The following is a 57,337-nucleotide window of genomic DNA, read 5'->3' as shown; positions in this document are numbered from 1 at the left end:
ACCGCCGGTTCCAATACGCCGATCAAGATCCTGATACCGCTCCAGGTTTTCCTGCTTCATGCGCGCTACATCATTTTGCAGAACTTCGATCGCACCTTGTTGACGTGCGATTTGTTCCTGCATTTGTTGCAGTTGGTTGAACAGCACGCCCTGTCCCGAGGCAGGGGCCGTAACCCCTCCCCCGGCATAGGCGCCGTTCGTACCGTAACCCGCAGGCGGATAACTGCTCCCGCTATTGTTATAACCGGAGTTGTCATCGACCACAGGAACCGCAGCCCACACCGCAAGCGGTGCAAGACTGAGAGCCAGAACAGTTACAGCACGACGGCACGTTCGCATGACGAATTACTTACGCAGTTCGACGCGACGGTTTTGAGCCCAGGACTGCTCGTCGTGACCAGTAGCAACTGGACGCTCTTTACCGTAGGAAACCAGTTCCGCCTGAGCTGGGGAAACACCTTGCAGTACCAGGTAGCGTTGAACGGCTTTCGCACGACGCTCGCCCAGTGCCATGTTGTACTCACGAGTACCACGTTCGTCGGTGTTGCCTTCCAGAACAACGCGAGCGCCGTTTGCTTTCAGGTCTTTGGCGTGAACGTCCAGAGCGCGCATGGCTTCTGGCTTCAGGTCCGAGCTGTCGTATTCGAAGTAGAAGGTGGTGATTGCGCGCAGAGCAGCTTCTTCGCTCAGGGAGCCGTCAACTGCACCGGTGTTAGCGCCGTAACCAGCGTTTGGATCTACAGCGCCTGCACCGGCGTTGTCGCCGCCTTTGGACGAGCAACCTACAGCTACAGCCATGGCCAGGGCCAGCGCAGCAAACTTACCAAACTTCAGCATTTCCATCGTGAAACTCCTAATGAACCCCAATGTGTTAAGTAAAACGTGTAGCGCCGCGTCAGTTCAGGTAAGGGGACCAGGAAGGTTCTCTGACTTCGCCTTGAGCGGTAGGAAGCGGGAGCCTTACGCGTCCATTGATGGACACGAGCATCAAGACTCCCCGGCCCTGCTGGGCGGTGGCGTAGATTACCATGGTGCCGTTGGGCGCAACAGTGGCTGACTCATCTAGGTTGGTGTCTGTCAGGATCTTTACACTACCGCGCTGCAAATCCTGAGCCGCCACCCGGAAATTGGTGAAGCCATCCTGACGGTGAATCATGACAAGCGTCTTCTCGTCAGCCGACAGTTTCGGGTTGGCGTTGTAGTTACCGATAAAGGTCACACGCTCCGCACCACCACCATTGATGTTGGTCTTGTAGATCTGCGGCTTGCCGCCACGGTCGGAGGTGAAGTAGATGGTCGAACCATCCTTGCCCCAGAACGGTTCGGTGTTGATGCCAGGGCCAGCCGTCACACGAGTGACCTGACGCGAACCCAGGTTCATCACGTAGATGTCCGGGTTACCGTCCTTGGACAGCACGAACGCCAGGCGCGAACCATCCGGCGACCAGGCTGGCGCGCCGTTGAGGCCTTCGAAGTTGGTGATCTGCTCGCGGCGACCGGTGTCGATGTTCTGCATGAAAATGCGCGGACGCTTCTGCTCGAACGACACATAGGCGATGCGCTTGCCATCGGGGGCAAAACGCGGCGACAGGATCGGCTCACGCGATTGCAGCAGGGTCACGGCACGAGCACCGTCGTAGTCCGAACGCTGCAGGGTGTAGCGGGTGTTGTTCACCGAAAAGCGTTCGGCCGTTACATACAGCAGGCGTGTGGAGAACGCGCCCTTGATGCCAGTCAGTTTTTCGAACGACTGGTCGGAGATGTAGTGCGCCATGTCGCGCAGTTGATCGACGCCACCCGACACGCTACCGGTCAGCACTTGCTGCTCGGTCGCGACGTTGAACAGCGCGTATTGCACCTGCAGGCGACCACCCGCCGGAACAATGCTGCCAACCATAATGTACTGGGCGCCCAAGGCCTTCCAGTCACGGTAGATGACTTCGCTGGCCGAAGTCGGCTGGCTGATCATGTTCTGCTTTGGAATCGGCGAGTAGTAACCCGAGTTGCGCAGGTCGTTGCCGATGATTTCCGCCATGTCGTCCGGCAGGACGCTACCGCCCTGCCAGCCAAATGGAACGACCGCAATCGGTGTTGCCCGGTCACTGCCGCTGGTGACCAGAATGTTCTTTTCATCTGCTGCCGCTATCCCTGCCATGCAGCAAATAACGACAAGCATTCCTCGAAGAAGGTTTCTCACAAGGCTAGATCCTCAGGTGTGAATGTCATCTTGAATGAACGATAGGGAGCGAAATCGCTCGGCTTCATTCCCTGCATTTCTGTCAAACGTCCAATATTCTTGACCGCCGCCACAGCCGAAGCGTCAAACGGACCATCGCCACTGGACTTGGCCACGCTGACCGAAGTCACCGTACCATCGGGCAACATGCCGATTTGCAGCACGACCGTCATGCCTTTGCGTGCCGAAGGAGGACGAGCCCAACCTTCCGCTGCCCGAGCACGAATCAGATCATCGAAACTGCCCGCGGTTTCATCGCCCTGCTCATCGGCCAAGGCTTGCTGACGCTGCGGCGTATCGGAAAGCAAATCAGCCAGGGCCTGAGCCTTTTTCTCTTCGGCAGATTTACGCGCCGCTTCCTGCGATTTTTTCTTCGCAGCATCGGCAGCAGCTTTCTTCTTCGCATCCTCGGCGACTTTCTTCTTCGCCTCGTTTGCTTCAGCTACCTTCTTGGCGTCTTCCGCGGCTTTCTTCTTCGCGTCTTCGACTATCTTTTTCTTCGCTTCTTCAGCGGCCTCTTTCTTGGCCTCTTCTTCAGCGGCTTTCTTGGCTTCTTCTTCAGCTTTCTTCTTGGCTATATCAGCCAATTGTTTCTGTTCGGCCTTTTTGGCTTCGGCGGTCTTCTTCGCTTCATCGGCTTTCTTGGCTTCATCAGCCTTTTTCGCCTCTTCCGCTTTCTTCGACTCGTCGGCCTTCTTGGCTTCCTCGGCTTTTTGAGCCGCCGCTTCTTTCTTTTGTTCCGCAGCCTTCACCGCTTCCTGCTCGACCTTCTTCTGTTCCATCTGTTCGACTTCGGTCTGGCGCGCAGCGGATTTCTGCGCTTCACCCGCAATCTTCTGATTGGTCTGGGTAGTCGCCCGACTTTTCGATTTCAGTTGGTACAGGGTCGCCTGGACGATCGGCTTGGCCGGCGGCAGCTCCGGGGTCATGGCAAAACTGACGAACAGCATGCCAAATACCAGCACGTGCAGGCCGATCGCCCAGACACTAGGCCAGAAGTAGCTTTCCGAGGCTGTCGGCTCTCGCTGTTGCTGCATCAGGGCGCCTCGGTAATCAAGCCAACATTACCGACCCCGGCTTTCTGCAACCCACCCATGGCCCCCATGACGGAGCCGTAATCGACGCTCTTGTCACCGCGAATGAAGACCTGGGTGTGCTTGCCGTTTTCATTACCGGCGCTGATGATTTTGGTCACGGCGCTGGTCATCTGCGGCAGGGTCATGGCCCTGTCCTGCTGTTTATCGGTGTCGACTTCGCTGCCAAGGTTCCAGTAATAGGTCTTGTCAGCCTTGATCGAAATGGTCAGGACCTGGGTGTTGTTGTCTTGCGGCAAGGCTTCGCTGGAAACCTTGGGCAGATCAACTTTCACGCCCTGATTGAGCATCGGTGCGGTCACCATGAAGATGACCAACAGTACCAGCATCACGTCGATGTAAGGCACCACGTTCATCTCGGCAACCGGCTTGCGCTTTTTGCGAGCTCGAGCGATTAAAGCCATTGGGAATTACCTGCTTATTCTTCGCTGGTGTGCACTTTGCGGTGCAGGATCGCCTGGAACTCGTCGGCGAAGGTGTAGTAACGGCTAAGCAAGGTTTCGCTGCGGGCAGAGAAACGGTTGTAAGCGATAACGGCCGGGATCGCCGCGAACAGGCCGATTGCCGTTGCAACCAGTGCCTCGGCAATACCTGGAGCCACGGTGGCCAGGGTCGCTTGCTGGGCAGTGGCCAGGCCGCGGAAGGAGTTCATGATGCCCCAGACTGTACCGAACAGACCGATGTACGGGCTGACGGAACCGACGGTCGCAAGGAACGGCAGGCTCTGCTCGAGCTTTTCTTCTTCGCGGGAAATGGCCACGCGCATGGCACGTGCCACACCTTCCATGACCGCTTCCGGATCAACGCCTGGCTGCTGACGCAGACGGGAGAATTCCTTGAAGCCTGCACGGAAGATCTGCTCTACGCCGGAATCCGGGTCAGGGTTGCTGCCGGCCTGACGGTAGAGTTTGGACAGGTCGATGCCGGACCAGAAGCGCTCTTCAAAGCTCTCCAGGGCACGTCGACCGGCACGCAGCAAGTTGCTGCGCTGAAAGATCATGATCCACGAGGTCACCGATGCGGCTACCAGGATCAGCATTACCAACTGCACCACAACGCTGGCATTGCTGACCAGGCTCCACATGGAGGAATGGTCGACGACGTTAGCTTCCACGCTTTATCTCCTGCTCTGAGTGTGTACCCGCGCCGCTCACGTCGGCAAAGGCCGCACGTAGAGCTTCGGGAATGGCCCGGGGTTTCAAACTATGGGTGCGCACACAGGCCACCAAAAACTGCCCTTCGCAGAGCAGTGCATTATCCGCGGCTCGCCTGACCTGCTGTTTAAAGCGCAGGCTGACGCGGTTCAATTCGATTACTTCTGCACTTACCAGAAGCTCGTCGTCCAGTCGCGCCGGCGCGTGATAGCGCGCTTCGCTGGAATGCACGACGAACAACAGGTCCTCACCAGCAAGCTGCGATTGGGCAAAGCCCAGCTCCCGTAGCCGCTCGGTTCGAGCCCGCTCCATAAACTTAAGGTAATTAACGTAATACACGATGCCGCCGGCATCGGTGTCCTCGTAATAAACGCGACAACGATGTGCGAACGACTCAAGCCCGTTTTGCGCGCGCATACTCTAGTGCTTACTCCTCAGGTTGCCAATCCGGCCAGGCAACTGTTTTTCATTCTCGAACGACTTTCGTGCGAAAGATCGGCAATCGCAGTCCCGTAGGACCACACAAAGCTGAAATAAATCGGCACGCAGAGGTCGTCATTCGTCTACTGCATCAAGAAACTCGTCTGGCACGGGCATTTCGCCCAACCGTGACGGGATATTCAAACCGAAATGCAAGTACGCATGCCGGGTCACGACCCGTCCACGCGGGGTCCGCATGATATAGCCCTGCTGAATCAGGTAGGGCTCCAGCACGTCCTCGATGGTGTGCCGCTCTTCGCTGATCGCCGCCGCGAGACTGTCCACCCCGACCGGGCCGCCATCGAACTTCTCGATCATGGTCAACAGCAATCGCCGGTCCTGGTGATCGAAACCACGCTCATCGACATCCAGCAGGTTCAGCGCCAGATCGGCAATCGGTTTAGTGATGTGCCCCTTTGCCCGCACTTCGGCAAAATCGCGCACCCGGCGCAACAAACGGTTGGCAATACGCGGCGTACCACGGGCCCGACGAGCGATTTCAAAGGCGCCCTCCGGGTCCAGCGGCAAGCCGAGGATGTTCGCCGAGCGACTGACGATGGTCGCCAGATCCGCCGTGTTATAGAACTCCAGGCGCTGAACGATACCGAAACGGTCACGCAACGGATTGGTCAGCATCCCGGCGCGCGTGGTGGCGCCGACCAGGGTGAACGGTGGCAGGTCGAGCTTGATCGAACGCGCCGCCGGCCCTTCACCGATCATGATGTCGAGCTGGAAATCTTCCATGGCCGGGTACAGCACTTCTTCGACAATCGGCGACAGCCGATGGATCTCGTCGATAAACAGCACATCATGCGGTTCGAGGTTGGTCAGCAGCGCCGCCAGATCCCCCGGACGCTCGAGGACCGGCCCCGAGGTGCTTTTGATCGACACGCCCATTTCCTGGGCAATGATGTTGGCCAGGGTGGTTTTACCCAGCCCCGGCGGGCCGAAGATCAGCGTGTGATCGAGGGACTCGTTGCGCCCGCGAGCAGCCTGGATGAACAACTCCATCTGCTCGCGAACAGTCGGCTGGCCGATGTATTCGGCCAGGCTGACGGGACGAATCGCGCGGTCCTGGACTTCTTCGCGGTCACGGGGACCACCCGTGGCGGCGATCAGACGATCAGCTTCAATCACTTAAATCATTCCCTTCAGGGCGCGACGAATCAGGTCTTCACTGCTCAACCCTTTCTCCTTGATGGCAGAAATCGCCTTGCTGGCCTCCTGCGGCTTGTAGCCCAGGGAAATCAGCGCACTCACTGCGTCATTTTCAGCGGTGACCACCGGCATTGGCGCATCCGGCTGATTAGGCACCAGGGCGAACATACTTGGCACGGTTTCCCAGGCCTTGAAACGATCCTTGAGTTCCACCAGCAAACGCTCGGCCGTTTTTTTGCCGACGCCTGGCACCTTGGTCAGCGCCGACGTGTCCTGCGCTTGCACGCAACGCACCAGCTCATCGACTTCAAGACTCGACATCAACGCCAGCGCCAGTTTGGGGCCTACGCCATTGAGGCGGATCAGCTCACGGAAAAAATCGCGCTCACGCTTGCCAATGAAACCGTAGAGCAACTGGGCGTCTTCACGCACAACCAAATGGGTGTGCAAGGTGATCGGCTCTCCGACCGACGGCAGTCGATACAGCGTGGTCATCGGCACTTCCAGCTCATAGCCCAGACCATTTACATCCAGAATCAGGTGCGGCGGCTGCTTTTCAGCCAAGGTGCCGCGCAAACGTCCAATCACGTTTCAAATCCTTAAGCGTTGGCCAGATCAGGCTGACGAGTACCAAAGTGAGCGTGGCGGCCGGCAAAACAGGCGCAAAACGCTCAACGGATAAAATGAGTGGGCTGATGCTATCAGATCAGAGGCGAAGGCGACCGCCACGACTACGAGCCGTCCCCAGACCATGGGGCAACAGACTGGAACGGGTGTGAGCATGGCAAATGGCGATTGCCAGGGCGTCCGAGGCATCGATTTGCGGTTTGCTGGTCAGTTTCAGCATGTGCATGACCATCATCTGCACCTGCTCTTTATTTGCCGCGCCCGTCCCGGTCACCGCCTGCTTGACCTGCGTTGCGGTGTATTCGGCGATTTCCAGGTTTTCTTCGGCGCCGGCAACGATGGCCGCGCCGCGCGCCTGGCCCAGCTTCAGGGCCGAGTCGGCGTTACGGGCCATGAAGACCTTTTCGATCCCCATGGTGACCGGGCCGTAGGTCTGGATGACTTCACGCACACCGCGGTAAACAATTTGCAGCCGCTCATGCAACTCGCCGCTGCCGGTACGAATACAGCCCGAGGCCACGTACACGCAGCCACGACCGGTATCGCGTACCACGCCGTAACCGGTAATCCGCGAACCGGGGTCGATACCAAGAATTAAAGTCATAACGCCTGCGGGTTAAGTAAAAGCACGGTAGTAAAAACAGCGAATAATAAATGTGGGAGTGAGCAGGCTCGCGAAAGCGGTTTCATATTCAGCAACGATGCTGCCTGAAAATCCGGTTTCGCGAGCAGGCTCGCTCCCACATTGGATCTTAGTCGCCCTTAACCGAGCTGTTGGGCAACCGACTCTGGAATATCCGCATTGGAGTAAACGTTCTGCACGTCATCCAGGTCTTCGAGCATGTCGATCAGCTTGAGGATTTTCTCGGCGCCTTCCAGGTCCAGTTCGGCACTGGTGGTCGGCAGCATGACGATTTCCGCGTCATGCCCTTTGAAGCCGGCCGCTTCCAGGGCATTACGAACCGAGTAGAAGCCAGCAAACGAAGTGAACACGTCAATCGAGCCGTCTTCGTGGGTGACGACGTCATCGGCGTCGGCTTCCATGGCGGCTTCCATCAACGCGTCTTCGTCGACGCCCGGCGCGAAGGAAATCTGCCCCTTGCGCTCGAACAGGTAGGCCACCGAACCGTCGGTTCCCAGGTTGCCGCCACATTTGCTGAACGCGTGACGGACAGCCGCTGCGGTGCGGTTGCGGTTGTCGGTCATGCATTCGACCATCACCGCTACGCCGCCCGGACCATAGCCTTCATAGCTCAGTTCGACCATGTCGTCGGTGTCGGCAGCGCCAGCACCACGGGCAACCGCGCGATCGATGATGTCGCGGCTCATGTTCGCGCCAAGGGCTTTGTCCAGCGCCAGACGCAAACGCGGGTTGGAGCCCGGATCACCGCCACCCTGACGGGCCGCGACAGTCAGTTCACGAATCCACTTGGTGAAAATCTTGCCCTTCTTGGCATCCTGACGTTCTTTGCGGTGCTTGATGTTCGCCCACTTGGAATGACCCGCCATAACTCGCTCCGAATTCTCTTTAAAACAATTCTCTATAAAACAATGCCCGCACGCCCATGAAGGCGAGCGGGCAACACAATCTGGATCTGACGCCCTGGCGCATCGAGCGATGTGCCAGGGTGCTCAGCTTTACTCAGCCTTGGGCTGTTCGCGCAGACGAATGTGCAGCTCGCGCAGCGCCTTGGCATCGACCAGACCAGGTGCCTGAGTCATGACGCAGGCAGCGCTCTGGGTTTTCGGGAAGGCAATCACTTCACGGATCGACTGGGCGCCGGTCATCAGCATCACCAGACGGTCGAGACCGAAAGCCAGGCCACCGTGCGGCGGCGCGCCGTATTTCAGGGCGTCGAGCAGGAAGCCGAATTTCTCTTCCTGTTCCGCTTCGCTGATACCCAGCAGACGGAAGACCGATTGCTGCATTTCCTTGCGGTGGATACGGATCGAACCGCCACCCAGCTCGGTACCGTTCAGCACCATGTCGTAGGCACGGGACAGAGCAGTCGCCGGGTTGGCTTCGAGCTCTTCTGGCGTGCACTTCGGCGCGGTGAACGGGTGGTGCAAGGCGGTGAAGCTGCCGTCGTCGTTCTCTTCGAACATCGGGAAGTCGACCACCCACATCGGCGCCCACTCGCAGGTCAGCAGGTTCAGGTCGTTACCGACCTTGATCCGCAGTGCGCCCAGCGCTTCGCTGACGATCTTGGCCTTGTCGGCACCGAAGAACACGATGTCGCCATCAACCGCGCCAACGCGATCGAGGATCACATTGAGGTTGGCTTCAGGGATGTTCTTGACGATTGGCGACTGCAGGCCTTCAACGCCTTTGGCGCGCTCGTTGACCTTGATGTACGCCAGGCCCTTGGCACCATAGATGCCGACGAACTTGGTGTAGTCGTCGATCTTGCTGCGCGGCATGCTCGCCCCGCCTGGAACGCGCAGAGCGGCGATACGGCTTTTCGGGTCGTTGGCCGGGCCACTGAAGACCTTGAAGTCGACTTCCTTGAGCTGGTCGGCAACGTCAACCAGTTCCAGCGGGTTACGCAGGTCCGGCTTGTCGGAACCGTAACGACGCATGGCCTCGTCCCAGGTCATGTGCGGGAATTCACCGAATTCCAGACCCAGCACTTCCTTGAACAAGTTGCGGATCATCCCTTCGGTCAGGCCCATGATCTCGGCTTCGTTGAGGAAGCTGGTCTCGATGTCGATCTGGGTGAATTCCGGCTGACGGTCGGCACGCAGGTCTTCGTCGCGGAAGCACTTGGCGATCTGGTAGTAACGATCGAAGCCGGCAACCATCAGCAGTTGCTTGAACAGCTGCGGCGATTGCGGCAAGGCGAAGAAGCTACCTGCGTGAGTACGGCTCGGCACCAGATAGTCACGCGCGCCTTCCGGGGTTGCACGGGTCAGGATCGGCGTCTCGACGTCAAGGAAGCCGTTCTCGTCCAGGTAGCGACGAATGCTGGTGGTCATGCGCGAACGCAGACGCAGCTTTTCGAGCATTTCCGGACGGCGCAAGTCGATGAAGCGATAACGCAGGCGGGTTTCTTCGCCAACGTCGGAGAATTCGTTGAGCGGGAACGGCGGGGTTTCCGCTTCGTTCAATACTTCCAGCTCGTAGCCCAGCACTTCGATCATGCCCGAAGCCATGTTGGCATTACCGGCACCGGCTGGACGCAGGCGCACCTTACCGGTGATCTTGACCACGTATTCGCTGCGCACGCGGTCGGCGGCGGCGAAGGTGTCGGCGCGATCCGGATCGAACACCACCTGGGCCAGGCCTTCACGATCACGGATATCGAGGAAGATCACCCCGCCGTGGTCACGACGACGGTGGACCCATCCGCAAAGGGTAACTTCCTGACCTTCCAGGCTTTCGTTCAGTTGGCCGCAATAATGGCTGCGCATCATGGTAGTGGTTTCACTTCTCGTAATTCGAAATTCGTTTGGAGGCCTTGCCGCACCACCGCACTTCAATAAGGTGCCTGATGATGCAAGAGCTCACGCGTGTCGTTCAACTTAGTCAGCTTTGTCGCCGCCGGCCAGATTCTTCTTCGAACCGGTTTTGAAATCGGTCTCGTACCAGCCGGTGCCGCTGAGGCGGAAACCTGGCATGGACAGCATTTTTTTCAATTCGGGTGCCTGGCAGGCAGGGCAGTCGACCAACGGTGCTGCGCTGATCTTCTGAATGGCTTCCAACTGATGACCACAGGAAGCACATTGATAGTCGTACATCGGCATGGGGTTGTCTCGGCAATCAGATTATTACCGCGCAAACGTCGGGTTTCGCGGCAAAGGGCGGGATTATATCCATTAAATCGAGCCTGTGCAGCCGTAACACTGCACAGGCGCATGCTCATCCGGGTGACGCCTGAGCACACGAGCCGTCCCCATCACGGACCTGCACGTTATTCAACGTTACAGGCGTCCTCATTCAAACTGTGTACAACGCACACCACCCGGACCAGCCCGCTGAAATTTTTCACCCCGCCATGACGCAGGTGCACCTCTCTATCAACGTAGGAAAGCAAAGCGCTCACCGAGCAACAATTAATTTTCGCCATCCTGGCCAAAATATCCCAATAGACCTGTTCAAGGCGCAAACAGGTGGCAAATCCATTCAAACGCACCGATCGGGACAATGGGCGCGCCAACCCCATATCAAACTCCCGAACAAAAGGATCTCTCTTCCCCTCCAGCCTTACATCTTGAAACCGAGCGACTTCGATTGTCCCTTGCCCTATTCCTTGACTCATACCGTTGACACTCCTTTGTCATACTTGCTTTCAACGAGAGCAACCCTCTGTTTCCTTATAGAAACGCAGGCGGATAGTTATATCCAGATGACTTTATGACCATCAACGTAGGACAAGCCAACACGTCTAGGGAGACCGTTAACACGGTCCTACATCTGCCTGTTAAGCAGAGTTTCAGCGCAGGAAAAGTCAAAACCACAGAGCGAAAAACACCGTAAAAGGCTCGGACATCGCCCCGCCAGGAAAGCCTGCAAGCCCAAGGATGGGCTTGAATGCCCCTACAGCTTGTCGCGCCGACCTGCGCAGTGGCTGCCGAACCTGCGAGCGCCAGAACAGACAGATGCATAGAACAACACTGACGCACAGAAACCCAGTACGCTCCGGGGGCTGGATAACCGAGGCACGACTGTGTTCGGCAACTAAGCTCACGACCAGGACCCACTCGTCATCGTGCGCCTCAACCATAAAAAACAGTACGAAACATAGGCACCGTCATCCTCCAGCGCAAGTTATGGGGCTTCAGATAAAGCACATACGTATCGGGCAGCAGACATGACAGCCCGGCAGCTTTGGATTTGCGGACCATTTCGTTGATGCCGACATCGAGCGAATTCAAGGTGCTTTGCTTGCCCGCAGCAGGCAAAAAACCGATCGAGCTCTCTAGAACAAGCCTTCAGGCAACACCTGCGGACAGTACCGCGCAAACCGCCTCCCTCCCCCGCCACCGCACCCTCTGCACTTGATTTGAGAAGGCCTGGGCTTTGCTGTTAAATAGAGGCGTGTCGCTGCCTCTATTTTCCTGGGTGCAGCGCATAGGCTGATACCGGGTACGTGTCCAGCGCCTCCCATTGTTCAGAAGCGAACCGTGCTCAATCAGCTCTTCCTTGTGATCCGTCTTAACGTGAGTTAATCAAAATGTTGAAAATCGTCCACCTGCTAACGGGCGCAGCGGCTCTGCTGCTGTCCTTCATCCCTAGCTTGCGAACCGAAGCCTTACCTTACCTGCAACAACCAGACGCGCTGTACCTGGCGTTCTTCGGCATGCTCAACCTGACCCTCGCGCCGGTTATTCCCTACTGGAACAAAGGTCCACGTCATCAACTGCAAAATCTGGTCAGTGCCTTGCTGGTGCTTGCCGTTGTCCTGCAAACCCTGATCCTCCTCGCACCGATGCCGGTCATTGGTGGTCAGCCCGCAGTTCTGCTTAGCCTCATCGTCGCCCTGATCGCCGTACTTCTGCACCTGGCCATCAGCTTCTATAAATCCTCTCCTGCTGCCGCTACACAAAATTACGACATGACCAATCGTGATACCGGTACCGTCAAATGGTTCAACACCTCCAAAGGCTTCGGTTTCATTTCTCGCGATTCCGGAGATGATATTTTTGTGCACTTTCGTGCAATCCGCGGTGAAGGTCACCGCGTCCTGGTCGAAGGCCAGCGCGTGGAGTTCTCTGTGATGAACCGTGATAAAGGTCTGCAAGCTGAAGACGTGATCGCCGCATTGCCGCGTCGCTGATGCAAGTACTGCTGCGCCCACACTAAAAAACCGCGATGCAGCCTGACTGCATCGCGGTTTTTTTATCGCCTGCCGATGTGTCGCCCCGGCCAGCACTCAGTAATGCGGTGGCGGAGCCTCTTCTTCGAAAGACTCGAACTGCCCGGCTGCCTCTTCCTGGCGCTTGAGCAACGCTTCCATTTGCAATTGCAAGCGCTCGACCACTCGCTGCTGTGTCACCAGCACATCATTCATTGCTTCAATAGTGTCATCCTGAAACGCCAGACGACTTTCAAGTTCGGTAATGCGCTCTTCCAGGCTCATGATTCAGCCCTCCAGAAACGTGAAGTCATCGGTCAAGACCAAACGCAGCCGTTCGCGAATTACTGCCACTTCTTCGGCACTGTAAGGCTTGGCCGGGTGTTTGCCCCAAACCGGGGCTGGCCAGGCGGCATCATTGCGCTTACGCACAATGACATGCATGTGTAGCTGACTGACAACATTACCCAGGGTCGCGACATTCAACTTGTCGGCGTCGAACGAATCCTTGAGAGTTTCGGCCAATTCAGTTGTTTCCCGCCACAACTGCTGCTGATCGGCGACATCCAGCTGAAACAATTCGCTGATGTCCTCACGACGCGGCACCAGGATGAACCAGGGGTAATTCGAATCATTGGACAGCAACAACCGACTTAAAGGGAAATCCCCAATCGGCAGGGTGTCTTGTTCAAGTCGTGGATCTAAGGCGAACACCGCGCGCACTCCCGCACTTTGCATGAGATTCAGTTTAGCGCCCGGCCCGAAGGCTAACCGCCCGTATATAACAGCAGCATACCCGCGAACGCCGTACGGATCACTGCGAAAAAGCAGGGCACACAGTCCTCGAGCCAGACGATCTGATACAAACGCTAAACGCACGAGCGCGCCCATACTGAACATTTTCATTCTCGACGCACCACCTCGGCACCAGCTCCCGGCACTTCGCCAAAAAATCAACGACCTATCAGCGGATGTAGACCTGCATTCGAGGTCTCCGCTGTACGAATTTCGTACAGATTTGAAAAATCTTTGCACCAAATCTGCACGGTGCGTCTACGCTAAAACCGTCGAGCATCCGCCGTCTACTCACCCGCGAGGGTGGACCAGTAACATTTGTGTGCTAATACCCATGCCCTTTGATGGTGCAACACTAGAAGAACCACGGCGTCAAGCTCAAACAGTTCGGCCTTGAAAGCCCAGGTTTTATGGGGTTTTAGTCATTAAGACTGGGGGTTTTGAAAAAAACGGCAACAAAAAGCCGATTTGTGCACGCTTGTTGCATTCATACACACATCGTCTATAAGGCATCCGCTGGAAGTCGGAACCTTAAGGCTCATAACAATAGCGGCATGGCTGCCCAGGGAGCTTCAAGTGCAGGACAGGGATCTCTTTTTCTGATACTGAAGCCTTGGAAAACAACGCTGAAGTTGTCAGTCCGAAGGCAAAAAAATTATGGAATTACGACCTCTACAGCGCATTTTGCGACAGGGCCGTAAAGAAGCTGAAAGGTTAGATACGTAAGTATCGCCAACATTGTCGGCGTGATATAAGTTTGCGCCGACACAAAAAGAAAGAGCCGCCCGGATAATAAATCAGGTGGACGGCAGTACTCTTCTAAAAACCAAAGGAGCAAATCACGATGCGCGTGATGAAGTGGAGCATGATCGCCCTGGCTGTTACTGCAGCTACCGGCGCCCAAGTCGCTATGGCCGACCCGTTTGTAACCGACCAGGCTGACGCAAAAGGTTTCGTTGAAGGCGCCTCGGCTGGCGTGGTACTGAAGAACTACTACTTCAACCGCGACCGGAAAAACGGTGCTAACGACCAGATCGACTGGACCCAGGGTGTACTGGGTAAATTCAGTTCCGGCTACACTCAAGGCACTGTTGGCGTGGCCGTTGAAGGCTTCGGCGATGCTGGCTTCAAACTTGACGGTACCGACTCCCAGGCCGGTTCGGGCAACCTGAGCCGCGACTCCAACGGTGACAACAACAACAGCTTCGGTAAAGCGGGTGCGGCAGTCAAAGTTCGCATCTCCAAAACCGAGCTGAAATTCGGCGACCAGACGCCTACCACTGCTCCAGTATTCGCCGTTGGCGGCAGCCGTCTGTTCCAACAGACCGCTCGCGGTTTCCAACTGCAGAGCAGCGAGATCAAAGACCTCGACCTCGAAGCCGGTCACTTCTACGCTGGCAGCAGCCAGGACAAGACCTCGATGCAGGGCAACCTGTGGACTCAATACGCAAACACGATGGTTGAGACCGCCGATTACCTGGGTGGTAAATACGGCATCAACGACAACCTGACTGCGTCCCTCTACGCTGCCAAGTTCCAGGACACCTGGACCCAGTACTACACCAACGTGAACTACACCCTGCCGTTGGCGACTGACCAGTCCCTGAACTTCGACTTCAACCTGTATCAGACAAACGATACCGGTGCGGCGAAAGCTGGCAAAATCGACAACACCACTTTCTCGCTGGCAGCGGCCTACTCCTTCCTGAAGGCACACACCTTCACTCTGGCGTACCAACAGGTCCACGGTGATACACCATTCGACTACATCGGTGTAGGCGATAACAACCGTGGTGGCGACTCGATCTTCCTGGCCAACTCGATTCAGTACTCTGACTTCAACGGTCCAGAAGAAAAATCCATCCAGGCGCGTTATGACCTGAAAATGGCCGAATACGGTGTACCTGGCCTGAGCTTCATGGTTCGTTATGCCCACGGTCAAGACATCGACGGCACCAAGATGGCTGCTGACAGCCCTTACCGTGCCTACGGTTACGGCGCAGACGGTCGTCACAACGAAACCAACCTGGAAGCCAAGTACGTTGTCCAGGCTGGTCCTCTGAAAGACCTGTCCTTCCGTGCTCGCCAAGCGTGGCACAGAGGCAATGCTGACCAGGCTGAAGGCAACATCAACGAGTTCCGCCTGATCACCGAGTACCCGCTGAACATCCTGTAATCGCTACGACTACAGTTGTTCGCTTGATATGAAAAAGGCCCATCATTGATGGGCCTTTTTTTATGCCTGCTTGATGACATAGTTATTAGCCAGCTAATAATAAGCCAGCACTCTATTCCGCTTTCAGAACAACAAAACAGCAGACTGTAAAAACACTCAAGGGGCTTATCGCCCCTTGAGTTCGTGACCGATACTTGACCAAAAGGCCGAGTAATAATCCGCTACTTGTTACGCCGTTTCCTGAACCATACGAATCACTCGTTGCGGGTACGGAATATCAATCCCTGCCGCCTTCAAACGATCGCGGGCGTGTTCATTGAACTTGAACAACACATCCCAGTAGTCCGCCGTTTTCACCCAGACGCGCAGGGAAACCGTAATCGAGCTGTCGCCCAGGGTCGAGACCACTGCGACCGGCGCAGGATCAGCCAACACCCGCTCATCCTTGGCCAACTCCAGCAGCACCTCACGCGCCTTCTGCAAATCAGCGTCGTAGTTCACAGCGATGTCAAACACCACCTTGCGGGTCAGTTGACGGTTGTGGTTGGTGATGATGCCGTTCGACAGATTACCGTTAGGCACGATGACGGTTTTGTTGTCACCGGTGCGCAGCAAGGTATGGAAGATCTGAATACTGTCGACCGTGCCGGTAATGCCCTGGGCTTCGATCACGTCACCGATACGGAACGGACGGAACAACAGAATCAGCACCCCGCCAGCGAAGTTCGCCAGGCTGCCTTGCAACGCCAGACCGATCGCCAGGCCAGCAGCACCGATGGCCGCCACGAACGAGGTGGTTTCAACACCGATCATCGAAGCGACGCTGACCATCAGCAGCACTTTGAGGATGATGTTCGCCAGGCTGCTCATAAACCCCTGCAACGCCAGATCGGCGTTGCGCAGGGCCAGCAGTTTGCCAACTTTGTGGGTCAGCTTGTTGATCAGCCACCAGCCAATGGCCAGGGTAATGGCCGCCAGCAGCACACGGCTGCCGTATTCCATGATCATCGGGATCCAGGCCTGGGAAGCCTTGACCAGGTTGTCCACTTCAGCATTTATGTCCATTTATCTCTCCTGATTCCCGGCTACCCGGCACGTAAAAACTGCACGGCAGAAAGACCGAACCAATGGTGATGGCTCAATCGTTTCTGCCGTTACATGGGCCTCGGACGTCAATAACGCCCGCAGGTTCCCTGAAGACTGATCAGTCGCGGAAGTTATTGAACTGCAGCGGCATGCCAAATTCCTTGGCGCGCAGTGCCGCAATGGCTTCCTGCAAGTCGTCACGCTTCTTGCCGGTGATCCGTACCTGCTCGCCCTGGATGGCGGCCTGGACCTTGAGTTTGGCGTCCTTGACGTGAGCAACGATCTTCTTCGCCAGCTCCTTGTCGATGCCTTCCTTGAGCACGGCGTCCTGCTTCATCAGCTTGCCGGAAGCATAGGCGTCTTTTACCTCAAGGCACTGCACATCGATCTTGCGCTTGACCAGGGCCAGCTTGAGGATCTCGATCATCGCTTCAAGCTGGAAGTCGGCCTCGGCGGTCAGGTTGACAGTCAGGTCCTTTTCCTTGAACTCGAAGCTGCCCTTGCCTTTCAAATCATAACGACGGTCGAGTTCCTTGACGGCGTTCTCGACCGCGTTGGTGAGTTCGTGTTTGTCCAGTTCGGATACCACGTCGAACGACGGCATGTAATCTCTCCAATAAAAAGGGCACGCTCGATAGAGATAGAGCACGCCTGGCTTGCGGTTAAAATCCGCGCTGATTATAACGGGTCTTTACCTTCCTACGCTGCGAGCCTCACATGCGCCTGCCAATCCGAGCAAAAAACTGATGTCCACCACCTGGCACGTCCTGGGCGCTGGCAGTCTGGGCACCCTGTGGGCCACGCGCCTGGCACGGGCCGGCCTGCCGGTGAAACTGATTCTGCGCGACACGGCACGCTTGCAGGCCTATCAGGCCGCCGGTGGGCTGACCCTGATCGAACAGGGCGAAGCGCGGCAGTATGCGATTCCCGGCGAGACTGTCGACAGCGCGGGTCCGATAGACCGCTTGCTGGTGGCCTGCAAGGCCTACGACGCCGAAAGCGCAGTGGCGCAACTGGCACCGCGCCTTGCCCCCAACGCCGAGCTGATCCTGTTGCAGAACGGCCTCGGCAGTCAGGACGCCGTCGCCGCACGCGTACCGCAGGCGCGCTGCATTTTTGCCTCAAGCACTGAAGGCGCGTTTCGCGATGACGACTGGCGCGTGGTGTTTGCCGGCCATGGGTTCACCTGGCTCGGCGATGCCAGCCACCCTACCCCGCCGATCTGGCTGGATGACCTGAGCGCCGCCGGCATCCCGCACGAATGGAGCACAGACATCCTGACCCGTTTGTGGCGCAAACTGGCGCTCAATTGTGCAATCAACCCCCTGACCGTGCTGCATGACTGCCGCAACGGCGGCTTGCAACACCACCATTGCGAGGTCGCCACCCTCTGTGCCGAGTTGAGCGAATTGTTGGAGCACTGCGGTCAGCCTGCCGCAGCACACAACCTGCAACAGGAAGTCGAGCGGGTGATTCAAGCGACTGCGGCCAACTACTCGTCGATGTACCAGGACGTCGCCAACCAACGCCGAACCGAGATCAGCTACTTGCTCGGGCACGCCTGCGCCGTTGCGTCGAGGCACCAACTGGTGCTGCCGCACCTCAACCAATTGCAGCAGCGACTGATCACGCACCTGCACACGCACGGATTGCCCAGCGACTGAGCAGCGGCTACGCTGCCTTCCTGTTCCTCTTTAGCGACGACCCCGATGCCATTGCGCCAGCGCCTTGAAAACCTGCCGGTCGGCCAGAAACTGCTGGCCGCCCTGTTGGTGCTGTTGACCACCGTGTTACTGGTGGCCAACCTGACCTTTATCAGCGCCGCCTATTGGATCTCCCAGGAAAGCATGGCCCCACAGGCCTTGCAGACCATCGGCCGGCTGGTGGCCAACCCGTCCATCGCCGCCCAGGCGCTCAACTCTCCCGAAGAAGCCCAAAGGCTGCTCAACGAACTCAACAGCTATTCACCGCTGCGCGCCGCAGTGTTGTATGACGGCAAAGGCCTGCGCCTGGCTCAGGTGCAGCACGGCGACAAACTCAAGCTGCCCGAGCACTATCGAAATATCGAGGCCTGGCAGGCCTCCGAGTTTCGCAGCAATCAGCTGATCACCCTGTTGCGCCCCGGCGAGGCGCCCGGCCATCTGCTGCTGGTGGCCAGCAGCGAACTGCCGATGGCGTTCTACACCGGCACCCTGACCGCCAGCCTCGGGATTCTGATTTTCAGCGTGCTGCTGTGGCTGGTGATTGCCCGGCAGATCAAACGCCTGATCACCCGACCGATCCATGAACTCGAAGAATTGTCCCGGCAGGTGACTCGCGAAGAAAACTACGCCTTGCGCGCATCTCGCGGTAACCACGACGAAATCGGCAGCCTTGCCGAAGCCTTCAACACCATGCTCTCGCGCATCGAAGCCCGTGAACAGCAACTCAAGCGCGCGCGGGACGACTCCCAGGCCGCCTACGACCAGGCCCAGGGTCTGGCCGAAGAAACCCGTCATACCAACCGCAAACTGGAACTGGAAGTCCAGGTACGGAGCAAGATCGAAAAGAAACTCACCGGCTTCCAGAACTACCTCAACAGCATCATCGACTCGATGCCTTCGGCGCTGATCGCCCTCGATGAACAGCTCTACGTGACTCAATGGAACCAGGAGGCCAGCGCGCTTTCCGGCACTCGCCTGGACGAAGCGCTGAACCAGCCGATCTTCCTCGCCTTTGAACCGCTCAAACCGTTCCTGCCGCAGCTCAAGGAAACCGTCGAGCAGCACAGCGTGGTCAAGATCGAGCGTGTCACCTGGGTCAAGGACGATGAACCCAAGCATTACGCGCTGACTTTTTATCCGTTAATGGGTGGCGCCGGACGCGGCGTGGTGATCCGGATCGACGACATTACCCAACGCTTGTCCCTCGAAGAAATGATGGTGCAGTCGGAAAAAATGCTCTCGGTCGGTGGCCTCGCCGCTGGCATGGCCCACGAAATCAACAACCCCCTGGGAGCGATCCTGCACAACGTGCAGAACATTCGCCGACGCTTGTCGGCCGACCTGCCGAAGAACATCGAAACCGCCGAACAGATGGGCATCGAACTGGACAGCGTCAATCGCTACCTGCAAAGCCGCGAAGTACCGCAACTGCTCGACGGCATTCAACAGGCCGGCGCCCGGGCGGCGAAGATCGTCACCCACATGCTCAGTTTCAGTCGTCGCAGCAACCGCCAAATGGCCCCGTGCGACCTGCCGGCACTGATCGATCAAGCCGTGGAGATCGCCAGCAACGACTTCGACCTGGCCATCGGCTTCGACTTCAAGGGCCAGGCCATCATTCGTCAGTTCGACCCGCAGCTGGGGCCAGTGCCCGGCACCGCCAACGAACTCGAACAAGTGCTGCTCAACCTGCTGAAAAACGCTGCCCAGGCGATTCACCAGCGCGAAGACGCCACAGAGCCGGGACGCATCATTCTGCGCACCCGACTGAACCCGCCGTGGGCGGAAATCCAGGTCGAAGATAACGGCGTGGGTATGAGCGAAAGCGTGCGCAAACGCACCTTCGAACCGTTCTTCACCACCAAGGAAATCGGCCAGGGCACCGGTCTCGGATTGTCGGTGTCGTACTTCATCATCACCAACAACCACAAGGGTCAGATGGAAGTGCAATCGACCCTCGGCCAAGGCACGTGTTTCACCTTGCGCCTGCCATTGGCGGGCGCCACCCCGCTCGCCTCTCACGAACTCAAACAACTGGAGCGCTAAGCATGGGTTTTCGCTTGTCGAAGATTTACACCCGCACCGGCGACAAAGGTGAAACCGGGCTTGGCGACGGTCGCCGCGTGCCGAAGGACCATCCCCGGGTCGAGGCCATCGGCGAAGTCGATACGCTGAACAGTCAGCTGGGATTGTTGCTGGCTGGCTTGGCCGAGCAACGCCACGCCCATCCTGGCCTGGCCGAGGTGATCGAGGTGCTTGAACCGTGTCAGCACCGATTGTTCGATTTGGGGGGCGAATTGGCAATGCCGGTGTATCAGGCCTTGAATGCCGCAGAAGTCGAACGCCTGGAAACGGCGATCGATGCCTGGAACGAAGAACTGGGACCGCTGGAGAACTTCATTCTGCCCGGCGGTTCCGCCTTGATTGCCCAAGCCCACGTCTGCCGCAGCCTGGCACGCAGTGCCGAGCGACGTTGTCAGCATCTGAATGCGCTGGAGCCATTGGCCGGGGTTGGCCTGGCGTACATCAATCGCTTGTCTGACCTGTTGTTTGTGGCGGCCCGGCTGATTGCCAAACGCCAGGGGATTGCCGAGATTTTGTGGCAAGCGGCGGCGAAGCCTGAGGCTTAACCAAGCAGAATTCCATCGCCTGTAAGGCCGCCATCGCGAGCAAGCTTTGCTCCTACGGATTGATGTCGTTCACTAATCTTGTGAACAACCCTGCCCTGTAGGAGCAAGGCTTGCCCGCGATGAGGCCCTCAGAATCACCGCCAATCAATCAGGCCAAAACGCCCGAATCCCCGCCACGCCCTGTGCACCCGCTTCCCAGGCTTTTTGCCGTTCGGCAGGCCCTACACCACCGAGCAGAAACACCGGCTTGCTGAAGCCCGCAATCAACTGCGAGGCTTGCTCCCAGCCGAGTGGTGACGCATCCGGATGAGTCTGGGTTGGCTGAACCGGTGACAGGGTGACGAAGTCCACGCCCATCTGCTCCGCCAGGCTCAGCTCTTCAGCGTTGTGGCAGGACGCCGCCAACCAGCGCGACGCGGGCACCGGACGCCCGGCGCTGGCGTATTTACGCAACTGCGCGGCGGTGATGTGCCAACCGGCGGCCGGGAAATCTCCCAACCACTCGAACGGGCCCTTGAGCATCAGTTGCGCCTTGCCGGCACACAAACCCACGGCGTCTACCGCCAGATCGCGGTATTGCGGATCGTAGCCATTAGGCGCACGCAACTGGATCAGCTTGATCCCGCCAGCGATGGCTTTCTGAATACCGCGCAGCAGGGCTGGCGTTTCCAGGCCTTCCGGAGTAATCAGGTAGTCGCCTGGCAGACGTGCAGCCGCCACGATCGGCTGGTTGGCGGCGGGGAACTCATAGTCGCGCAGTTCACGCGCCGTCACCCACGCCAGAGGCTGGCCTTCGGCGCCATGAGGTTCGCCGGTAAACGCCGAGACCTCCCAGACATCCAGCAGCACTTGCTTGTCTGGATAGTCATGCTGAACCTTGATCAATGGCCGAGCGGCACTGACCACAATGCCCAACTCTTCCTGCAGCTCGCGTGACAGCGCGGCTTGCACCGCTTCGCCGTCCTCGACCTTGCCGCCGGGAAACTCCCACAGGCCACCCTGATGCTGGGTATCGGCGCGGCGAGCGATGAGGATCTTGCCGCTGGCATCACGGATAACAGCCGCTGCTACATGAACTCGTTTCACCGCACTATTTCCTCCAGGCCGGCTTTCTGCCAGGCCTTGAAGGCTGGCCATTGGTAAATCGCTTCAACATAGGCCGCATCTACCGCCGGTAGCGCGACTTGATAAGTACGCAAGCGCACAGCTATGGGTGCGAAGAAGGCATCTGCCAGGCTTACGCGACCAAACAGGAACGGGCCGGGTTCGGTTGCGACCGCGCGGCATTCAGCCCACAACGCCAGCATCCGCTCGATCTCCACCTGCACTTCAGGCGGCATTGGCGACAACGGCGCATCGTGGCTCAGGTCAAACGGCATGTTGCTACGCATGGCGAAGAAGCCGCTGTGCATTTGTGCGCAGGCCGAACGGGCCTGGGCGCGGGCGGCGATGTCCTTTGGCCAGAGGTTGGCGTTCGGGAAACGCTCGACCAGGTACTCGGCGATGGCCAACGAGTCGGCAATGGTCCCGTGTTCGGTTTTCAGCAACGGGACTTTGCCAGTCGGCGAATGCTTGAGCAGGCGTTCACGGGTGTCCGGCTGGTTCAGCTTGATCAGTTCTTCGGTGTAGGTCGCGCCGGCCAACTCCAGCGCCAAGGCGCCACGCAGTGACCAGGAGGAATACAGTTTGTCGCCGATGATCAGGTGGTAGCTCATGTTCAGGCGCCTTTTGATGAGGGACAAGCGGGAGGCCTGCGGCCTCCATCGCGGGCAAGCCTTGCTCCTACAGAAGCATGACTTGCCCACCATGAATTACGTGCGGTATTCGGCGTTGATTTTCACGTATTCATGGGACAGGTCGGTGGTCCAGATGGTTTCGCTGCAATCACCGCGACCCAGCTCGATACGAATGGTGATTTCTTCGCGTTGCATCACGGCCGAGCCCTGGGCTTCGGTGTAAGTCGCGGCGCGGGCACCGCGGCTGGCAATACAGACTTCACCGAGGAACACGTCGATCTTGCTCACGTCCAGGTTCGGCACGCCGGCACGGCCAACGGCTGCCAGGATGCGCCCCCAGTTGGGATCGGAAGCGAACAGCGCGGTCTTGATCAATGGCGAATGCGCCACGGTGTAACCGACGTCCAGGCACTCCTGGTGATTGCCGCCGCCGTTGACTTCAACGGTGACGAACTTGGTTGCGCCTTCGCCATCGCGAACGATCGCCTGGGCGACATCCATGCACACTTCGAACACCGCCTGCTTCAGCGCCGCGAACAGTGGACCGCTGGCGGAGGTGATTTCCGGCAGTGCGGCTTTACCGGTGGCGATCAGCATGCAGCAGTCGTTGGTCGAGGTGTCGCCATCGATGGTGATGCGGTTGAACGACTTGTTGGCGCCGTCCAGCAGCAGGTTCTGCAACACCTCGCGGGAAACCTTGGCGTCGGTGGCGATGTAACCGAGCATGGTCGCCATGTTCGGGCGAATCATCCCGGCGCCTTTGCTGATACCGGTGACGGTGATGGTCACGCCTTCATACTGGAACTGCCGGCTCGCACCCTTTGGCAGGGTGTCGGTGGTCATGATCCCGGTGGCCGCGGCCTCCCAGTTGTTCTCCGACAAGTCGTCGAGGGCAGCTTGCAGCGCGCCTTCGATCTTCTCGACCGGCAGCGGTTCGCCAATCACGCCGGTGGAGTACGGCAGCACGAGGCTGGCGTCAACGCCGGTCAATTCAGCCAGCTTGGCGCAGGTGCGCTCGGCGGCAGCCAAACCAGGCTCACCGGTACCGGCGTTGGCATTGCCGGTGTTGGTCAGCAGGTAACGTACCGGGCCTTGTACACGTTGTTTGGCCAGAATAACGGGCGCTGCGCAAAACGCGTTCAACGTGAACACACCGGCAACCGTGGAACCTTCGGCGCAGCGCATGACCACGACATCTTTGCGCCCGGGGCGCTTGATGCCGGCCGAAGCGATACCGAGTTCAAAACCGGCAACCGGGTGCAACGTTGGCAAAGGACCAAGACCAACAGCCATGAAAACGCTCCTCTTAATGTAATGTCTGCACCGTCGTCGCCCTGTTCTTTTTAACGTGGCATCGGTGTTTTAAATGGTAAAACGCCGCGACGGCTGATGCCGGTCGCGGCGCGGGTATTTCAATATCTGGCAGAAATCTTAGCTGATCTGGCCGTGACAGTGTTTGAACTTCTTGCCCGAACCGCAGTAGCACAGTTCGTTGCGGCCCAACTTCTGCTCGTTGCGCACTGGAGCGGCAGCGAGGGCCACATCGACCTCCTCACCCAACAACTCCGGCTGTTCGAGGCCAGGGGCTTCGTCGTGCTGGAATTGCATGCGTGCGGCCAATGCCTCGGCTTCCTGACGCAGGCGCGCTTCTTCTTCGACCGGATCTTCGCGGCGAACCTGAACGTGCGACAGCACACGAATCGAGTCGCGCTTGATCGAATCCAGCAGCTCGGAGAACAGCGTGAACGACTCGCGCTTGTATTCCTGCTTCGGGTTCTTCTGCGCATAGCCACGCAAGTGGATGCCGTGACGCAAGTGGTCCATGGTCGACAGGTGGTCTTTCCACAGGTCGTCCAGAACGCGCAGCACGATTTGTTTCTCGAAGGTGCGCAGCGCTTCGGCGCTCGCCTGCTCTTCTTTTTCGTTGTACGCCGCCAGCAGCTCGTGCATCAGCTTCTCGCGCAGGGTTTCTTCGTACAGGTGATCGTCTTCGTCGAGCCATTGCTGGATCGGCAGTGCCACCCCGAAGTCGCTTTGCAGGGCCGCTTCCAGACCGGCAACGTCCCACTGCTCTGGCAGCGATTGCGGTGGAATGTGCGCGCTGACCGTTGCGTTGAGCACGTCCTGACGGAAGTCGGCAATGGTTTCGCCGATGTTGTCAGCGGCCAGCAACGTGTTACGCATGTGATAGATCACTTTACGCTGTTCGTTGTTGACGTCGTCGAACTCGAGCAGTTGCTTGCGAATGTCGAAGTTACGGCCTTCAACCTTGCGCTGAGCCTTTTCGATGGCGTTGGTCACCATACGGTGCTCGATCGCTTCGCCAGGCTGCATGCCCAGGGCCTTCATGAAGTTCTTCACCCGGTCAGAGGCAAAGATGCGCATCAGGCTGTCTTCCAGCGACAGGTAGAAACGGCTGGAACCGGCGTCACCCTGACGACCGGCACGACCACGCAGCTGGTTGTCGATACGGCGCGATTCGTGACGCTCGGAGGCGATCACCTGCAAACCGCCCGACTCGAGCACTTGCTGGTGACGCTTCTGCCAGTCAGCCTTGATCTGGGCGATCTGCTCGGGCGTCGGATCCTCGAGGGACGCGACTTCCACTTCCCAGTTACCGCCCAACAGGATGTCGGTACCACGACCGGCCATGTTGGTGGCGATGGTCAGTGCCCCCGGACGACCGGCCTGCGCGATGATTTCAGCTTCTTTTTCGTGGAACTTGGCGTTCAGAACCTTGTGTTCGATGCCTTCCTTCACGAGCAGGCTGGACATGTGCTCGGACGTTTCGATGGTCGCGGTGCCCACCAGTACCGGACGGCCCTGAGCCATGCTTTCCTTGATGTCGGCAACGATGGCCGCGTACTTCTCGTCCGCGGTGAGGAACACCAGGTCGTTGTAGTCTTTACGTGCCAGCGGTTTGTTCGGTGGAATGACCATCACCGCCAGACCATAGATCTGGTGGAATTCGAACGCTTCGGTGTCCGCCGTGCCGGTCATGCCGGACAGCTTGCTGTAAAGACGGAAGTAGTTCTGGAACGTGGTCGACGCCAGGGTCTGGCTTTCGGCCTGGATGTTCAGGTTTTCCTTGGCTTCGATGGCCTGGTGCAGGCCTTCGGACAGACGGCGACCCGGCATGGTGCGACCGGTGTGTTCGTCGACCAGTACGACCTGACCGTCCTGGACGATGTATTCGACGTTGCGATGGAACAGTTTGTGCGCGCGCAGACCGGCATAAACGTGGGTCAACAGGCCCAGGTTGTGTGCCGAGTACAGGCTCTCGCCTTCAGCCAGCAGGCCGATACGGGTCAGCACTTCTTCGATGTACTGGTGACCGGCTTCGTTGAGTTCGACCTGGCGGGTCTTCTCGTCGATGGTGTAGTGACCGGCCTTGGTGACTTCGCCTTCCACTTCTTCGATATGCAGCTCCAGTTGCGGGATCAGTTTGTTGATCTCGATATAGAGCTTGGAGCTGTCTTCGGCCTGACCGGAAATGATCAGCGGGGTACGGGCTTCGTCGATGAGGATCGAGTCGACTTCGTCGATCACGGCAAAATTGAGTTCACGCTGGAATTTTTCTTCCATGCTGAACGCCATGTTGTCGCGCAGGTAGTCGAAACCGAATTCGTTGTTGGTGCCGTAGGTGATGTCGGCGGCATAGGCGGCACGCTTCTCTTCCGGCGGCTGGAACGGCGTCACCACGCCGACGCTCAGGCCGAGGAATTCGTAGAGCGGACGCATCCAGTTGGCGTCACGACGAGCCAGGTAGTCGTTCACGGTAACAACGTGCACGCCTTTGCCGGACAGCGCGTTCAGGTAAACCGCCAGTGTCGCCACCAGGGTCTTGCCTTCACCGGTACGCATTTCGGCAATCATGCCTTCGTGCAAGGTCATGCCACCAATCAACTGAACGTCGAAGTGGCGCATGCCCATAACCCGCTTGCCGGCTTCGCGGGCAACGGCAAAGGCTTCAGGCAGGAGTTTGTCGAGGCTTTCACCTTTGGCGATGCGGGCCTTGAACTCATCAGTTTTGGCACGCAGCTGATCGTCCGAAAGGGCCACCATTTGCTCTTCGAAGGCATTGACGATCTGTACCGTCTTGAGCATGCGTTTGACTTCACGCTCGTTCTTGCTTCCAAAAAGTTTCTTTAACAAAGGCGCAAACATATCGGCAGGATCTTCCACACAAAGGGATGGAGGGCGGCCCCGTGAGTCGCCCGTGCAGCCCTCATGGCCGCATGCGAACGAGCATTCTACCCGGAAACGATGGTGAGGAAAGTGGCGTTGTTCCACGATACATGCACAGCGCTGTTACGGGGCTCACTTAAAATAAGGGCATTTTGCTGAACTTCAAGCCATTCACGCCAGAAGTTACTCATTGATTTAATGAGTAAAGCGCTCACAAAGCAATGGCTCAGGCGCATCAAGTGCTTTCTGCTACCATGGCGTCTCTGTTACTTCAGGTGTCTGATCATGGCATTTCGCCCTCTTGCGGCCAGAGCACCCGCCGTTCTGCTTCGCGAAGCCAAACCGTTAAAAGCCATTTTCGGCCACGCACAACGCCTGGGTCATTTACAGCGTTTACTGGAAAGCCAGCTGCAGCCCGCTGCCCGTGAACATTGTCATGTGGCGTCATGGCGTGAGGGCAGTCTGTTGCTGATCGTCACCGACGGTCATTGGGCAACCCGTCTGCGTTATCAGCAAAAGCGTCTGCAACGGCAATTGCAGATGTTCGACGAGTTCGCCAGCCTGACGCGAATCCTGTTCAAGGTACAACCACCGACCGTGCAGCAAGGGGCTACCGGCCACACCATGGATCTGTCGAGCGATGCGGCGGCGACCATTCAGGCCACCGCCGACGGCATCAGCGATCCAAAATTGCGCGCAGCGCTGGAACGCCTGGCAGCGCACGCCAAACCCAAGACCTGATGCATTTCCAATAATGAAATGGCTACCCCCGCCGCCCCCTGTGATCGCCCACTAAGCTTTCGCAGGGGGCTCATCGGAGACCGTTGCCATGAACAAAGTAGCTATTGCCGCCATCGATCTGGGAAAACACTCTTTCCATCTACACGCGCAAGATGATCGTGGTCATGAGCTTTACCGCAAAAAGTTTACTCGTGCGGCGCTCATGCAGCACCTGATGAATCTCGAACCCTGCACCGTTGTGATGGAAGCCTGCGGCGGAGCCCACTTCATGGCGCAGGAGGTCGCGAAGCTGGGACATACGCCCAAGCTCATTGCCCCGCATCTCGTACGCCCTTACGTGAAAAGCAACAAAAACGACTTCGCTGATGCCGAGGCGATCTGCGAGGCGGCGACTCGTCCAACAATGCGCTTTGTACACCCCAAAACCCAGGCTCAGCAGCTGCTGGCCATGCTCAACTCGACACGCGATTCGTTCATCAAAGAGCGCACCGCGACCGTCAATCGGATTCACGCAGCGCTTTTGGAGGTCGGCGTCAGTCTGGCCACAGGCTTCAAGCCCATCAAAGAACTGCCCGCTCGGCTTGAAGCGAGTTCAATTCCTGTGCCCATCAAAAAACTTCTGACGAGGTTGCAGGAGCACTTCACCTATCTGGGATGGGCAGATCAAGACGCTGGACAAGGAAGTGGAATGCCAGGCCGCCGAAGATGATCTGGCGGCTCGTTTGATGACCATGCCCTGCGTAGGCCCGATCACCTCCAGCGTCCTGGCTGCCGAATTGGGCGATGGCAAGCAGTTCAAATGCGGCCGAGGCTATTCGGCCTCAATCGGGCTGATACCCAAACCAGCATTCTACGGGCGGCAAGACCGTCCTGCTGGGCATCAGCAAGCGAGGTGATCGCAACCAGCGGCGCCTGCTTGTCCAATGTGCCCGTGTTTACCTGATGCAACTGGACCGACAGAAAGGCTGGCTGGCGGACTGGGTCCGGCAGCTATTGGCCCACCATCACTCCAACCATGTGGTCTGCGCGCTGGCCAACAAGCTGGCGAGGATCGCCTGGGCGATTGCGGCCCACCACACCGAATTCGATGCAGGGCCAGCCGCGATGAACGCCTGACCCTGCTGTCACCCGAGCACCACCCACCTGGTTTTGCGATGCTGGATAACTGATGACGTGAACGGCCAACCGGCCTGACGACAACCCTGAGCTCCCACACGGCTGAAAGGCCGTTCGAATAATTAGGATCGTCGGGCATCGATTCTCATCGAGGCGCGGGGTTGCCACCCCACACAGACGCCGGATAGATGAAAGCAAGCCAAACACGCATCAAAAACAGTATTGCAGAAAAGGGGGTAACCATAGATGTGGGAGCGAGCAAGCTCGCACACATTTTGACCGTGGCCATCCAAAAGATAGTTAGCGGCGTTTGCTGCCGCCAAGCAACGAGCCCATCAAGCCGCGGACCCGTTGTCGCCCCAGCTGATTGGCCGCCTGTCGCATCGCCGACTTCAAGTCCTGCGCCGATAACGAGTGGCAATGAGTCAGGCATTTCGTCGCTCCTGGTTAAGCTTTAGTCCTGTGCAGCCGATAGATACAAGCAAGAGACCAGACCGAAAGTCAGGTCCGATAATTCCCCAAGGAAAGACGGAAATATCAGCTTATGTACGACAGCGCGCAGCTTGCGCGTTTTTTTCAAGCAACACGCCCCAACAATATGACCCTAGCGGACACCACAAGCCATGAACAAAAACCTGCGCTTCAGCCACAAAATCCTGCTTGCAGCCGCGCTCATCGTCATTGCCGCCTTCGCTTCGTTCGCGCTGTACAACGACTATTTACAGCGCAACGCAATTCGCCAGGACCTGGACAATTACCTGCATGAGATGGGCGATGTCACTTCCTCCAATATCCAGTCCTGGCTCGCCGGGCGGATTCTCATGGTGGAAAACCTGGCCCAGAACATCGCCCTCAACCCCGAACACAGCAACGTTGCCAGCCTGCTTGAGCAGAATGCCCTGGCGTCGACCTTCATGGCCAGGTACCTGGGCGATGCCAGCGGTACGTTCATCAACCGCCCGGACTCCAAGATGCCGGACGGCTACGACCCAAGAGTTCGCCCCTGGTACAAAGGCGCGGAAAACAGCAACGGCTCGACGCTCACCGAACCGTATATCGATGCGGCAACCGGCCAGACCATCATCTCCATCGCCACCGCCTCGAAAAAAGCCGGACAAAGCGTGGGAGTGGTCGGCGGTGACCTGAGCCTGCAAACCCTGATCGACACCCTGACCGCGCGTGACTTCGGCGGTATGGGCTATGCCTTCCTGGTCAGTGCCGACGGCAAGATCCTGGTTCACCCGGACAAAGCCATGGTGATGAAGTCCCTCAGCGAGGCTTACCCGAAAAACACCCCGCGTATCGGCGGCGGCATCACTGAAGTCGAGGTCGACGGCAAAACCCGCATCGTCACCTTCACGCCGATCAAAGGCCTGCCATCGGTCAACTGGTACGTCGGTCTGTCGGTGGACAAAGACAAAGCCTTCGCGACGCTCAGCAGTTTCCGCACCTCGGCGATCATTGCCACGATCATTGCCGTGGCAATCATCATCGCGTTGCTCGGCATGCTGATCCGTATCCTGATCCAGCCACTGCACGTCATGACCCGCGCGATGCAGGACATTGCCGACGGTGAAGGCGACCTGACCCGCCGCCTGACCATCCAGAGCCTGGACGAGTTCGGCATCCTCGGCAGCGCGTTCAACCGCTTCGTCGAGCGTATCCACGGTTCGATCCGCGAAGTGTCGTCGGCCACCGAGCACGTCAACGAAGTCGCTCTGCGAGTGGTCAGCGCATCGAACTCGTCGATGCTCAACTCCGACGAACAATCGAGCCGGACCAACAGTGTGGCAGCGGCGATCAATCAGTTGGGCGCGGCAGCTCAGGAAATTGCCCGTAACGCGGCGCGAGCCTCTCATCAGGCCAGCGATGCCCGTAGCCTGGCCGAAGACGGCCAGCAAGTGGTCGACCGCAGCATTGCGGCGATGAATCAGCTGTCGAGCATGCTCAGCGCCTCCAGCACCAACATCGAGTCGCTGAACAGCAAAACCGTGAACATCGGGCAGATTCTCGAAGTGATCACCAGCATCTCCCAGCAAACCAACCTGCTGGCACTCAACGCGGCGATTGAAGCAGCTCGGGCCGGTGAAGCCGGACGCGGTTTCGCGGTGGTCGCCGATGAAGTGCGCAACCTGGCGCACCGCACCCAGGAATCGGCGCAGCAAGTGCAGACCATGATCGAGGAGCTGCAAGTCGGCGCCCGCGAGTCGGTCAGCACCATGAGCGACAGCCAGCGTCACAGTCAGGACAGCGTAGAGATCGCCAACCTCGCCGGTGAGCGCCTGAACAGCGTGACCTTGCGCATCGGCGAGATCGACGGCATGAACCAGTCGGTGGCCACTGCCACCGAGGAACAGACCGCCGTGGTCGAGTCGATCAACGTCGACATCACCGAAATCAACACCCTGAATCAGGAAGGCGTGGAAAACCTGCAATCGACGTTGCGCGCCTGTTCCGACCTGGAGCAGCAAGCGGCGCGGTTGAAGCAGTTGGTCGGTAGTTTCAGGATCTGACGCGCCTTTGAAGGCCCCATCGCGAGCAGGCTCGCTCCCACAAAGGTTCACGGTGAACCTGTGGAAGCGAGCCCGCTCGCGATAACGGCCTGTCAACCACTACAACACCTCACTGACACCCTGCCACACATCCCCAACCGAACATCTATTCTTCATAAGGGTCATCCCTAAGGAGAACAACGGATAGAAGGGAGGGTTATTGTGCATATCGCTGACATCACCATGTTCTACGCACCGGCCAGCGGTGGCGTGCGCACCTATCTGGATGCCAAGCACCGCCGCCTGGGCCGCAAACCGGGGATTCGTCACAGCTTGCTGGTCCCGGGGGCCCGCCTGAGCGAGCAGGACGGTGTTTACAAGGTGCCCGCCCCGGCCCTTCCCTTCGGCAAAGGTTATCGCTTCCCGCTTCGACTGGCGCCCTGGCGCAATGCCCTGCACGACCTGCAACCGGACCTGATAGAAGTTGGCGATCCTTACCTGACAGCCTGGGCAGCGCTGGATGCGCGGCGTGAACTGGATGTTCCAGTGATTGGTTTCTATCACTCCGACTTACCGCATTTGGCGAGCAACCGTGTGGGCAACTGGGTCACACCCAATGTCGAAGCGTATATCCGCAAGCTGTACGGAAATTTTGACCGGGTGCTGACGCCGAGCCAGATCATGGCCGACAAGCTCAGGGGGCTTGGGGTCAAAAACGTTTACGTCCAGCCCTTGGGCGTGGACCTGCAAACCTTCAATCCAGACGCCCGTGATCCGGATCTGCGGGCGAAGCTCAAGATCGCCGAAGACACTCGACTGCTGATTTTCGCCGGGAGAGGCTCCAAAGAAAAAAACATTCCCGTCCTGCTCAATTGCATGAAGCGCCTGGGAAACCGCTATCACCTGCTGCTGGTCGGCGCCTCGGTGTCGGCACAGGTACCGGACAACGTCACGCTGGTCGATGAGTTCTGCCCTGCATCACAGGTGGCCCGGCTGATGGCCAGCGCCGATGCCTTGCTGCACGCAGGCGACCAGGAAACCTTTGGTCTGGTCGTTCTCGAAGCCATGGCCTGTGGCATTCCGGTGGTCGCAGTGGCAGCGGGCGCCTTCAACGAAATCATCAACGAGCACTGCGGCGTACTCTGCGCCCCCAACAATCCGGTGGCGATGGCCAATGCGGTGCGCGAACTGTTTGCACAGCGTAACGATCTCGGTCGATACGCCCGCCGCCATGTCGAACAGCATTACGCCTGGGATTTAGTGGTCAACAGCCTGCTGGGTCACTATTACGCAGTCCTCGGCACCCCCATTGCCGCTACTGAGCAATGGCTGACGCCATGAACACGCCCAGCCTGCTATTGGTGCTGCATGACGTCACCCCGCAAACCTGGGCCGACTATCAGTCGTTTGTCGAAGCGGTGGACGCACTCGGCGAAGTGCCGATGACGTGGCTCGTCGTCCCCGACTTTCACAAATGCCATGATCTCGATAGCCATCCAGATTTTCGTTGCGTACTGACCCGCCGCATCGAGCGCGGCGACGAACTGGCACTGCACGGTTATTACCATTGCGATGACAGCCCGCTAACAGTGCGCCCCCGTGACTGGTTCATGCGCCGGGTCTACACCCATGAAGGCGAGTTCTACAGCCTTTCACAACCGGCTGCGCTCGCTCGTCTGCTCGCCGGGATCGCATTGTTCCGCCGTTACAACTGGCCACTGGAGGGTTTTGTTGCACCGGCCTGGCTGATGAGCGAAGGCACGCGTCAGGCCCTGCGCCAGTTACCGCTGAGCTACACCAGTGATCCGCAGCATCTGTATCGCCTGCCGGATTTCTCCCGGGTCAACGCCCCGGGCCTGGTCTGGAGCGCGCGCAGTGCCTGGCGTCGTGGCGTGTCGAAAATTGTCAGTGCGCAACGCGAACTGCGCTGGCAGCACGCCCCGGTGATTCGCCTGGGCGTACACCCGGTAGACATGCACCACGAGTACTCCCGCACTTACTGGCTGCACACCCTCGAACGCTTGCTCAATGACGGCCGGGTGCCAATGACCAAGGCCCAGTGGCTGCGCACGCAAAGCGCTCAGGTCGGCAGCGCCGCATGAATCGCGTCCTGTGGCTGGTCGCAGCCCTGCTCTGCGCAGTGCTGATCCCCCTATTGCTCGGCGCCAATGAACTATGGCCACGACTGCAGCACTTCCCGCTGACATTGTTGCTGGCGATGCCAGGCATGATCCTGCTCTGCTGGTTCACCAACTCATTGCGCTTGCGCTTGTTGCTGGGTGAACAGCGCAGCCGGATAGGCCGCCTGAAATGCCTTGGGGTGGTGATGTCCACCGAGTTCGCGATTTGCGCGACCCCTGGCGGCGGCGGTGGACCGCTGACACTGATGGCCCTGCTGGCCCGCAATGGCGTGCGCCCGGCCCATGGCAGTGCGGTGTTCGCCATGGATCAGTTGAGCGATTTGCTGTTCTTCCTCTGCGCGCTGATCGCCATCGTGGTGTATGCGCTGTTTCAGCACCTGAGCCAGAACCTGGAGTGGATGCTGACGCTCAGCGCCATTTCGATGGTCGGCGGCCTGTTCGGGTGCGTGCTGGTGGCACGCTACCATCGCCTGCTGATTCGCCTCAGCGGTCGCCTGCTCAAGCACTTCAAGCTCAACGCTGCCACCCGGCGCCGTTGGGCACGCAAGCTGCTGCACTTTCTTGCGGCCTTCACGGAAACACTCAAGTTGCCTGTTCACACACTGATCAGCGTATTTGCGCTGACCTGCGTGCACTGGTTACTGCGCTACAGCGTGTTGTATCTGGCCTTGCGGGGGCTGGGCACAGATCTTCAGTGGGCCTGGAGCTTTTTGATCCAGATGCTGTCGCTCAGCGCCGGGCAGTTCAGCCTGTTGCCGGGCGGTGCCGGCGCGGCGGAATTGACGTCGGCCGCCCTTTTGGCGCCCATGGTGGGGAAATCGACGGCGGCGGCAGCGATTCTGATCTGGCGAGCGGTGACCTATTACTTCTACTTGCTGGCCGGCGCACCGGTATTCCTGCTGATGGCCGGCAAACCACTGCTGAACAAACTGATGAAGTTCAAACAGGCTTAGGGGCGATCTTTTCAGAACCCAGCGTTTCATCACCAACGTCTGGCTTCAACTGCTCCCACAACTGCGCGGCGCCGGGAAACTCCGTGCCGTCTTCAGGGCTCAGCTCATCCGGGTCGTACCGACTCAGACACCCCTCGCCCAACGTCGCGGGGGCTTTGGATGTTGCCTTATCCAGTGGATCAGCCATCTCCCCTACCTCACTCTGAAAAAAAGGGCCTGAAGCGATTGAACGCTCAGGCCCTGTTTTTTCAATCAGCGCTCGGCAATCAGAACACTACGGTTTTATTGCCATGCACCAGCACGCGGTCTTCCAGGTGATAGCGCAGGCCGCGGGCCAGCACCATCTTCTCGACATCACGGCCGAAACGCACCATGTCTTCGATACTGTCGCTGTGGCTGACGCGCACCACGTCCTGCTCGATGATCGGACCGGCGTCCAGCTCTTCGGTCACGTAGTGGCAGGTCGCGCCGATCAGCTTCACGCCACGCATCGACGCCTGGTGGTACGGCTTGGCACCGACGAACGATGGCAGGAAACTGTGGTGAATGTTGATCACCTTGTGGGCGTACTCGGTGCACAGTTCCGGCGGCAGGATCTGCATGTAACGCGCCAGTACCACCACTTCGGCATCGTGCTGTTTGACCAGGCGCGAAACTTCGGCAAATGCCGGCTCTTTGTTCTGCGGGTCCACCGGCACATGGTAATAAGGAATGCCATGCCACTCGACCATGCTGCGCAGGTCGTCATGGTTGGAAATCACGCAGGAGATTTCGCATTCCAGCTCGTCGCTGTGCCAGCGGTGCAACAAGTCGGCCAGGCAGTGGGATTCGCGGCTGGCCATCAGTACCACGCGCTTTTTCTGCGCGGTGTCGGTGATACGCCAGTCCATCGAAAACTCTTCGGCGATCGGCGCAAAGGCCTCACGAAACGCCTCAAGGCCGAACGGCAGCGAATCGGCACGAATTTCGTGACGCATGAAGAACCAGCCACTGAGATTGTCCGAGTGATGGCTCGCTTCAGTGATCCAGCCATTGTGTGATGCCAGAAAGTTACTGACTTTAGCAACGATACCGACGCGGTCCGGGCAAGCAATCACTAGCCGAAAAGTGCGCATGGGGGAAAAACTCCAGAACTTCGCAAAGGCCGCCATTCTAGCGATTGCGCAGCAAAACTGCAGTATTCCTGACGCCCTGCCCGGCACACCGTCGCTTCACGCCGCCGACTGGCAGCACCTGAACGTTGAACAATGTTCTTTGCCGAAATACGCAAGCAGGCTTTTGTGAGTATTCGTGATGAAACCGTGACAAGTTTTAACAGCGCATGAGATTTTTTTTCGCTGAGCACTCTAATTAAATTAAATAAAAGTCGGCTTAAATGTTTACTTGATGAAACACCCTGACTATTATTGCGCCACTGTACCCTGTCATCCAGCGCCCAACATAAGGTAGTCCTCATGTCCTTGATCAACGAATACCGCGCCACCGAAGAAGCTATCAAAGAGCTGCAAGCCCGTTTGAAGAACCTGTCCCAAGACGACAAACTGCAAACCGAGCTGGAATTCGAAGGTAAACTGCGCACCCTGATGGGCGAATACTCCAAGTCCCTGCGCGACATCACCGCCATCCTGGATCCATCTTCCAAAATTAAAGCACCACGCGGCGCAGAAAAAACCACCGGCACCAAGCGTGCTCGCAAGGTTAAACAATACAAAAACCCGCACAACGGCGAAGTCATCGAAACCAAAGGTGGCAACCACAAAACTCTGAAAGAGTGGAAAGCCAAGTGGGGCGGTGACGTGGTTGAAGGCTGGGCTACCCTGCTGGGCTAAGCCGCAACCCCCTTCGCAGGTTCATTTGCGAACGCCAGAAAACGCCAGCATCCGCTGGCGTTTTTTTATGCTCCCGCCTTCAGGCATTTGTACAGATTGCTTTAAAGATCCAAACGCTTGCGTAATGAGTCGGCATATTCGCACCACTCGTCCAGTACCTGCTGCTGAATCGCTGTAGCACTAAGCGACCATTGCGCCATTGCCTCATTAAACCCCTGCAAGGTATTGGGCGCTCCCCATCGGGCGTCTGACAAACGTTGCTGACAGAATAATCTCCAGCGCTCGTGCTCCTCATCATTCAACGTGTCGGGAAAGTTGCGGGCACGATAACGAAATAATAATTCCGGTAGACGTTCATCATCGAACGGCCATTGCTCTTGCGCTAATTGCACCGGGTCCGCGTTTCGGACTTGTTCGCATAAACGCCGGTCCCGATCGCCAATGAAGCCGTCGTATAACTGTTGCTCAGGATCCTCGCTCGGCGTGAAATCTTCGCGGGCATAAATGGCCAGAACTTTATCTCGCCATACTTCTTGTGCGTCACTTAGACGCAGTGCGCGCGCCTCATACTGCGCCATGTCCAGTTGCAGTCGCTGCCGGTCTTCGGCGCGCAACACCGACAACGGTGCCACCACCGGGCAACGGTTGATGTGAATCAGTTTGAGCGGCACCGGCCATTCGCCTTCGAGCAAATCGTCACGGCGTGTGTACAAACGCTGACGCAAGGTCTCGGCGTCCTGATCGAGTAGTCCCTGCGGGTCTAGATGCAGGTCGCAGACAATCAGTGCATTGCGATTGCGCGGATGCCAGGCCAACGGCAAGACCACCCCGACATAGCTGCGGGCTGCCGAAAAACGCCCGGAGATATGCACCATCGGTTGTAACAGCCGGATCTGATCCATGACCTTTTGCTTGCTGCGCAATTTGAACAGCCAGTCGTAGAGTTTCGGCTGCTTGTCGCGGATCAACCGCGCCAGGGCGATAGTTGCGCGCACATCGGACAATGCATCGTGAGCCTGACCATGGTCGATGCCATTGGCGGCGGTCAGGCGTTCGAGTTTCAACGTGACACGGCCCTCATCGATGGGCCAGACGATACCGTCCGGGCGCAACGCATACGCCGCGCGCACCACATCGATCAAATCCCAGCGACTGTTGCCGCCCTGCCACTCCCGCGCATACGGATCAAAGAAATTGCGGTACAGGCTGTAACGGGTCATTTCATCATCGAAGCGCAAGGTGTTGTAACCTGCACCACAGGTTCCGGGGGCCGCAAGTTGCGCATGAACCCGGGTCATGAAGTCGGCCTCACTCAGGCCTTGCTCGGCCAGGCGCCTGGGGGTAATACCGGTAATCACGCACGCCGCCGGGTGAGGCAGGATGTCGTCACTCGGCTGGCAGTAGAGATTGACCGGCTCGTCGATCTCGTTGAGGTCGAGGTCGGTACGAATCCCGGCCATTTGCAGCGCACGGTCGCAGCGCGGTGAGATGCCTGTGGTTTCGTAGTCGTACCAGAAGATGGAGGTCACGGAGCGTTCCTGAACTTGAGACGGGCAAAGTCTAGGCGCTCAAGCTCGGCGCCGACCAGCAATCTTGCTATTCAAGCATTTCTCGCTGATACCTTGTCATACATAGTTATGTTGTTAGCGCGGTGAAGACTGCTAGCATCGAAACCGTATTGAATCCCGACCAGGCCACATTACCAGGTTGATCATGCGCCAGACTTCAGCACTGCCAAGGACAGCAACGCTGCCCCCACCACTGGACACGCGGTATCAGGTTGAAACGCCGGAAGGCATCGACCTGCCGCTTCGACCTGCCGGGTTGATGCCCCGTGTACTGGCGTTTGCCATTGACCTGGGGGTGCGCGGGCTGGTGCTGGGCGTGCTGTTTATTGTCCTGGCCTTGCTGGGGAACATCGGCATCGGGCTGGGCGCGGTGCTGCTGTTTCTGGTCAGTTGGTGGTACATGGTGCTGTTCGAGGTCCTCAACCAGGGCCGCTCGCCCGGTAAACAGCTGATGGGACTGCGCGTCGTGCACGACGATGGAACGCCCGTTGGCTGGCCGGCCTCGCTGATCCGCAACCTGTTGCGGTTCGTCGACATGCTGCCGTTCGGCTACAGCCTCGGCGCCATCAGCTGCCTGCAGCATCCGACCTTCAAACGGCTGGGCGATATTGCGGCCGGTACGCTGGTGATCTACCGCGAACAAGCGGTCACCCGACCACAGATTCCGCAGGCCCAGGCACTGCACCCGCCCTTTGCGCTGACCCTCATTGAGCAACGCGCGGTGCTGGGTTTCGCCGAGCGTCAGGCGGAGCTCTCCAGCGAGCGGGTCAATGAGCTCGCCAGCATCCTCGCCGAGCCGCTCCACGTTTCACCGTCCCACGCGGTTGCCGAACTCAATGGCATCGCGCGCGGTTTGCTGGGGCCGGCATGAAGCAGAGCCTTTTCGAAAATCGCCATCGAACCGAATGGGATCAATTTGCCCAACAGCTCGATTTTCTCGAACGTGGCAAAGCCAATGCCAACGATGACACCTCGTTCCCCAAGGATTACCGACGGTTGTGCCAGCACCTCGCGCTGGCACAGGAACGCGGCTACAGCAGCTACCTGATCGACCCCTTGCAACAGCTGGTGCTGCGCGGGCATCAACAACTTTACCGGCATCGCGGCCGGGTCGGCGCCCATCTGCTGACCTTTGTCCTCGCCGGTTTTCCTCGACTGGTCCGTGAGCAATGGCCTTTCGTGCTGGTCTCAAGCCTGCTGTTTTTCGGCTCGCTGGTGGGCATCGGTATGCTGGTGTACCTGTACCCCGAGCTGATTTACAGCCTGGTCCCGGCTGAACAGGTTTCCGAGATGCAAGGCATGTACGACCCGACAGCCGGTCACCTGGGGCGCCTGGGTCAACGTGCAGCCAGCGATGACTGGGTAATGTTCGGTTACTACATCATGCACAACATCGGCATCGCCTTTCAGACCTATGCCAGCGGTTTGCTGTTTGGCCTGGGCAGCGTGTTTTTCCTGTTCTTCAACGGTTTGATGATCGGTGCGGTTGCCGGTCACCTGACGCATATCGGCTACGGGGAAAACTTCTGGTCGTTCGTCATCGGCCACGGCGCCTTTGAACTCAGCGCCATCGCCCTGGCCGGTGCGGCTGGCCTGCAACTGGGCTGGGCGCTGATCGCCCCCGGCCGCTTGCCACGCGGTGAAGCGCTGCGCCTGGCAGCTCATAAAAGCGTCTTGATGATCGGCGGCGTCATGCTGTTTCTGCTGCTCGCGGCGTTTATCGAGGCCTATTGGTCATCCCGCACCGGGCTTGCACCGCTGATCAAATACCTGGTGGGCGCAGCCCTTTGGTTAGTGATGGCGACTTACCTGATCGTTGCCGGACGGACACACCATGCGCCTGAGTGACGCCAACGTGGTCATCCGCCCTCGCAGCACCTGGGAAGCCATGGACCTCGGCGTTCTGCTGAGCCAGCGACATCGACGCCTGCTGATAACCAGTTGGGCAATCGTCACACTGCCGGTGTTTGCCCTGCTGACCCTGGTACTGTGGGACTCGCCCTCAATGGCCGCGCTGCTGTTCTGGTGGTTGAAACCGGCGTTCGAACGGTTGCCGCTGTACATCCTCTCCAGCGCCCTGTTCGGCGAAACCCCAACCTTGAAGCAGACGCTGCGCCAATGGCCGCGACTGCTCAAGCCGCAGTTGCTGGCCAGCCTGACATGGCGGCGCTTTGGCCTGAGTCGCAGCTTCATCATGCCGGTCGTGCAACTTGAAGAACTCAGCGGTCTGGCACGCCAGCAGCGCCTGGCCGTGCTGCAACAACGCGATCGCGGTGCAGCACGCTGGCTGACGCTGATCGGAGCTCACCTGGAAGCGGCCTTGTGGATGGGTCTGATGGTACTGTTCTATCTCTTGCTGCCTGCGCAAATAGAATTGAACTGGGACTGGCAAACGCTGATCGCCTCCCCGGAGCAAGACTGGTTCTGGCTGAACCACCTGATCAATGCGCTCTACGCGCTGATCCTGATCATGTGGGAACCGATCTATGTCGCCTGCGGTTTCAGCCTGTACATGAACCGTCGCACCCGACTCGAAGCCTGGGATATCGAACTGGTGTTCCGCCGCCTGCGCCAACGCCTGAGCAGCGTCGTTGCCTGCCTGTTGATGCTCGGGCTACTGTGGTTGCCCGCCACACAGCCACTCTGGGCCACCGAACCCGCCGACGCTCCCGACAGCCCGCGCCTGCTCCAGCAACCGCTGACCAGCCAGGCCGCCAGCAACAGCATCAAGGCCATACTCGACACGCCACCGTTCAAGAATCCGCAGACGGTTACCCACTATCGCTTTGGTAAAGAAACACCCGATCAACCTGCCAACACGGAAATACCGGGGTGGCTCAAAGCGTTTTTCGCACTGTTCGACAGCCGGCGCTTCGCCGGCCTCGCAGGGGTCATCGAGGTGCTGCTGTGGGCGAGCGTCATCGGCGCCATTACTCTGCTGATCTGGCGCTATCGCGATGGGCTACAGACCTTTGTCAGCCGCCGTCCGAGACTGCGCAGCACGCCCGCACCCCCAGCGCCGGCGCAACTGTTCGGCCTTGATCTCGGCCGGGAAACCCTGCCAGACGATATTGCCGCCAGCGTCGAAAGCCTCTGGCCGACCCAGCCCCGCGAAGCCCTTGGCTTGCTCTACCGGGCCTTGCTCAGCCGTTTGCTGCACGATTTCAACCTCCCGCTGAAAACCGCCGACACCGAGGGCCAGGTGCTGGAACGGGTCCAACAGCTACAAGAACCGGCTCTGCAAACCTTCAGCAGAACGTTGACGGTGCACTGGCAGAACATGGCCTATGGGCATCGCTTGCCGCCGCCACATCTGCAACAGGAACTGTGTGACGGATGGCGGACGTTGTTCGGCCCGGGAGCCGCACGTTGAATCGGCGCCTGATCCCTGGCCTGCTGATTGCCGGGCTGCTCGCTGCATTGGGCGTTTATCTGTACCAGCAGGTCACGCCCTATCAGGAAGTCATCGACCACGGTCCTTCCCCCGAAGCCCGGGCCAACCCGTATCTGGCGGCCGAACACTTTTTGCATCAACAAGGGCTGACCGTGACTCACGCCAACAGCCTCGACATCCTGCCGTATCTGGAACCGCATCAACAGAGCCTGTTACTGCTCGGTGATCGCGCCAACATGACCCCGCGCCAGGCCGATCAGGTGCTGAACTGGACCCGTGCCGGTGGACGCTTACTGTTTGTGGCCGAAGCCTTGTGGGATGAAAAAACCGGCAAGAGCGGCGACCTGCTCCTCGACCGGGTGCAACTGCATCAATCCATGAGCAAGGATCTCGGCAACCCACCCGCCGATGCCGAAGCAGACCCTTACCCGAACCTGACCAAACTCTATCTCGAAGACGAAGACGCTCCGGCCTACGCCAGCTTCGATCCGCAGTTCCATCTCGAAGACCCGAAAAACCTCGCGCAGTCCTGGGCCAACAGCGCGCTGGCCACTCACATGATGCAACTCAGTTATGGCCGGGGCTCCATCACGGTGGTCACCGACGCCCAATTGTGGAAAAACCCGAACATCGGCCAATACGACAATGCCTGGCTGCTCTGGTACCTGTATTCGGACACCGGTGTGACCCTGCTCTTCACGATTGATCACGACGACCTGCTGACCATGCTGCTGCGTTATTTCCCGCAGGCACTGGTGGCACTCGCCGCGCTGGTCGGCCTGTGGATCTGGCATGTCGGGTTACGTCAGGGCCCCGTGCAGGCTCCGGCCCCCAAAGCCCGCCGACAACTTCTGGAGCACTTGCGTGCCAGCGCAGACTTCATGTTGCGCCGCAGCGGTCAGCACAGCCTGCTGCTGGCTCTGCAACACGATGTGCTGCGCCGCGCCCGACACCGTCACCCAGGCTTCGAACAACTCGGCGTTGCCGAACAATGGCAGGTGCTCGCGCGCCTGACCGGTCAGCCGACCCGCGCCATCAGCCAGGCACTCAGCCCGCGGCCCGAACAGCGGTACTCCAACGCTGAGTTCAGCCGTCAGGTCGCCCACCTGCAAACCCTCAGGAATGCCTTATGATGAATGACTCCATCGAACCTGCCAGCCAGACCCATGCCGCCCAACAGCGCCAGCGGGCCAGCCAACTGGTGCAAGCCGTGCGCGTTGAGCTGCAAAAGGCCGTTATCGGCCAGGACACGGTCATTGACGATGTGCTCAGCGCGCTGATTGCCGGTGGCCATGTGCTGCTCGAAGGCGTTCCGGGATTGGGCAAGACTTTGCTGGTGCGTGCCTTGGCCCGCTGTTTCGGTGGCGAGTTTGCGCGCATTCAGTTCACCCCGGACCTGATGCCCAGCGACGTCACCGGGCATGCGGTGTACGACCTGCAAACCGAACAATTCAAACTGCGCAAAGGCCCGCTGTTCACCAACCTGTTGCTGGCCGACGAAATCAACCGCGCACCGGCGAAAACCCAGGCTGCGCTACTCGAAGCCATGCAGGAACGCCAGGTCACCCTTGAAGGCCGCGCCCTGCCTATCGCGCAACCGTTCATGGTGCTGGCGACGCAAAACCCCATCGAACAGGAAGGCACTTACCCCCTGCCCGAAGCGGAGCTCGACCGCTTCATGCTCAAGGTGCGCATGGACTACCCCGACGCCGCTCAGGAGCTGAACATGGTTCGTCAGGTCAGCCGCTCGACCCGCGCCGACATGCTCGATGTGCAACCGCTGCGCACCGTCCTGCAAGCCAAGGATGTACTGGCCTTGCAGCGGATCGCCAGCGACCTGCCGCTGGATGAACAGGTTCTGGACTACGCCGTACGCCTGGCGCGCACCACTCGCAACTGGCCCGGCCTGACCCTCGGCGCCGGCCCACGGGCGACGATTTCCCTGGTGCGGGTAGCACGGGCGCGGGCGCTGCTGCGCGGTGGTGAGTTCGTGATTCCGGATGACATCAAAGGCTGCGCACTGGCCGTACTGCGCCATCGCGTGCGCATCGCCCCGGAGCTGGACATCGAAGGGCTGGAGGTCGACCAGGTGCTCAGGCAACTGCTCGATCAGGTTCCGGCGCCAAGAGTGTGAGTATCGCGACTTTGGTGACACCCACCCCTGTGGCGAGGGAGCTTGCTCCCGTTCGACCGCGAAGCGGTCGCAATCAAGCTAACGCGCAATGCCTGAAAAAATGCGGTGGCTGGTTTCAGGACTGCTACGCAGCCCAGCGGGAGCAAGCTCCCTCGCCACAATTGGTATGCCTTGCAAACAGGTGGGCGGCCCTTTGAAGAACCCCATGCCATGAAACCCACCCGCCTCTTGCTGATCTGGCTCGCGGCCCTGCTGGGCCTGAGTATCGCGCTCGGCACTTTCAGAGCCTTGGGTTTGCGCGTTGCACCGAGCCTGCTGTCGATCAACTGGGGCTTGCTGCTGGCGCTTCTATTGCTGGCGTTGCTCGATGCCGTCCGGCTGATGCGCGTGCCGTCGCCCGTCGTACAACGTCAGATGCCCGGCAGCCTCGCGCTCGGACGCTGGAGTGAGGTGAGCGTCCGGATTCAACACGACTATCCACTCCCCTTGAACGCGCAACTGTTCGACCACGTCCCCGACGGCCTGAGCTTCGAACACCTGCCGCAATCGGTTGAACTGCAACCTGGCCAGCACAGCCTGATCAGTTATCGCCTACGCCCTCTGCGACGCGGCCATTTCAGCTTCGATCGCTGCGAAATCAACCTGCCCAGCCCCTTCGGTTTATGGTCCGCCCGGCGCTACCTGAACGTCACCGACAGCACTCGCGTCTACCCGGATTTCGCCCGTCTGTACGGCGCGCAGTTGCTGGCTGTCGACAACTGGCTGAGCCAGCTCGGCGTACGCCAGCGGCAACGTCGCGGGTTGGGCCTTGAGTTCCATCAATTGAGGGAGTTTCGCGAAGGCGACAGCCTGCGCCAGATCGACTGGAAAGCCACTGCGCGCCAACGCACACCGATTGCCCGGGAGTACCAGGACGAGCGCGACCAGCAGATCATCTTCCTGCTCGATTGCGGCCGCCACATGCGCAGCCAGGACGGTGAACTGGCGCATTTCGACCATGCGCTCAATGCCTGCCTGCTGCTCAGCTACGTGGCATTACGTCAGGGCGATGCCGTAGGCCTGAGCACTTTCGCCAACGAACAGCCACGCTACCTCGCCCCGGTCAAAGGCACTGGCCAGCTCAATGTGTTGCTCAACGCCGTTTACGATCTGGACAGCAGCCAACGCTCTGCCGACTACCAGGCCGCCGCCAGTCAATTGCTGGCCCGGCAAAAACGTCGGGCACTGGTGGTACTGATCACCAATCTGCGCGATGACGACGACGAAGAACTGCTCAGCGCGGCCAAACGCCTGGGTAAACAACACCGGGTGCTGGTGGCCAGCCTGCGCGAAGAGGTGCTCGATAACGTGCGTCAAACGCCCGTGCACACCTTGCCTGAGGCGCTGGCCTATTGTGGCACGGTCGATTATTTGAATGCCCGGGCCGAACTCCATGAGCGGCTGAACGCCCATGGAGTGCCGGTGCTGGATGTACGGCCCAATGAACTGGGCGCGGAGTTGGTGACGCGGTATTTGAGCTGGAAAAAAGCCGGGGTGCTCTAAAAATCTCACTACCACCACGATATCAACAACGAATCCCTGATGGCCTACACCTACGGGCCCGGGTTTGCGGCAGTGAATGTGCGCAGAAGGATCAAGCCGACGCCGGCACCGGATAAAAACTGAAGTACCGATGCAAGGCGCTCACCAGTTGCCCATATTCAGGCGGTGCTCGTTGCACCATAAACCCCGCGTCATAATGCTGAGGGGTGGCGTCTTCATGGCACCACAGGCAAATGGCGCGCAGGTCGACCACCTGCAAAATATCTTCGCTGGCGGGGATTTTCAGGCGCAGGTCAAACGCTGCGCCGACCATCATCGGCAACAGGCTGATAAGCATCAGGCCGTCTTCGGACACATTGCCGAGAAAGCCGATGGGTTTGTCGGTGACGCTGTTGAACACTTTCAGGAAATGCGGCAGTTGATGCCGCTCGATCCGGCGCTCAGTGAACATAGTGTTTATCGCTATGGCAAGACCCTTGGGCAAGGTCGTACTAAGACTTCGGAACGTGCCTGCCAGACAGGAGCGCTCTCCCCGATCCCGATGCGAACGTCACCGTTGTACATCCGCCTCACCGTCGCCGATCACAGGGATTGACGTGATTTAGGTTGAACATTCTAAAACCCGCCAATCGAAGATTAGCTCAAGGCTGGCATACCCCCAGCCTTTAAATGACAACCTGCATTACAACGGCGCGGGAATGCTCTTGGCGCTGCTGCGCGGCGGGTACCACCCCAGCGCCTGCAAGGTTTCCAGCCGCGCACGGGCACGGTACGCGTACTCGTTGTCCGGGTACTGGGCGATGATGAACTGGTAAGTCTGGGCCGCGTCAACGTACAGTTTTTGACGTTCCAGGCACTGGCCGCGCAGCATCGACACTTCCGGCTGTATATAACGCCGCGCCCGGCTGTTGCGATCGACCTGGGACAATTCAAGCATTGCGTCCTCACAGTTGCCACGGTCATAAGCGCGGTAGGCGTTGTTTAAATGATGGTCCATCGACCAACGGGTGCAGCCCGTGGCACTGAGGGCAAGGGCGGCAATGAGCACGAATCGCATGGGGGGGGTCTCCTGTCTTGTGCTCTGTATCGACCCGTCGACGAAAATCTTCAGGAGGCTTCGAATCAAAGTTGTACCGTTCGATAAAGAAGCGAATAAGAAAAAAAAACGAATAATAAGTAGTGCAAACGAACAATGACTACAACCGCAGACCATAGTAGCCTCACTCAGCGCTTGAACTCAGGAGTCTCTGCATGTCCGTCCGTCGTACCAAAATCGTCGCTACCCTTGGCCCGGCCAGTAACTCGCCGGAAGTTCTCGAACAGCTGATTCTGGCTGGCCTGGACGTTGCCCGCTTGAACTTTTCCCACGGCACGCCCGACGAGCACAAGGCTCGCGCCAGGCTGGTGCGTGACCTCGCCGCCAAGCACGGCCGCTTCGTCGCCCTGCTGGGTGACCTGCAAGGCCCGAAAATTCGTATCGCCAAGTTCGCCAACAAGCGCATCGAGCTGAAGATCGGTGATCAATTCACCTTCTCCACCAGCCATCCGCTGACCGAAGGCAACCAGCAAGTGGTCGGCATCGACTACCCGGACCTGGTCAAGGATTGCGGCGTGGGCGACGAGCTGCTGCTCGACGACGGTCGCGTGGTGATGCGCGTGGATACCGCCACCGCGACCGAGCTGCATTGCACCGTGACCATCGGCGGCCCACTGTCGGACCACAAAGGCATCAACCGTCGCGGTGGCGGCCTGACAGCCCCGGCCCTGACTGAAAAAGACAAGGCCGACATCAAGCTCGCCGCAGAAATGGAAGTCGACTACCTCGCCGTGTCCTTCCCGCGCGATGCCGCCGACATGGAATACGCCCGCCAGCTGCGCGACGAAGCTGGCGGCACCGCCTGGCTGGTGGCAAAGATCGAGCGCGCTGAAGCCGTGGCCGATGACGAAACCCTCGACGGCCTGATCAAAGCCTCGGACGCCGTGATGGTCGCCCGTGGTGATTTGGGCGTGGAAATCGGCGACGCCGAGCTGGTAGGTATTCAGAAGAAGATCATCCTGCACGCACGCCGCCACAATAAAGCGGTGATCGTGGCGACCCAGATGATGGAGTCGATGATCCTGAACCCGATGCCGACCCGCGCGGAAGTGTCCGACGTAGCCAACGCCGTGCTCGACTACACCGACGCCGTGATGCTCTCGGCGGAAAGCGCCGCCGGCCAATACCCGCTCGAAGCGGTCCAGGCCATGGCGCGGATTTGCATCGGCGCTGAAAAGCACCCGACCAGCAAAACCTCCAGCCACCGTATCGGTAAAGTGTTCGAAAGCTGCGACCAGAGTATCGCCCTGGCGGCCATGTACACGGCCAACCACTTCCCGGGCGTGAAGGCGATCATTGCCTTGACCGAAAGTGGCTACACGCCGTTGATCATGTCGCGCATCCGTTCCTCGGTGCCGATCTACGCGTTTTCCCCGCACCGCGAAACCCAGGCCCGCGCAGCCATGTTCCGTGGCGTCTACACCGTACCGTTCGACCCGGCATCGTTGCCGCCTGAGCAAGTCAGCCAGGCCGCGATCGACGAGTTGCTCAAACTCGGTGTGGTCGAAAAAGGCGACTGGGTCATCCTGACCAAGGGCGACAGCTACCACACCATCGGCGGCACCAACGGCATGAAGATCCTGCACGTTGGCGACAAGATGGTCTGAGTCTCGGACCGCTGAAACGCAAAAGCCCCGTCATGTGAATGACGGGGCTTTTTGGTTTCTGACTTAGGAGATGTGATGCCTGCTCGCGAAGGCATCGGCCCAGTCAACAAAAATTCAGGTTCGGTTGATAAACCCCGACAACGCCGCAATCGCTTCCGGCGAACGCAGCCGTTGGACAAACAGGTTGCCCTCCTCCTCGATCGCTTTGCGCAATTGCTCGCGGTCCGCAGCCTTCATCAGCTGTTTGCTGATACGCACTGCTTCGGGTGCCAGTGTTTCGAAGCGCAATGCCATTTCGCGCGCCTTGGCCACTGCGGCCTCGCCATTGGGCAGCGCCGCAGTGGCAATTCCCCAGGCGGCGGCCTGTTCACCGTTGAAACCTTCGCCCAGCAGCAACAACTCGGTCGCTTTGGCCTGCCCAAGCAAGCGTGGCAGGATCAGGCTGGAACCAAATTCCGGGCACAACCCGAGGTTGACGAACGGCATGCGCAACTTCGCATCCGCGCTGATGTACACCAGGTCGCAATGCAGCAGCAAGGTGGTGCCGATGCCCACGGCGGCGCCGGCCACGGCCGCGATCACCGGCTTGCGGCATTCCAGCAGGCTGCGCATGAACTGGAACACCGGGCTTGCGAGGTCGCTCGGCGGTTCTTCAAGGAAGTCGACGATGTCGTTGCCGGCGGTGAAGCACTCGTTGCTGCCAGTGATCAATATGGCGTTGATCTCGGGGTCGGCGTCGGCCTGTTGCAAGGCGTCCGCCAACTGGCTGTACATGGCGCGGGTCAGGGCGTTTTTCTTGTCCGGGCGGTTCAGGCGCAAAGTCAGCAGCCCGCGCTCACGTTCCAGCAGGATGGCGTTCGTCATAGTGAGTCTCATGAAAGTGATTTCGCGTTCAACCCCGCGGCACGAAGACATCGGCCAACAGTTGATTGCGCGGCAGCCCAGCCAGGTACAGGCGCCGGGCAAAGGCGTCGACGCTGTCGGGGTGCCCGCAGAGTAATGCCAGGGTTTGCCGGGAAACAAGGCGCAATTGCGCCAAAGCCGCGGTCAACTCAGCCGCTGTCAACAGTTCGACGCTCAGGTTGGGATGGTGTGCTGCCAGCGCTGCCAAGGGTTTGGCCAGGTAATGCTCGCGGGTATCGTGGGCCAGATGAATCACCCGAATGGAGCCTTGGTGATCCTGGCGCAACGCCTCACGCAAAACGCCGAACAATGGCGCCAATCCGGTGCCGGCCGCCAGCAGCCACAACGGCTGGGTTTGCCAGTCGGGGTCGTAATGCAGCGCACCGCCGCGCAACTCGCCCAGGCGAATCGGGTCACCGATTTTCAGCAAGCGTGCCGCATCGCTGAATTCGCCCGGCAAGCGACAGTCGAGGTGAAACTCCAGAAAACGATCTTCCTGCGGCAGGCTGGCCAGCGAATACGGCCGCGCCACGTTGCCAGCCCACAACACCAGATGCTGCCCGGCCTGATAACGCAAGGGCCGCTCGGGCTGCAAGCGCAGGCGCAACACGCTGGCACTCAACCAGTCGGCCGCTACAACGGTGGCCGGCAAGCCATCGCGCAGCGGATCGAACACCGCCACGTGCAGATCATCGACGACCTCGCACTGACAGGCCAGCCGCCAACCTCGCTCACGTTGCTCGGTGCCCAGCGCATCGGGTCGTCGGTCGCTTACCTCGCCTTTGAGGCAATGCACCAGGCATGCGTGGCAACTGCCGGCGCGGCAACTGTAGGGCACATGCGAGCCGTTCTGGTTCAAGGCATCGAGCAGGTTGCTGCCCGCTGCCACCGACCACTGACGTTCGCCCACTCGCAACTCAGGCATCGACGTTCTCCCAGGCCGCGGCACAGCGATTGCGACCGTCACGCTTGGCGCGATACAGCGCCTGATCGGCACGCTGCAAGGCGTCATCCAGGTGGTCACCCGGTTCAAGCAAGGTCATGCCGGCGGACAGGCTCAGGTCCTGCACCGGCAGACCGATCAGTTCGACATCGGTAAAGGCAATGCGCAGCCGCTCGCAGCAGGAGGTCAGGCGCTCGGGACCACAATCGGGTAGCAACAACACAAATTCCTCACCGCCATAACGCGCCAGTACATCGTCTTCGCGCAGGCAGGCCGTGGCGACACCTGCGAACGCCTGCAACACCTGATCGCCGGCCGCATGGCCATACTTGTCATTGATGCGTTTGAAGTGGTCGAGGTCAATCAGTGCCAGACCATGCACCATGCCCTCTTCCATACTGCGCAGTTCGCGCGAAGCCAGGCGTAGAAAATGCCGGCGGTTGAACAGCCCGGTGAGTTCGTCGGTGGCCACCAGGTCTTCGAGTTGGCGCATCATCCCGCGCAAGGTGTCTTGATGCGCTTGCAAGGCAAACCGCCGCTGGCGCATGCGTTGCCGCGAGGTCTGAACGTAGCTGGCATACAGCGTCAGCCAGACCAGCACGATAAACAACACGCAGACTTGCAGCGCCGCCAGCGCCGGGTCGGCCAGTTCGAGGTGATAGCCTTCCCAGAGGTTAAGGCCTGCAAAGCTTACAAAAACCAATACCGCACATCGGACAAACGCTCGGCGTGGCAGATGGAACAGGCCGAATAACAGAATCAACAGGTAAAACACCAGAAAGGCGCCGCGGGCCACGTCCAGGTGAGCGATCAACCAGGTCTGCCAGCCCAGCCCCAGCAGCACCTGAACTTCGGTCAGGCTCGGGTCGGCAAACCGCAGATTGCGCCCGGTGAAAAACACCGCGAACAACACCAACTGGCTGAGCATCACCAGCAGCGTGCCGATCACCGCACTGCGCACTGGGCCTTGATAGTGACCACTGATAATCGCCAGCCACAACAGCAATACCGCCAGTGCATAGGTGCCCGTCGCCAGAATAAAGCGCTTGAGCAACAGACTCCGGATAGCGTTATGGGTCAATCGTGGGCTCGCCGTACAGAGGGGCTGATAAAAATGTTCGGCCCTGAAATGCCAGATGCCACTTTAGTGTTGCACCTCAAGAATGACCATTCAATTTTGGGGCGATAGGCACGCACGATGCAATGCAGACCAGGCAAACCTTTGTGGCGAGGGAGCTTGCTCCCGCTCGGCTGCGAAGCGGCCGCAAATCCGGCCGGCCAGGTGTGCCTGATACATCGAGGTGGGAAGCTTCAGGCCTGCTTCGCAGTCCAGCGGGAGCAAGCTCCCTCGCCACGCCAACAGATAAGCATGCTTGACCCTATGCGACTTTGGTTTGACTGCCGGCGGGTGTGCCCGGCTTCGAGGCGCGTTATACTGCCGCGCCTTTTTAGCGTCGCGCCAGCAACCCCGGCGTGCCTTGAAAGGTGTTTGCAGCCGACCGATGCACCCCAACTGCAAGCACCTTATTGAATGTTCCCGTCTTTTAGAGGAGCGCGACTCATGACCGTGATCAAGCAAGACGACCTGATTCAGAGCGTTGCTGACGCCCTGCAGTTCATTTCCTACTACCACCCCGTGGATTTCATCCAGGCGATGCACGAGGCCTACCTGCGTGAAGAATCACCGGCAGCCCGCGATTCGATGGCGCAGATCCTGATCAACTCGCGCATGTGTGCCACCGGCCACCGTCCGATTTGCCAGGACACCGGCATCGTGACCGTGTTTGTCCGCGTGGGCATGGACGTGCGCTGGGATGGCGCAACCATGGGCCTGGACGACATGATCAACGAAGGCGTACGTCGCGCCTACAACCTGCCGGAAAACGTCCTGCGTGCTTCGATCCTCGCCGACCCGGCGGGCGCTCGTAAAAACACCAAGGACAACACCCCGGCGGTGATCCACTACTCGATCGTTCCGGGTAACACCGTGGAAGTCGACGTGGCAGCCAAGGGCGGCGGTTCCGAGAACAAGTCGAAAATGGCCATGCTCAACCCGTCCGACTCGATCGTTGACTGGGTGCTGAAAACCGTTCCGGAAATGGGCGCTGGCTGGTGCCCACCGGGCATGCTCGGCATCGGCATCGGCGGCACCGCCGAGAAAGCCGCGGTGATGGCCAAGGAAGTGTTGATGGAATCCATCGACATCCACGAGCTGAAAAAACGCGGCCCGTCCAACCGTATCGAAGAGATGCGTCTGGAGCTGTTCGAGAAGGTCAACCAACTGGGCATCGGCGCCCAGGGCCTGGGCGGCCTGACCACCGTACTCGACGTGAAGATCATGGATTACCCGACCCACGCCGCTTCGTTGCCGGTGTGCATGATCCCCAACTGCGCCGCCACCCGTCACGCGCACTTCGTGCTCGACGGCTCCGGCCCGGCATCGCTGGAAGCGCCACCGTTGGACGCCTACCCTGAAATTGTCTGGGAAGCCGGCCCTTCGGCCCGTCGCGTCAATCTCGACACCCTGACCCCGGAAGAAGTCCAAAGCTGGAAGCCGGGCGAAACCGTCCTGCTGAACGGCAAGATGCTCACCGGTCGCGACGCTGCGCACAAGCGCATGGTCGAGATGCTGAACAAGGGTGAAACCCTCCCGGTGGACCTGAAAGGTCGTTTCATCTACTACGTCGGCCCGGTTGATCCGGTGCGCGAAGAAGTGGTGGGTCCTGCTGGCCCGACCACCGCGACGCGGATGGACAAGTTCACCCGCCAGATCCTCGAACAAACCGGCCTGCTGGGCATGATCGGCAAATCCGAACGCGGCCCGACTGCGATCGAAGCGATCAAGGACCACAAGGCTGTTTACCTGATGGCAGTAGGCGGCGCGGCTTACCTGGTGGCGCAAGCAATCAAGAAGTCTCGCGTAGTGGCTTTCGCCGAACTGGGCATGGAAGCGATCTACGAGTTCGACGTAAAAGACATGCCAGTGACCGTGGCGGTCGACAGCAAAGGTGAGTCGGTGCACATCACGGGCCCCGCCATCTGGCAGAAGAAAATCAGTGAAAGCCTGGCGGTAGAAGTGCAATAAGCCTTTAACCGCTGGAAAAGAAAGCCGCGCTGTTTGCAAAAACAGCGCGGTTTTTTTGTTATCCATGACGGCTCGCCGACGGTGTCTTTGGTCAAGTCCTCCTGCACCACTGCATGCTATGGTGCGCGCCCGTATTGCTGACTGTTTTTACGCCATGCTTGCGATCTCTCGTCCATTACGCCTGACGCTGTACACCCTGCTGATCCTCGCTGGCGCTGCGTTGGCTGCCGGGTTGGCCATGCGCCACGCCGAACGCCAGGCCCAGGTGGACGATGCCGCCCGCGCCAATCAGCAATTGGCCTTATACGCCAACTCCCTGCACACCCTGATCGAGCGCTACCGCACCCTGCCCGCGGTGCTGGCGCTGGACCCGCAGCTACGCGCCGCACTCGATGGCCCGGTGGGTGCTGATCAACAGGATGCGCTGAACCGCAAACTGGAAAAGATCAACGGCGCGGCCCAGTCGTCCACCCTGGAACTGCTGGATCACACCGGCCTGGCCGTGGCTGCCAGCAATTGGCGCTTGCCCAGCAGCTACGTTGGCCACAACTACGGCTTTCGGCCCTACTTCAGCCAAACCCGCAGCCAGGGCGCCGGGCGCTTTTACGCAGTGGGCGTGACCAGTGGAATTCCCGGGTATTTTCTGTCCAGTGCGGTGACGGGCGATAACGGCGAGTTTCTCGGCGCCATGGTGGTGAAACTCGAGTTTCCGGAGCTGGAGCGCGAATGGCGTCAAGGCAGTGACACCCTGCTGGTCAGCGATGCGCGGGGCATTGTGTTTATCGCCAATCAGCCGGGGTGGCGCTATCGGTTGCTGGGCACGCTATCGGACACTGATCGCGCCGAGCTCAAAACCACCCGCCAATACGACAAGCAACCACTGACCCCGCTCGACCATCAACCGATTCGGCGCTTTGACGAAAACAGTTACCTGGCCCGCGTCGACGGCCCCGACGGCACAGCGGATTACCTCTGGGAATCGCTGCCCTTGAGCACCGAAGGCTGGACATTGCACCTGCTGCGTCGTCCACAAGTGGCCTTCGAAGATGTGCGCAACGCCGGGCTGGCCGCTGCCGGAGTGTGGCTGACACTGGTGTTTTTGCTGCTGTTCCTCAGCCAGCGTTGGCGTCTGGCCAGGTTGCGTCAGCGCAGCCGCGAAGAGCTAGAGCACTTGGTTGAAGAGCGCACTCGCGAGCTGCGCACCGCTCAGGACGGTCTGGTGCAATCGGCCAAACTCGCGGCGCTGGGGCAAATGTCAGCGGCCCTGGCCCATGAAATCAACCAGCCACTCACCGCCCAGCGTATGCAACTGGCAACCTTGCGCCTGCTGCTCGATCACGGCCGCGTCGACGATGCGTATAAAGCGCTGAGACCGGTCGATGAAATGCTGACGCGCATGGCCGCCCTCACCAGTCACCTCAAGACATTCGCCCGTAAAACCCCCAGCGGTTTGCGCGAGCGTCTGGACCTGGCGGCGGTGGTCGATCAATCCTTGCAGTTGCTTGACGCGCGGCTACGCGATGAACAGATCGACTGGGTTTTGCACCTGAGTCGCCCAGCCTGGGTTCGCGGCGATGCGATTCGCCTGGAACAGGTGCTGATCAATCTGCTGCGCAATGCCCTCGACGCGATGCGTGACAAACCGCTCAAGCACCTGGAAATCCGCCTTGAAGCCGATCAGCAGTTGTGGCGCCTGACGGTCGCCGACAGCGGCGGCGGTATTGCGCCGCAGGATCTGCCGAAGGTCTTCGATCCGTTCTTCACCACCAAACCGGTGGGTGATGGCCTGGGCCTCGGGCTGGCGGTATCGTTCGCCATCGTGCATGAACTGGGCGGTCGCCTGAACGCCGACAATCACAGCGACGGCGCGGTCTTCACCCTCACCTTGCCCATCGATCTGGAGGCGCACATTCAATGTTGAACGCGGTGATCGTGGTCGATGACGAAAGCAGCATTCGCGATGCCGTCGAACAGTGGCTGAGCCTCTCGGGGTTCGAGGTCAAACTGTTCAGTCGCGCCGATGAATGCCTGGCGCAGTTGCCGGCGAATTTCCCGGGGGTGATCCTCAGCGATGTGCGGATGCCCGGCATGACCGGCCTGGAACTCCTGGCCCGGCTGCAACAGCGGGACGCCGATTTGCCGGTGATCCTGCTGACCGGTCACGGCGATGTGCCGATGGCGGTTGAAGCCATGCGCGATGGCGCCTACGACTTCCTCGAAAAACCCTTCAGCCCGGAAACCTTGCTCAGCAGCCTGCGTCGGGCGCTGGACAAACGTCGACTGGTGCTGGAAAACCGCGCCCTGCACGAACAGGCCGATAACCGCAGCAAACTAGACGCCAGTCTGCTCGGCGTCTCCCGTGGTTTGCAGACCCTGCGTCGGCAAGTGCTGGACCTTGCGGCGCTGCCGGTGAACGTGCTGATCCGTGGCGAAACCGGCAGCGGCAAAGAGCTGGTCGCCCGTTGCCTGCATGATTTTGGCCCGCGCGCCGACAAAGCGTTCGTGGCGCTGAACTGTGCGGCGATCCCCGAGCAGCTGTTCGAAGCCGAGTTGTTCGGTCATGAAAGCGGTGCCTTCACCGGCGCTCAGGGCAAACGTATCGGCAAGCTTGAATACGCCGATGGCGGCACCTTGTTCCTCGATGAAATCGAAAGCATGCCGCTGGCTCAGCAGGTCAAATTACTGCGCGTGTTGCAGGAGCAAAAGCTCGAGCGACTGGGCTCCAACCAGAGCATTCACGTGGACCTGCGGATCATCGCCGCGACCAAACCCGACCTGCTCGATGAAGCCCGCGCCGGGCGTTTTCGCGAAGACCTGGCGTATCGGCTGAACGTCGCGGAGTTACGCCTGCCGCCATTGCGCGAACGGCGTGAGGACATTCCGTTGCTGTTCGAACACTTCGCTCATGCCGCCGCGCAGCGGCTGGGACGCAGCTTTCCGCCTCTGAGCGGCCCGCAGTTGAGTCGGTTGCTGAGCCACGACTGGCCGGGCAATGTGCGCGAACTGGCGAACGTCGCCGAGCGCCAGGTGCTGGGCCTGGGCGAACCGGAACCGGTCGGCATCGAACCCGGCCAGTCCCTCGCCGCCCAGCAGGAAGCCTTCGAAGCACAGTGCCTGCGAGCCGCGCTGACCCGGCACAAGGGTGATATCAAAGCCGTGCTGGAAGAACTGCAACTGCCGCGCCGGACCTTCAATGAAAAGATGCAGCGGCATGGGCTGAGCCGAGAAACATTCCTGCGAGAGAGCTGAATTTTTGTACTGTCTGTAACGGCCTCATCGCGAGCAGGCTCGCTCCCACATTGACCGAGTCAGGCTCAGATTTTGTGCATGACGCCGATCCACTGTGGGAGCAAGCCTGCTCGCGATGAGGCAGGTACAGACAACGCAAATCAATGAACTGCATAAGCGGTTTTTCGCCTGTCACCCAATCTGAATAAGCGGATTTCCGCTCACCCATTCCCATTAACCCCTCTAAACCGGCCCTCTCCCCCTTGGCACAGCTCCTGCTATAGCCCTCCCAGGCTGCGTTTACGCGCGCTCCACAAAAACAATTAAATGAAGGATCCGTCATGGATAACTCACAAACCCTGCCTCTTGGGTCGGCCGCTGTGCCTGCCAAAGAAAAGACCACGGCCAGCCGCATCAAATCGATCTTCAGCGGTTCTGTCGGCAACATGGTCGAGTGGTACGACTGGTACGTCTACGCCGCCTTCTCGCTGTACTTCGCCAAAGCCTTTTTCCCCAAAGGCGACACCACCGCCCAACTGCTGAACACCGCCGCGATTTTCGCCGTGGGCTTTTTGATGCGCCCGATCGGCGGCTGGCTGATGGGCCTGTACGCCGACCGCGCCGGACGTAAAGCGGCGCTGATGGCGTCGGTGTACCTGATGTGCTTCGGCTCGCTGATCATCGCGTTGAGCCCGGGTTATGAAACCATCGGCGTCGGCGCACCGATTCTGCTGGTGTTCGCCCGCTTGCTGCAGGGCCTGTCGGTGGGTGGCGAGTACGGCACCTCGGCGACTTACCTGAGCGAAATGGCGACCAAGGAACGTCGCGGCTTCTTTTCGAGCTTCCAGTACGTCACGCTGATCTCCGGCCAGCTCATCGCTCTGGGCGTGCTGATCGTGCTGCAGCAAACCCTGACTACCGAACAACTGTACGACTGGGGCTGGCGCATTCCGTTTGGTATCGGCGCACTGTGTGCCATCGTCGCGTTGTACCTGCGTCGCGGGATGGAAGAAACCGAGTCGTTCACCAAGAAAGAAAAGTCCAAAGAAAGCGCCATGCGCACCCTGCTGCGTCATCCCAAGGAACTGATGACCGTGGTCGGCCTGACCATGGGCGGCACCCTGGCCTTCTACACCTACACCACCTACATGCAGAAATACCTGGTGAACACGGTCGGCATGAGCATCTCCGACTCCACCACCATTTCGGCGGCCACGCTGTTCCTGTTCATGTGCCTGCAACCGGTCATCGGCGGCTTGTCGGATAAAGTCGGGCGGCGGCCGATCCTGATCGCCTTCGGCATTCTCGGCACCCTGTTCACCGTGCCGATCCTCACCACCCTGCACACCATCCAGACCTGGTGGGGCGCGTTCTTCCTGATCATGGCGGCGCTGATCATCGTCAGCGGCTACACCTCGATCAACGCGGTGGTCAAAGCCGAACTGTTCCCCACCGAAATCCGCGCCCTGGGCGTCGGCCTGCCGTATGCGCTGACCGTGTCGATCTTCGGCGGTACCGCTGAATACATCGCCCTGTGGTTCAAGAGCATCGGCATGGAAACCGGTTACTACTGGTATGTCACCGCCTGCATCGCGGTGTCGTTGCTGGTGTATGTGACCATGAAAGACACCCGCAAACACTCGCGGATCGAGACTGACTGACCATCACATAGAGGTTGGCAGTACTGGCCACATCGCGAGCAGGCTC

At 59.2% G+C, this 57,337-nt stretch carries 53 protein-coding genes and 3 pseudogenes (1 of these 56 cut by a window edge); 25 read left to right on the top strand and 31 right to left on the bottom strand.

Translation table 11 applies throughout. From position 1 onward, the window contains the following. The 14 genes from ybgF to HK44_RS12280 form a co-directional block, all read right to left on the bottom strand. A protein-coding gene (gene ybgF / locus HK44_RS12345; protein ID WP_019693251.1) for a tol-pal system protein YbgF crosses the window boundary here: on the bottom strand, window positions 1–339 show its beginning. Its footprint begins 495 nt before the window's first position; only the first 339 of its 834 coding nucleotides appear in the window; it begins with the start codon at window positions 337–339; the stop codon falls past the left edge of the window. Window positions 340–345: 6 nt separating this feature from the next. Further along, window positions 346–843: a peptidoglycan-associated lipoprotein Pal gene (pal, locus tag HK44_RS12340; RefSeq protein ID WP_019693252.1), complete on the bottom strand. Its 498-nt coding sequence runs from the start codon at window positions 841–843 to the stop codon at window positions 346–348. A gap of 52 nt (window positions 844–895) precedes the next feature. After that, entirely contained in the window at window positions 896–2,176 is a 1,281-nt protein-coding gene (gene tolB / locus HK44_RS12335; RefSeq protein ID WP_187682496.1) for a Tol-Pal system beta propeller repeat protein TolB, read from the bottom strand. 17 nt (window positions 2,177–2,193) lie between these two features. Next, the gene (gene tolA / locus HK44_RS12330) at window positions 2,194–3,273 is read right to left on the bottom strand and encodes a cell envelope integrity protein TolA (protein WP_019693254.1); all 1,080 of its coding nucleotides are present in this window, start codon (window positions 3,271–3,273) and stop codon (window positions 2,194–2,196) included. Then, window positions 3,273–3,725, bottom strand: coding sequence for a protein TolR (gene tolR, locus HK44_RS12325; protein WP_162174768.1), 453 nt, complete (start codon window positions 3,723–3,725; stop codon window positions 3,273–3,275). Before tolR ends, tolA begins: the two co-directional genes overlap by 1 nt. 23 nt (window positions 3,726–3,748) lie before the next feature. Next, the gene (tolQ, locus tag HK44_RS12320; protein WP_019693256.1) at window positions 3,749–4,444 is read right to left on the bottom strand and encodes a protein TolQ; all 696 of its coding nucleotides are present in this window, start codon (window positions 4,442–4,444) and stop codon (window positions 3,749–3,751) included. Continuing rightward, window positions 4,434–4,901, bottom strand: coding sequence for a tol-pal system-associated acyl-CoA thioesterase (ybgC, locus tag HK44_RS12315; protein ID WP_019693257.1), 468 nt, complete (start codon window positions 4,899–4,901; stop codon window positions 4,434–4,436). Before ybgC ends, tolQ begins: the two co-directional genes overlap by 11 nt. A gap of 138 nt (window positions 4,902–5,039) precedes the next feature. Further along, window positions 5,040–6,101, bottom strand: coding sequence for a Holliday junction branch migration DNA helicase RuvB (ruvB, locus tag HK44_RS12310; RefSeq protein ID WP_019693258.1), 1,062 nt, complete (start codon window positions 6,099–6,101; stop codon window positions 5,040–5,042). After that, the gene (gene ruvA / locus HK44_RS12305; RefSeq protein ID WP_019693259.1) at window positions 6,102–6,710 is read right to left on the bottom strand and encodes a Holliday junction branch migration protein RuvA; all 609 of its coding nucleotides are present in this window, start codon (window positions 6,708–6,710) and stop codon (window positions 6,102–6,104) included. It abuts the gene before it with no gap. Window positions 6,711–6,828: 118 nt separating this feature from the next. Further along, complete coding sequence (gene ruvC, locus HK44_RS12300; protein WP_019693260.1) at window positions 6,829–7,353, bottom strand: crossover junction endodeoxyribonuclease RuvC; 525 nt, start codon at window positions 7,351–7,353, stop codon at window positions 6,829–6,831. 158 nt (window positions 7,354–7,511) lie between these two features. After that, entirely contained in the window at window positions 7,512–8,258 is a 747-nt protein-coding gene (locus HK44_RS12295; protein ID WP_019693261.1) for a YebC/PmpR family DNA-binding transcriptional regulator, read from the bottom strand. Window positions 8,259–8,387: 129 nt separating this feature from the next. Next, the gene (aspS, locus tag HK44_RS12290; protein WP_019693262.1) at window positions 8,388–10,163 is read right to left on the bottom strand and encodes an aspartate--tRNA ligase; all 1,776 of its coding nucleotides are present in this window, start codon (window positions 10,161–10,163) and stop codon (window positions 8,388–8,390) included. A gap of 108 nt (window positions 10,164–10,271) precedes the next feature. Beyond that, entirely contained in the window at window positions 10,272–10,493 is a 222-nt protein-coding gene (locus HK44_RS12285) for an FmdB family zinc ribbon protein (RefSeq protein WP_010457489.1), read from the bottom strand. Between the two features lie 167 nt (window positions 10,494–10,660). Continuing rightward, window positions 10,661–10,912 carry a ribbon-helix-helix domain-containing protein gene (locus HK44_RS12280; RefSeq protein ID WP_431357330.1) on the bottom strand — a complete coding sequence of 84 codons (252 nt, stop codon included), beginning with the start codon at window positions 10,910–10,912 and terminating at the stop codon, window positions 10,661–10,663. Window positions 10,913–11,923: 1,011 nt separating this feature from the next. Between HK44_RS12280 and HK44_RS30150 the strand changes: the two genes are divergently transcribed. Further along, window positions 11,924–12,526 (top strand): cold-shock protein, encoded by a 603-nt coding sequence (locus HK44_RS30150; RefSeq protein WP_019693265.1) that lies wholly within the window; start codon window positions 11,924–11,926, stop codon window positions 12,524–12,526. Between the two features lie 96 nt (window positions 12,527–12,622). On the opposite strand, the gene HK44_RS12270 is transcribed toward HK44_RS30150, so the two are convergent. Together HK44_RS12270 and HK44_RS12265 are read right to left on the bottom strand one after the other, a co-directional pair. After that, complete coding sequence (locus HK44_RS12270; protein WP_019693266.1) at window positions 12,623–12,829, bottom strand: SlyX family protein; 207 nt, start codon at window positions 12,827–12,829, stop codon at window positions 12,623–12,625. Window positions 12,830–12,832: 3 nt separating this feature from the next. Further along, entirely contained in the window at window positions 12,833–13,258 is a 426-nt protein-coding gene (locus tag HK44_RS12265; protein ID WP_024264886.1) for an HIT family protein, read from the bottom strand. Between the two features lie 925 nt (window positions 13,259–14,183). Here HK44_RS12265 and HK44_RS12260 point away from each other — a divergent pair. Then, window positions 14,184–15,515 (top strand): OprD family porin, encoded by a 1,332-nt coding sequence (locus tag HK44_RS12260; protein WP_019693268.1) that lies wholly within the window; start codon window positions 14,184–14,186, stop codon window positions 15,513–15,515. A 228-nt stretch (window positions 15,516–15,743) separates the two neighbouring features. Here the strand turns inward: HK44_RS12260 and HK44_RS12255 are convergent, their stop codons facing one another. Together HK44_RS12255 and HK44_RS12250 are read right to left on the bottom strand one after the other, a co-directional pair. Further along, window positions 15,744–16,580 (bottom strand): mechanosensitive ion channel family protein, encoded by an 837-nt coding sequence (locus HK44_RS12255; RefSeq protein ID WP_019693269.1) that lies wholly within the window; start codon window positions 16,578–16,580, stop codon window positions 15,744–15,746. Window positions 16,581–16,719: 139 nt separating this feature from the next. Further along, window positions 16,720–17,205, bottom strand: a complete 486-nt coding sequence (locus HK44_RS12250; protein WP_019693270.1) for a YajQ family cyclic di-GMP-binding protein — start codon at window positions 17,203–17,205, stop codon at window positions 16,720–16,722. Window positions 17,206–17,347: 142 nt separating this feature from the next. On the opposite strand from HK44_RS12250, the gene HK44_RS12245 reads away from it, so the two are divergent. From HK44_RS12245 to HK44_RS12235, 3 genes are read left to right on the top strand one after another with little or no spacing between them, the layout of a single operon-like run. Further along, window positions 17,348–18,265 (top strand): putative 2-dehydropantoate 2-reductase, encoded by a 918-nt coding sequence (locus HK44_RS12245; protein WP_019693271.1) that lies wholly within the window; start codon window positions 17,348–17,350, stop codon window positions 18,263–18,265. 45 nt (window positions 18,266–18,310) lie between these two features. Next, complete coding sequence (locus HK44_RS12240; RefSeq protein WP_019693272.1) at window positions 18,311–20,350, top strand: sensor histidine kinase; 2,040 nt, start codon at window positions 18,311–18,313, stop codon at window positions 20,348–20,350. A 2-nt stretch (window positions 20,351–20,352) separates the two neighbouring features. Then, entirely contained in the window at window positions 20,353–20,934 is a 582-nt protein-coding gene (locus tag HK44_RS12235; protein WP_019693273.1) for a cob(I)yrinic acid a,c-diamide adenosyltransferase, read from the top strand. A gap of 144 nt (window positions 20,935–21,078) precedes the next feature. Here HK44_RS12235 and HK44_RS12230 read toward each other — a convergent pair whose 3' ends face one another. From HK44_RS12230 to secA, 4 genes are all read right to left on the bottom strand, one after another. Beyond that, entirely contained in the window at window positions 21,079–22,020 is a 942-nt protein-coding gene (locus HK44_RS12230; RefSeq protein WP_019693274.1) for a Nudix family hydrolase, read from the bottom strand. Next, on the bottom strand, window positions 22,017–22,649 hold the full coding sequence (locus HK44_RS12225; protein ID WP_019693275.1) for a glutathione S-transferase family protein: 633 nt from the start codon (window positions 22,647–22,649) through the stop codon (window positions 22,017–22,019). Before HK44_RS12225 ends, HK44_RS12230 begins: the two co-directional genes overlap by 4 nt. A gap of 96 nt (window positions 22,650–22,745) precedes the next feature. After that, window positions 22,746–23,963, bottom strand: a complete 1,218-nt coding sequence (argJ, locus tag HK44_RS12220) for a bifunctional glutamate N-acetyltransferase/amino-acid acetyltransferase ArgJ (RefSeq protein ID WP_019693276.1) — start codon at window positions 23,961–23,963, stop codon at window positions 22,746–22,748. 138 nt (window positions 23,964–24,101) lie between these two features. Continuing rightward, window positions 24,102–26,837, bottom strand: coding sequence for a preprotein translocase subunit SecA (gene secA / locus HK44_RS12215; protein WP_019693277.1), 2,736 nt, complete (start codon window positions 26,835–26,837; stop codon window positions 24,102–24,104). A gap of 306 nt (window positions 26,838–27,143) precedes the next feature. Here secA and HK44_RS12210 point away from each other — a divergent pair, with 306 nt between their 5' ends. Continuing rightward, on the top strand, window positions 27,144–27,599 hold the full coding sequence (locus HK44_RS12210) for a DUF721 domain-containing protein (RefSeq protein ID WP_019693278.1): 456 nt from the start codon (window positions 27,144–27,146) through the stop codon (window positions 27,597–27,599). An 88-nt stretch (window positions 27,600–27,687) separates the two neighbouring features. Beyond that, a pseudogene (locus tag HK44_RS30500) lies at window positions 27,688–28,715 on the top strand (IS110 family transposase). A 300-nt stretch (window positions 28,716–29,015) separates the two neighbouring features. On the opposite strand, the pseudogene HK44_RS12200 reads toward HK44_RS30500, so the two are convergent. Then, window positions 29,016–29,123 (bottom strand): annotated as a pseudogene (locus HK44_RS12200) (hypothetical protein); the annotation flags it as partial. A gap of 215 nt (window positions 29,124–29,338) precedes the next feature. Here HK44_RS12200 and HK44_RS30495 point away from each other — a divergent pair. The 5 genes and pseudogenes from HK44_RS30495 to HK44_RS12180 all read left to right on the top strand — a co-directional run. Further along, window positions 29,339–30,370: pseudogene (locus HK44_RS30495) on the top strand (HAMP domain-containing protein); the annotation flags it as partial. A gap of 93 nt (window positions 30,371–30,463) precedes the next feature. Further along, on the top strand, window positions 30,464–31,228 hold the full coding sequence (locus tag HK44_RS30490; protein WP_431357329.1) for a methyl-accepting chemotaxis protein: 765 nt from the start codon (window positions 30,464–30,466) through the stop codon (window positions 31,226–31,228). Window positions 31,229–31,450: 222 nt separating this feature from the next. Further along, window positions 31,451–32,548, top strand: coding sequence for a glycosyltransferase family 4 protein (locus HK44_RS12190; protein ID WP_031319434.1), 1,098 nt, complete (start codon window positions 31,451–31,453; stop codon window positions 32,546–32,548). Then, on the top strand, window positions 32,545–33,309 hold the full coding sequence (locus HK44_RS12185; protein ID WP_019693281.1) for a DUF2334 domain-containing protein: 765 nt from the start codon (window positions 32,545–32,547) through the stop codon (window positions 33,307–33,309). Before HK44_RS12190 ends, HK44_RS12185 begins: the two co-directional genes overlap by 4 nt. After that, window positions 33,306–34,301, top strand: a complete 996-nt coding sequence (locus HK44_RS12180; RefSeq protein ID WP_019693282.1) for a lysylphosphatidylglycerol synthase transmembrane domain-containing protein — start codon at window positions 33,306–33,308, stop codon at window positions 34,299–34,301. Before HK44_RS12185 ends, HK44_RS12180 begins: the two co-directional genes overlap by 4 nt. Here the strand turns inward: HK44_RS12180 and HK44_RS12175 are convergent. Beyond that, a complete protein-coding gene (locus HK44_RS12175; RefSeq protein WP_019693283.1) occupies window positions 34,288–34,488 on the bottom strand; it encodes a hypothetical protein in 201 nt (66 codons plus the stop codon). The genes HK44_RS12180 and HK44_RS12175 overlap by 14 nt on opposite strands. Before the next feature lie 79 nt (window positions 34,489–34,567). Then, entirely contained in the window at window positions 34,568–35,416 is an 849-nt protein-coding gene (purU, locus tag HK44_RS12170) for a formyltetrahydrofolate deformylase (RefSeq protein ID WP_024264884.1), read from the bottom strand. Here purU and HK44_RS12165 point away from each other — a divergent pair. Further along, entirely contained in the window at window positions 35,415–35,585 is a 171-nt protein-coding gene (locus HK44_RS12165; RefSeq protein ID WP_158002033.1) for a hypothetical protein, read from the top strand. The two genes, purU and HK44_RS12165, sit on opposite strands and share 2 nt — an antisense overlap. A 170-nt stretch (window positions 35,586–35,755) precedes the next feature. Next, entirely contained in the window at window positions 35,756–36,130 is a 375-nt protein-coding gene (gene mvaT / locus HK44_RS12160) for a histone-like nucleoid-structuring protein MvaT (RefSeq protein WP_019693285.1), read from the top strand. Between the two features lie 101 nt (window positions 36,131–36,231). Here the strand turns inward: mvaT and sbcB are convergent, their stop codons facing one another. Then, the gene (gene sbcB / locus HK44_RS12155) at window positions 36,232–37,659 is read right to left on the bottom strand and encodes an exodeoxyribonuclease I (protein WP_019693286.1); all 1,428 of its coding nucleotides are present in this window, start codon (window positions 37,657–37,659) and stop codon (window positions 36,232–36,234) included. A gap of 184 nt (window positions 37,660–37,843) precedes the next feature. On the opposite strand from sbcB, the gene HK44_RS12150 reads away from it, so the two are divergent. The 6 genes from HK44_RS12150 (at window position 37,844) to HK44_RS12125 (ending at window position 44,768) form a co-directional block, all read left to right on the top strand. Further along, complete coding sequence (locus HK44_RS12150; RefSeq protein WP_019693287.1) at window positions 37,844–38,569, top strand: RDD family protein; 726 nt, start codon at window positions 37,844–37,846, stop codon at window positions 38,567–38,569. Next, the gene (locus HK44_RS12145) at window positions 38,566–39,546 is read left to right on the top strand and encodes a stage II sporulation protein M (protein ID WP_019693301.1); all 981 of its coding nucleotides are present in this window, start codon (window positions 38,566–38,568) and stop codon (window positions 39,544–39,546) included. Before HK44_RS12150 ends, HK44_RS12145 begins: the two co-directional genes overlap by 4 nt. Continuing rightward, entirely contained in the window at window positions 39,533–41,071 is a 1,539-nt protein-coding gene (locus HK44_RS12140; protein WP_019693288.1) for a DUF4129 domain-containing protein, read from the top strand. The genes HK44_RS12145 and HK44_RS12140 overlap by 14 nt, the downstream gene beginning before the upstream one ends. Further along, window positions 41,068–42,225 (top strand): DUF4350 domain-containing protein, encoded by a 1,158-nt coding sequence (locus HK44_RS12135; protein WP_024264883.1) that lies wholly within the window; start codon window positions 41,068–41,070, stop codon window positions 42,223–42,225. Before HK44_RS12140 ends, HK44_RS12135 begins: the two co-directional genes overlap by 4 nt. Continuing rightward, complete coding sequence (locus HK44_RS12130) at window positions 42,225–43,226, top strand: AAA family ATPase (RefSeq protein ID WP_024264882.1); 1,002 nt, start codon at window positions 42,225–42,227, stop codon at window positions 43,224–43,226. Before HK44_RS12135 ends, HK44_RS12130 begins: the two co-directional genes overlap by 1 nt. A gap of 210 nt (window positions 43,227–43,436) precedes the next feature. After that, window positions 43,437–44,768, top strand: a complete 1,332-nt coding sequence (locus tag HK44_RS12125; protein WP_019693291.1) for a DUF58 domain-containing protein — start codon at window positions 43,437–43,439, stop codon at window positions 44,766–44,768. Between the two features lie 91 nt (window positions 44,769–44,859). Here HK44_RS12125 and HK44_RS12120 read toward each other — a convergent pair whose 3' ends face one another. Both HK44_RS12120 and HK44_RS12115 read right to left on the bottom strand, forming a co-directional pair. After that, window positions 44,860–45,219 carry a pilus assembly protein PilZ gene (locus HK44_RS12120; protein WP_019693292.1) on the bottom strand — a complete coding sequence of 120 codons (360 nt, stop codon included), beginning with the start codon at window positions 45,217–45,219 and terminating at the stop codon, window positions 44,860–44,862. 231 nt (window positions 45,220–45,450) lie between these two features. Then, window positions 45,451–45,825, bottom strand: coding sequence for a tetratricopeptide repeat protein (locus HK44_RS12115; RefSeq protein ID WP_019693293.1), 375 nt, complete (start codon window positions 45,823–45,825; stop codon window positions 45,451–45,453). Between the two features lie 194 nt (window positions 45,826–46,019). Between HK44_RS12115 and pyk the strand changes: the two genes are divergently transcribed. Next, window positions 46,020–47,471 (top strand): pyruvate kinase, encoded by a 1,452-nt coding sequence (pyk, locus tag HK44_RS12110; RefSeq protein ID WP_019693294.1) that lies wholly within the window; start codon window positions 46,020–46,022, stop codon window positions 47,469–47,471. Window positions 47,472–47,585: 114 nt separating this feature from the next. Here pyk and HK44_RS12105 read toward each other — a convergent pair whose 3' ends face one another. The 3 genes from HK44_RS12105 to HK44_RS12095 are packed head-to-tail and all read right to left on the bottom strand — an operon-like array spanning window position 47,586 to window position 50,398. Next, the gene (locus HK44_RS12105; RefSeq protein WP_019693295.1) at window positions 47,586–48,335 is read right to left on the bottom strand and encodes an enoyl-CoA hydratase-related protein; all 750 of its coding nucleotides are present in this window, start codon (window positions 48,333–48,335) and stop codon (window positions 47,586–47,588) included. Between the two features lie 28 nt (window positions 48,336–48,363). Continuing rightward, window positions 48,364–49,299: an iron-sulfur-binding ferredoxin reductase gene (locus HK44_RS12100; RefSeq protein ID WP_019693296.1), complete on the bottom strand. Its 936-nt coding sequence runs from the start codon at window positions 49,297–49,299 to the stop codon at window positions 48,364–48,366. Continuing rightward, window positions 49,292–50,398 carry a GGDEF domain-containing protein gene (locus HK44_RS12095; protein WP_019693297.1) on the bottom strand — a complete coding sequence of 369 codons (1,107 nt, stop codon included), beginning with the start codon at window positions 50,396–50,398 and terminating at the stop codon, window positions 49,292–49,294. The genes HK44_RS12100 and HK44_RS12095 overlap by 8 nt, the downstream gene beginning before the upstream one ends. A 480-nt stretch (window positions 50,399–50,878) precedes the next feature. Here HK44_RS12095 and HK44_RS12090 point away from each other — a divergent pair, with 480 nt between their 5' ends. The 4 genes from HK44_RS12090 (at window position 50,879) to HK44_RS12075 (ending at window position 57,291) form a co-directional block, all read left to right on the top strand. Then, window positions 50,879–52,402: a fumarate hydratase gene (locus HK44_RS12090; protein WP_019693298.1), complete on the top strand. Its 1,524-nt coding sequence runs from the start codon at window positions 50,879–50,881 to the stop codon at window positions 52,400–52,402. A gap of 154 nt (window positions 52,403–52,556) precedes the next feature. Continuing rightward, complete coding sequence (locus HK44_RS12085) at window positions 52,557–54,323, top strand: sensor histidine kinase (protein WP_024264881.1); 1,767 nt, start codon at window positions 52,557–52,559, stop codon at window positions 54,321–54,323. After that, on the top strand, window positions 54,317–55,651 hold the full coding sequence (locus tag HK44_RS12080; protein ID WP_019693299.1) for a sigma-54-dependent transcriptional regulator: 1,335 nt from the start codon (window positions 54,317–54,319) through the stop codon (window positions 55,649–55,651). The genes HK44_RS12085 and HK44_RS12080 overlap by 7 nt, the downstream gene beginning before the upstream one ends. 320 nt (window positions 55,652–55,971) lie before the next feature. Next, the gene (locus HK44_RS12075) at window positions 55,972–57,291 is read left to right on the top strand and encodes an MFS transporter (protein WP_019693300.1); all 1,320 of its coding nucleotides are present in this window, start codon (window positions 55,972–55,974) and stop codon (window positions 57,289–57,291) included. Window positions 57,292–57,337: the final 46 nt, after the last annotated feature.

It is taken from the genome of Pseudomonas fluorescens HK44, from assembly GCF_000217955.3.
Lineage (GTDB): Bacteria > Pseudomonadota > Gammaproteobacteria > Pseudomonadales > Pseudomonadaceae > Aquipseudomonas > Aquipseudomonas fluorescens_AQ.
Note: the sequence above shows the minus strand (reverse complement) of the source record. Positions and strands in the feature narration are given on the sequence as shown.

Excerpts from the sequence above, each read along its gene's own strand:
- pal (WP_019693252.1), bottom strand. The coding sequence starts at position 843 with ATGGAAATGCTGAAGTTTGGTAAGTTTGCTGCGCTGGCCCTGGCCATG.
- tolB (WP_187682496.1), bottom strand. The coding sequence starts at position 2,176 with ATGCTTGTCGTTATTTGCTGCATGGCAGGGATAGCGGCAGCAGATGAA.
- tolA (WP_019693254.1), bottom strand. The coding sequence starts at position 3,273 with ATGCAGCAACAGCGAGAGCCGACAGCCTCGGAAAGCTACTTCTGGCCT.
- ybgC (WP_019693257.1), bottom strand. The coding sequence starts at position 4,901 with ATGCGCGCGCAAAACGGGCTTGAGTCGTTCGCACATCGTTGTCGCGTT.
- ruvC (WP_019693260.1), bottom strand. The coding sequence starts at position 7,353 with ATGACTTTAATTCTTGGTATCGACCCCGGTTCGCGGATTACCGGTTAC.
- HK44_RS12295 (WP_019693261.1), bottom strand. The coding sequence starts at position 8,258 with ATGGCGGGTCATTCCAAGTGGGCGAACATCAAGCACCGCAAAGAACGT.
- aspS (WP_019693262.1), bottom strand. The coding sequence starts at position 10,163 with ATGATGCGCAGCCATTATTGCGGCCAACTGAACGAAAGCCTGGAAGGT.
- HK44_RS12285 (WP_010457489.1), bottom strand. The coding sequence starts at position 10,493 with ATGCCGATGTACGACTATCAATGTGCTTCCTGTGGTCATCAGTTGGAA.
- HK44_RS12280 (WP_431357330.1), bottom strand. The coding sequence starts at position 10,912 with ATGGGGTTGGCGCGCCCATTGTCCCGATCGGTGCGTTTGAATGGATTT.
- HK44_RS30150 (WP_019693265.1), top strand. The coding sequence starts at position 11,924 with ATGTTGAAAATCGTCCACCTGCTAACGGGCGCAGCGGCTCTGCTGCTG.
- HK44_RS12270 (WP_019693266.1), bottom strand. The coding sequence starts at position 12,829 with ATGAGCCTGGAAGAGCGCATTACCGAACTTGAAAGTCGTCTGGCGTTT.
- HK44_RS12260 (WP_019693268.1), top strand. The coding sequence starts at position 14,184 with ATGCGCGTGATGAAGTGGAGCATGATCGCCCTGGCTGTTACTGCAGCT.
- HK44_RS12255 (WP_019693269.1), bottom strand. The coding sequence starts at position 16,580 with ATGGACATAAATGCTGAAGTGGACAACCTGGTCAAGGCTTCCCAGGCC.
- HK44_RS12250 (WP_019693270.1), bottom strand. The coding sequence starts at position 17,205 with ATGCCGTCGTTCGACGTGGTATCCGAACTGGACAAACACGAACTCACC.
- HK44_RS12245 (WP_019693271.1), top strand. The coding sequence starts at position 17,348 with ATGTCCACCACCTGGCACGTCCTGGGCGCTGGCAGTCTGGGCACCCTG.
- HK44_RS12240 (WP_019693272.1), top strand. The coding sequence starts at position 18,311 with ATGCCATTGCGCCAGCGCCTTGAAAACCTGCCGGTCGGCCAGAAACTG.
- HK44_RS12235 (WP_019693273.1), top strand. The coding sequence starts at position 20,353 with ATGGGTTTTCGCTTGTCGAAGATTTACACCCGCACCGGCGACAAAGGT.
- HK44_RS12225 (WP_019693275.1), bottom strand. The coding sequence starts at position 22,649 with ATGAGCTACCACCTGATCATCGGCGACAAACTGTATTCCTCCTGGTCA.
- argJ (WP_019693276.1), bottom strand. The coding sequence starts at position 23,963 with ATGGCTGTTGGTCTTGGTCCTTTGCCAACGTTGCACCCGGTTGCCGGT.
- secA (WP_019693277.1), bottom strand. The coding sequence starts at position 26,837 with ATGTTTGCGCCTTTGTTAAAGAAACTTTTTGGAAGCAAGAACGAGCGT.
- HK44_RS12210 (WP_019693278.1), top strand. The coding sequence starts at position 27,144 with ATGGCATTTCGCCCTCTTGCGGCCAGAGCACCCGCCGTTCTGCTTCGC.
- HK44_RS30490 (WP_431357329.1), top strand. The coding sequence starts at position 30,464 with ATGCTCAACTCCGACGAACAATCGAGCCGGACCAACAGTGTGGCAGCG.
- HK44_RS12190 (WP_031319434.1), top strand. The coding sequence starts at position 31,451 with ATGTTCTACGCACCGGCCAGCGGTGGCGTGCGCACCTATCTGGATGCC.
- HK44_RS12185 (WP_019693281.1), top strand. The coding sequence starts at position 32,545 with ATGAACACGCCCAGCCTGCTATTGGTGCTGCATGACGTCACCCCGCAA.
- HK44_RS12180 (WP_019693282.1), top strand. The coding sequence starts at position 33,306 with ATGAATCGCGTCCTGTGGCTGGTCGCAGCCCTGCTCTGCGCAGTGCTG.
- HK44_RS12175 (WP_019693283.1), bottom strand. The coding sequence starts at position 34,488 with ATGGCTGATCCACTGGATAAGGCAACATCCAAAGCCCCCGCGACGTTG.
- HK44_RS12165 (WP_158002033.1), top strand. The coding sequence starts at position 35,415 with ATGGGGGAAAAACTCCAGAACTTCGCAAAGGCCGCCATTCTAGCGATT.
- purU (WP_024264884.1), bottom strand. The coding sequence starts at position 35,416 with ATGCGCACTTTTCGGCTAGTGATTGCTTGCCCGGACCGCGTCGGTATC.
- mvaT (WP_019693285.1), top strand. The coding sequence starts at position 35,756 with ATGTCCTTGATCAACGAATACCGCGCCACCGAAGAAGCTATCAAAGAG.
- HK44_RS12150 (WP_019693287.1), top strand. The coding sequence starts at position 37,844 with ATGCGCCAGACTTCAGCACTGCCAAGGACAGCAACGCTGCCCCCACCA.
- HK44_RS12145 (WP_019693301.1), top strand. The coding sequence starts at position 38,566 with ATGAAGCAGAGCCTTTTCGAAAATCGCCATCGAACCGAATGGGATCAA.
- HK44_RS12140 (WP_019693288.1), top strand. The coding sequence starts at position 39,533 with ATGCGCCTGAGTGACGCCAACGTGGTCATCCGCCCTCGCAGCACCTGG.
- HK44_RS12130 (WP_024264882.1), top strand. The coding sequence starts at position 42,225 with ATGAATGACTCCATCGAACCTGCCAGCCAGACCCATGCCGCCCAACAG.
- HK44_RS12125 (WP_019693291.1), top strand. The coding sequence starts at position 43,437 with ATGAAACCCACCCGCCTCTTGCTGATCTGGCTCGCGGCCCTGCTGGGC.
- HK44_RS12120 (WP_019693292.1), bottom strand. The coding sequence starts at position 45,219 with ATGTTCACTGAGCGCCGGATCGAGCGGCATCAACTGCCGCATTTCCTG.
- HK44_RS12115 (WP_019693293.1), bottom strand. The coding sequence starts at position 45,825 with ATGCGATTCGTGCTCATTGCCGCCCTTGCCCTCAGTGCCACGGGCTGC.
- pyk (WP_019693294.1), top strand. The coding sequence starts at position 46,020 with ATGTCCGTCCGTCGTACCAAAATCGTCGCTACCCTTGGCCCGGCCAGT.
- HK44_RS12105 (WP_019693295.1), bottom strand. The coding sequence starts at position 48,335 with ATGACGAACGCCATCCTGCTGGAACGTGAGCGCGGGCTGCTGACTTTG.
- HK44_RS12100 (WP_019693296.1), bottom strand. The coding sequence starts at position 49,299 with ATGCCTGAGTTGCGAGTGGGCGAACGTCAGTGGTCGGTGGCAGCGGGC.
- HK44_RS12090 (WP_019693298.1), top strand. The coding sequence starts at position 50,879 with ATGACCGTGATCAAGCAAGACGACCTGATTCAGAGCGTTGCTGACGCC.
- HK44_RS12085 (WP_024264881.1), top strand. The coding sequence starts at position 52,557 with ATGCTTGCGATCTCTCGTCCATTACGCCTGACGCTGTACACCCTGCTG.
- HK44_RS12080 (WP_019693299.1), top strand. The coding sequence starts at position 54,317 with ATGTTGAACGCGGTGATCGTGGTCGATGACGAAAGCAGCATTCGCGAT.
- HK44_RS12075 (WP_019693300.1), top strand. The coding sequence starts at position 55,972 with ATGGATAACTCACAAACCCTGCCTCTTGGGTCGGCCGCTGTGCCTGCC.